At 70.4% G+C, this 54964-nt stretch carries 55 protein-coding genes (2 of these 55 cut by a window edge); 29 read left to right on the top strand and 26 right to left on the bottom strand.

The annotated features are described in order from the left end of the window. Together ACZ432_RS15205 and ACZ432_RS15200 are read right to left on the bottom strand one after the other, a co-directional pair. On the bottom strand, window positions 1–100 hold the 5' portion of the coding sequence (locus ACZ432_RS15205; protein WP_426964267.1) for a hypothetical protein. The gene continues 374 nt to the left of window position 1, outside the view; the window shows 100 of its 474 coding nt (coding positions 1–100); the start codon lies at window positions 98–100; its stop codon lies beyond the left edge, outside the window. Between the two features lie 66 nt (window positions 101–166). Next, entirely contained in the window at window positions 167–562 is a 396-nt protein-coding gene (locus tag ACZ432_RS15200) for a winged helix-turn-helix transcriptional regulator (protein ID WP_426964265.1), read from the bottom strand. 69 nt (window positions 563–631) lie between these two features. Between ACZ432_RS15200 and ACZ432_RS15195 the strand changes: the two genes are divergently transcribed. From ACZ432_RS15195 to ACZ432_RS15180, 4 genes are all read left to right on the top strand, one after another. After that, window positions 632–1081, top strand: a complete 450-nt coding sequence (locus ACZ432_RS15195; protein WP_426964264.1) for a DoxX family protein — start codon at window positions 632–634, stop codon at window positions 1079–1081. A 78-nt stretch (window positions 1082–1159) separates the two neighbouring features. Continuing rightward, on the top strand, window positions 1160–1639 hold the full coding sequence (locus tag ACZ432_RS15190) for a VOC family protein (protein WP_426964262.1): 480 nt from the start codon (window positions 1160–1162) through the stop codon (window positions 1637–1639). Continuing rightward, window positions 1636–2277, top strand: a complete 642-nt coding sequence (locus ACZ432_RS15185; RefSeq protein WP_426964261.1) for a flavin reductase family protein — start codon at window positions 1636–1638, stop codon at window positions 2275–2277. The genes ACZ432_RS15190 and ACZ432_RS15185 overlap by 4 nt, the downstream gene beginning before the upstream one ends. A gap of 137 nt (window positions 2278–2414) precedes the next feature. After that, window positions 2415–2537 (top strand): hypothetical protein, encoded by a 123-nt coding sequence (locus ACZ432_RS15180; RefSeq protein ID WP_281176555.1) that lies wholly within the window; start codon window positions 2415–2417, stop codon window positions 2535–2537. 140 nt (window positions 2538–2677) lie between these two features. Here the strand turns inward: ACZ432_RS15180 and ACZ432_RS15175 are convergent, their stop codons facing one another. Further along, window positions 2678–3487, bottom strand: a complete 810-nt coding sequence (locus tag ACZ432_RS15175) for a DUF2797 domain-containing protein (protein WP_426964260.1) — start codon at window positions 3485–3487, stop codon at window positions 2678–2680. An 85-nt stretch (window positions 3488–3572) separates the two neighbouring features. Next, window positions 3573–4082 carry a DUF5797 family protein gene (locus ACZ432_RS15170; RefSeq protein ID WP_426964259.1) on the bottom strand — a complete coding sequence of 170 codons (510 nt, stop codon included), beginning with the start codon at window positions 4080–4082 and terminating at the stop codon, window positions 3573–3575. Between the two features lie 129 nt (window positions 4083–4211). Here ACZ432_RS15170 and ACZ432_RS15165 point away from each other — a divergent pair, with 129 nt between their 5' ends. Next, window positions 4212–4988 (top strand): enoyl-CoA hydratase/isomerase family protein, encoded by a 777-nt coding sequence (locus ACZ432_RS15165; RefSeq protein WP_426964258.1) that lies wholly within the window; start codon window positions 4212–4214, stop codon window positions 4986–4988. Window positions 4989–5090: 102 nt separating this feature from the next. Further along, on the top strand, window positions 5091–5501 hold the full coding sequence (locus ACZ432_RS15160; RefSeq protein ID WP_426964256.1) for a CBS domain-containing protein: 411 nt from the start codon (window positions 5091–5093) through the stop codon (window positions 5499–5501). 10 nt (window positions 5502–5511) lie between these two features. Here ACZ432_RS15160 and ACZ432_RS15155 read toward each other — a convergent pair whose 3' ends face one another. After that, on the bottom strand, window positions 5512–5790 hold the full coding sequence (locus ACZ432_RS15155; RefSeq protein ID WP_426964255.1) for an acylphosphatase: 279 nt from the start codon (window positions 5788–5790) through the stop codon (window positions 5512–5514). 86 nt (window positions 5791–5876) lie between these two features. On the opposite strand from ACZ432_RS15155, the gene ACZ432_RS15150 reads away from it, so the two are divergent. The 12 genes from ACZ432_RS15150 to ACZ432_RS15095 all read left to right on the top strand — a co-directional run bounded on the left by ACZ432_RS15150 (window position 5877) and on the right by ACZ432_RS15095 (window position 22561). Then, window positions 5877–7388: a phosphohexomutase domain-containing protein gene (locus tag ACZ432_RS15150; protein ID WP_426964254.1), complete on the top strand. Its 1512-nt coding sequence runs from the start codon at window positions 5877–5879 to the stop codon at window positions 7386–7388. A 177-nt stretch (window positions 7389–7565) separates the two neighbouring features. After that, window positions 7566–8717 carry a BMP family lipoprotein gene (locus ACZ432_RS15145; RefSeq protein ID WP_426964253.1) on the top strand — a complete coding sequence of 384 codons (1152 nt, stop codon included), beginning with the start codon at window positions 7566–7568 and terminating at the stop codon, window positions 8715–8717. Between the two features lie 151 nt (window positions 8718–8868). Beyond that, window positions 8869–10488 (top strand): ABC transporter ATP-binding protein, encoded by a 1620-nt coding sequence (locus ACZ432_RS15140; RefSeq protein WP_426964252.1) that lies wholly within the window; start codon window positions 8869–8871, stop codon window positions 10486–10488. Next, window positions 10485–11777 (top strand): ABC transporter permease, encoded by a 1293-nt coding sequence (locus tag ACZ432_RS15135; RefSeq protein ID WP_426964251.1) that lies wholly within the window; start codon window positions 10485–10487, stop codon window positions 11775–11777. The genes ACZ432_RS15140 and ACZ432_RS15135 overlap by 4 nt, the downstream gene beginning before the upstream one ends. Further along, window positions 11770–12831, top strand: coding sequence for an ABC transporter permease (locus ACZ432_RS15130; protein ID WP_426964249.1), 1062 nt, complete (start codon window positions 11770–11772; stop codon window positions 12829–12831). Before ACZ432_RS15135 ends, ACZ432_RS15130 begins: the two co-directional genes overlap by 8 nt. 107 nt (window positions 12832–12938) lie before the next feature. Next, the gene (locus ACZ432_RS15125) at window positions 12939–14309 is read left to right on the top strand and encodes a geranylgeranyl reductase family protein (protein WP_426964247.1); all 1371 of its coding nucleotides are present in this window, start codon (window positions 12939–12941) and stop codon (window positions 14307–14309) included. A 435-nt stretch (window positions 14310–14744) separates the two neighbouring features. Beyond that, window positions 14745–15062 (top strand): helix-turn-helix transcriptional regulator, encoded by a 318-nt coding sequence (locus tag ACZ432_RS15120; protein WP_426964246.1) that lies wholly within the window; start codon window positions 14745–14747, stop codon window positions 15060–15062. Between the two features lie 80 nt (window positions 15063–15142). After that, window positions 15143–16843, top strand: a complete 1701-nt coding sequence (locus tag ACZ432_RS15115) for a tRNA uridine(34) 5-carboxymethylaminomethyl modification radical SAM/GNAT enzyme Elp3 (protein ID WP_426964244.1) — start codon at window positions 15143–15145, stop codon at window positions 16841–16843. A 74-nt stretch (window positions 16844–16917) separates the two neighbouring features. Then, a complete protein-coding gene (locus ACZ432_RS15110; protein ID WP_426964242.1) occupies window positions 16918–17385 on the top strand; it encodes an SHOCT domain-containing protein in 468 nt (155 codons plus the stop codon). 192 nt (window positions 17386–17577) lie between these two features. Then, complete coding sequence (locus tag ACZ432_RS15105) at window positions 17578–19008, top strand: S8 family peptidase (protein ID WP_426964241.1); 1431 nt, start codon at window positions 17578–17580, stop codon at window positions 19006–19008. A 143-nt stretch (window positions 19009–19151) separates the two neighbouring features. Then, on the top strand, window positions 19152–21266 hold the full coding sequence (gene rqcH, locus ACZ432_RS15100) for a ribosome rescue protein RqcH (protein ID WP_426964240.1): 2115 nt from the start codon (window positions 19152–19154) through the stop codon (window positions 21264–21266). A 110-nt stretch (window positions 21267–21376) separates the two neighbouring features. Further along, the gene (locus tag ACZ432_RS15095; protein WP_426964238.1) at window positions 21377–22561 is read left to right on the top strand and encodes a cystathionine gamma-synthase; all 1185 of its coding nucleotides are present in this window, start codon (window positions 21377–21379) and stop codon (window positions 22559–22561) included. A 1003-nt stretch (window positions 22562–23564) separates the two neighbouring features. Here ACZ432_RS15095 and ACZ432_RS15090 read toward each other — a convergent pair. From ACZ432_RS15090 to ACZ432_RS15070, 5 genes are all read right to left on the bottom strand, one after another. Then, window positions 23565–24740, bottom strand: coding sequence for a pyridoxal-phosphate-dependent aminotransferase family protein (locus ACZ432_RS15090; RefSeq protein WP_426964237.1), 1176 nt, complete (start codon window positions 24738–24740; stop codon window positions 23565–23567). 87 nt (window positions 24741–24827) lie between these two features. Continuing rightward, window positions 24828–26780 (bottom strand): threonine--tRNA ligase, encoded by a 1953-nt coding sequence (gene thrS / locus ACZ432_RS15085; RefSeq protein WP_426964236.1) that lies wholly within the window; start codon window positions 26778–26780, stop codon window positions 24828–24830. Between the two features lie 102 nt (window positions 26781–26882). After that, window positions 26883–27419: an NUDIX domain-containing protein gene (locus ACZ432_RS15080; RefSeq protein ID WP_426964235.1), complete on the bottom strand. Its 537-nt coding sequence runs from the start codon at window positions 27417–27419 to the stop codon at window positions 26883–26885. Continuing rightward, window positions 27416–27901, bottom strand: coding sequence for a cupin domain-containing protein (locus tag ACZ432_RS15075; protein ID WP_426964234.1), 486 nt, complete (start codon window positions 27899–27901; stop codon window positions 27416–27418). Before ACZ432_RS15075 ends, ACZ432_RS15080 begins: the two co-directional genes overlap by 4 nt. 89 nt (window positions 27902–27990) lie before the next feature. After that, the gene (locus tag ACZ432_RS15070; RefSeq protein ID WP_426964232.1) at window positions 27991–28536 is read right to left on the bottom strand and encodes a hypothetical protein; all 546 of its coding nucleotides are present in this window, start codon (window positions 28534–28536) and stop codon (window positions 27991–27993) included. 325 nt (window positions 28537–28861) lie between these two features. Here ACZ432_RS15070 and ACZ432_RS15065 point away from each other — a divergent pair, with 325 nt between their 5' ends. Continuing rightward, the gene (locus ACZ432_RS15065; protein WP_426964231.1) at window positions 28862–31210 is read left to right on the top strand and encodes a DEAD/DEAH box helicase; all 2349 of its coding nucleotides are present in this window, start codon (window positions 28862–28864) and stop codon (window positions 31208–31210) included. A 24-nt stretch (window positions 31211–31234) separates the two neighbouring features. Here ACZ432_RS15065 and ACZ432_RS15060 read toward each other — a convergent pair whose 3' ends face one another. Then, complete coding sequence (locus ACZ432_RS15060; RefSeq protein ID WP_426964229.1) at window positions 31235–31429, bottom strand: DUF7501 family protein; 195 nt, start codon at window positions 31427–31429, stop codon at window positions 31235–31237. Between the two features lie 225 nt (window positions 31430–31654). On the opposite strand from ACZ432_RS15060, the gene ACZ432_RS15055 reads away from it, so the two are divergent. Further along, window positions 31655–32344, top strand: coding sequence for a DUF6517 family protein (locus ACZ432_RS15055; protein WP_426964228.1), 690 nt, complete (start codon window positions 31655–31657; stop codon window positions 32342–32344). A 16-nt stretch (window positions 32345–32360) separates the two neighbouring features. Here ACZ432_RS15055 and ACZ432_RS15050 read toward each other — a convergent pair whose 3' ends face one another. From ACZ432_RS15050 to ACZ432_RS15015, 8 genes are all read right to left on the bottom strand, one after another. Next, a complete protein-coding gene (locus tag ACZ432_RS15050) occupies window positions 32361–34133 on the bottom strand; it encodes a MutS-related protein (RefSeq protein WP_426964227.1) in 1773 nt (590 codons plus the stop codon). Between the two features lie 59 nt (window positions 34134–34192). Further along, window positions 34193–34444, bottom strand: a complete 252-nt coding sequence (locus tag ACZ432_RS15045) for a UPF0058 family protein (RefSeq protein ID WP_426964226.1) — start codon at window positions 34442–34444, stop codon at window positions 34193–34195. 127 nt (window positions 34445–34571) lie between these two features. Beyond that, complete coding sequence (locus tag ACZ432_RS15040) at window positions 34572–34910, bottom strand: rhodanese-like domain-containing protein (RefSeq protein ID WP_426964225.1); 339 nt, start codon at window positions 34908–34910, stop codon at window positions 34572–34574. Between the two features lie 45 nt (window positions 34911–34955). After that, window positions 34956–35438, bottom strand: coding sequence for a desampylase (locus ACZ432_RS15035; RefSeq protein ID WP_426964224.1), 483 nt, complete (start codon window positions 35436–35438; stop codon window positions 34956–34958). 319 nt (window positions 35439–35757) lie between these two features. Next, window positions 35758–36906: an acyl-CoA dehydrogenase family protein gene (locus ACZ432_RS15030; RefSeq protein WP_426964222.1), complete on the bottom strand. Its 1149-nt coding sequence runs from the start codon at window positions 36904–36906 to the stop codon at window positions 35758–35760. 98 nt (window positions 36907–37004) lie between these two features. Continuing rightward, the gene (locus ACZ432_RS15025; RefSeq protein WP_426964220.1) at window positions 37005–38816 is read right to left on the bottom strand and encodes a class I adenylate-forming enzyme family protein; all 1812 of its coding nucleotides are present in this window, start codon (window positions 38814–38816) and stop codon (window positions 37005–37007) included. Window positions 38817–38926: 110 nt separating this feature from the next. After that, window positions 38927–39361 carry a universal stress protein gene (locus tag ACZ432_RS15020; RefSeq protein ID WP_426964280.1) on the bottom strand — a complete coding sequence of 145 codons (435 nt, stop codon included), beginning with the start codon at window positions 39359–39361 and terminating at the stop codon, window positions 38927–38929. Window positions 39362–39456: 95 nt separating this feature from the next. Beyond that, window positions 39457–39768 (bottom strand): DUF7964 domain-containing protein, encoded by a 312-nt coding sequence (locus tag ACZ432_RS15015; protein WP_426964219.1) that lies wholly within the window; start codon window positions 39766–39768, stop codon window positions 39457–39459. Window positions 39769–39922: 154 nt separating this feature from the next. Between ACZ432_RS15015 and ACZ432_RS15010 the strand changes: the two genes are divergently transcribed. Then, window positions 39923–41536, top strand: a complete 1614-nt coding sequence (locus ACZ432_RS15010; RefSeq protein ID WP_426964217.1) for a flippase activity-associated protein Agl23 — start codon at window positions 39923–39925, stop codon at window positions 41534–41536. Between the two features lie 54 nt (window positions 41537–41590). Here ACZ432_RS15010 and ACZ432_RS15005 read toward each other — a convergent pair whose 3' ends face one another. Next, window positions 41591–42541 carry a transcription initiation factor IIB gene (locus ACZ432_RS15005; protein ID WP_058366704.1) on the bottom strand — a complete coding sequence of 317 codons (951 nt, stop codon included), beginning with the start codon at window positions 42539–42541 and terminating at the stop codon, window positions 41591–41593. Between the two features lie 308 nt (window positions 42542–42849). On the opposite strand from ACZ432_RS15005, the gene ACZ432_RS15000 reads away from it, so the two are divergent. Both ACZ432_RS15000 and ACZ432_RS14995 read left to right on the top strand, forming a co-directional pair. Next, window positions 42850–43254: a hypothetical protein gene (locus ACZ432_RS15000; RefSeq protein ID WP_426964216.1), complete on the top strand. Its 405-nt coding sequence runs from the start codon at window positions 42850–42852 to the stop codon at window positions 43252–43254. After that, window positions 43254–43889 (top strand): METTL5 family protein, encoded by a 636-nt coding sequence (locus ACZ432_RS14995; protein ID WP_426964214.1) that lies wholly within the window; start codon window positions 43254–43256, stop codon window positions 43887–43889. Before ACZ432_RS15000 ends, ACZ432_RS14995 begins: the two co-directional genes overlap by 1 nt. A gap of 41 nt (window positions 43890–43930) precedes the next feature. Here the strand turns inward: ACZ432_RS14995 and ACZ432_RS14990 are convergent, their stop codons facing one another. The 3 genes from ACZ432_RS14990 to ACZ432_RS14980 all read right to left on the bottom strand — a co-directional run bounded on the left by ACZ432_RS14990 (window position 43931) and on the right by ACZ432_RS14980 (window position 46285). After that, on the bottom strand, window positions 43931–45598 hold the full coding sequence (locus ACZ432_RS14990) for a rhomboid family intramembrane serine protease (RefSeq protein ID WP_426964213.1): 1668 nt from the start codon (window positions 45596–45598) through the stop codon (window positions 43931–43933). Between the two features lie 83 nt (window positions 45599–45681). After that, window positions 45682–45960, bottom strand: a complete 279-nt coding sequence (locus ACZ432_RS14985; RefSeq protein ID WP_426964212.1) for a UPF0058 family protein — start codon at window positions 45958–45960, stop codon at window positions 45682–45684. 106 nt (window positions 45961–46066) lie between these two features. After that, complete coding sequence (locus ACZ432_RS14980; RefSeq protein ID WP_058366709.1) at window positions 46067–46285, bottom strand: ribbon-helix-helix domain-containing protein; 219 nt, start codon at window positions 46283–46285, stop codon at window positions 46067–46069. Between the two features lie 176 nt (window positions 46286–46461). Here ACZ432_RS14980 and ACZ432_RS14975 point away from each other — a divergent pair, with 176 nt between their 5' ends. Continuing rightward, complete coding sequence (locus tag ACZ432_RS14975) at window positions 46462–47055, top strand: sulfite oxidase-like oxidoreductase (RefSeq protein ID WP_426964210.1); 594 nt, start codon at window positions 46462–46464, stop codon at window positions 47053–47055. A gap of 58 nt (window positions 47056–47113) precedes the next feature. Next, the gene (locus ACZ432_RS14970; protein ID WP_426964209.1) at window positions 47114–48514 is read left to right on the top strand and encodes an isochorismate synthase; all 1401 of its coding nucleotides are present in this window, start codon (window positions 47114–47116) and stop codon (window positions 48512–48514) included. A gap of 40 nt (window positions 48515–48554) precedes the next feature. Here the strand turns inward: ACZ432_RS14970 and ACZ432_RS14965 are convergent, their stop codons facing one another. Beyond that, window positions 48555–49295 (bottom strand): proteasome assembly chaperone family protein, encoded by a 741-nt coding sequence (locus tag ACZ432_RS14965; RefSeq protein ID WP_426964208.1) that lies wholly within the window; start codon window positions 49293–49295, stop codon window positions 48555–48557. Between the two features lie 123 nt (window positions 49296–49418). Here ACZ432_RS14965 and ACZ432_RS14960 point away from each other — a divergent pair, with 123 nt between their 5' ends. Both ACZ432_RS14960 and ACZ432_RS14955 read left to right on the top strand, forming a co-directional pair. Then, complete coding sequence (locus tag ACZ432_RS14960; RefSeq protein WP_426964207.1) at window positions 49419–50387, top strand: RsmB/NOP family class I SAM-dependent RNA methyltransferase; 969 nt, start codon at window positions 49419–49421, stop codon at window positions 50385–50387. Continuing rightward, entirely contained in the window at window positions 50384–50914 is a 531-nt protein-coding gene (locus ACZ432_RS14955) for a DUF7122 family protein (protein ID WP_426964206.1), read from the top strand. Before ACZ432_RS14960 ends, ACZ432_RS14955 begins: the two co-directional genes overlap by 4 nt. Before the next feature lie 219 nt (window positions 50915–51133). Here the strand turns inward: ACZ432_RS14955 and ACZ432_RS14950 are convergent, their stop codons facing one another. After that, on the bottom strand, window positions 51134–52642 hold the full coding sequence (locus ACZ432_RS14950) for a DUF790 family protein (RefSeq protein ID WP_426964204.1): 1509 nt from the start codon (window positions 52640–52642) through the stop codon (window positions 51134–51136). Window positions 52643–52796: 154 nt separating this feature from the next. Between ACZ432_RS14950 and ACZ432_RS14945 the strand changes: the two genes are divergently transcribed. Continuing rightward, the gene (locus ACZ432_RS14945; protein ID WP_426964203.1) at window positions 52797–53210 is read left to right on the top strand and encodes a hypothetical protein; all 414 of its coding nucleotides are present in this window, start codon (window positions 52797–52799) and stop codon (window positions 53208–53210) included. 43 nt (window positions 53211–53253) lie between these two features. Here ACZ432_RS14945 and ACZ432_RS14940 read toward each other — a convergent pair whose 3' ends face one another. Then, entirely contained in the window at window positions 53254–54603 is a 1350-nt protein-coding gene (locus ACZ432_RS14940) for a DEAD/DEAH box helicase family protein (protein WP_426964202.1), read from the bottom strand. A 50-nt stretch (window positions 54604–54653) separates the two neighbouring features. Between ACZ432_RS14940 and ACZ432_RS14935 the strand changes: the two genes are divergently transcribed. After that, on the top strand, window positions 54654–54964 hold the start of the coding sequence (locus ACZ432_RS14935) for an alpha/beta hydrolase (protein WP_426964201.1). 640 nt of this gene lie beyond the right edge of the window; the window shows 311 of its 951 coding nt (coding positions 1–311); it begins with the start codon at window positions 54654–54656; its stop codon lies beyond the right edge, outside the window.

Genomic DNA, 54964 nt, shown 5'->3' with positions numbered 1-54964 from the left:
TCTCCATCAGTCCGAGCGCCCGCGGCGGGACCTCGATCCGGGAGGAGACCTCCTCGCGGCCGCAGAGACAACAGGGGGTCCGAGTCAGGCCGGCGTACATGGGAACGAGGGCGGCAGGGCTGGTGGCGTCGTCGCTGCTACGGCCGGTTCGCCCCCACGGCCGGCGTCAGGCGTCACACTCGGCGAGCCACTCGAAGGCCCACGACTCGATCTCCGAGAACACCTCGGAGAGGGACTCCCCCTTGTCGGTGAGGCTGTAGTAGGTCGCGACCGGGGCGTCCTCCTCCAGTCGGCGCGCGACGAAGCCGAGTTCCTGGAGGTCGTCGAGGACCCGCGAGAGCGTGCGCGAGTTGGCGTCCGTCGCGCGCTTGAGCTCGTTGAACCGGCGCTCGCCGTCCTGCAGCTCGTGGAGGACAACGAGCCGCCACTTGGACCCGATCTGCTCGATGGAGTCGACGATCGGACAGGCGCCCGGGTCCGTCCCCTCCACCGGGGCCGGCGCGTCGCCGCGTTCCGCGTCCGCCGCCTCGGGGCCGGCCGTGAGAGATTCTGGCGATGACATCGGTGTTACCTGGTGAGACGGTTGTCCGGGAACCCCTATAAGGGTTCGGTTCATACACGTGGTTACACGATGATACCTGAAATCGCGACGCTACCGCTTCAGTTCGACACCGCCCTCGCGGGCGAGATCTTCCTGCTCGGCCGGCTCCTGTTCGGCGGGGTGCTGGCGTTCATGGGCCTGAACCACTTCATGAACCTCGAGCAGATGGCCGGCTACGCGGAGTTCAAGGGCCTCCCGGCGCCGAGCTTCTCGGTGATCGCCTCCGGCGCGGTCCTCGTGCTCGGCGGACTCGGGGTCGCCCTCGGTGCGTTCCCCGTGATCGCGGCTGGCGGCCTCGCCGTCTTCCTGATCGTCTCCGCGGTGACGATGCACGACTTCTGGACCGTCGACGACCCCGAGGAACAGCAGAACGAGATGACCTCGTTCCTGAAGAACGTCTACGGTGCGGGCGCCGCGCTCGCGCTGCTGGCCGTCGGCGGGGCCTCCTGGCCCTACGCGGTCGGCATCGGCCTCTTCTGAGGACGCCGCGTCGTTCGACTGCTCCTCCGGCCCGCATAGCTAACTGACTGCCCCACTCATTCGGACTCACTCATACTCATGACCGACGCGCCACCCACCACCGGCTTGCACCACGTGACGAACATCTGTACCGACATGGACGAGACGGTCGCCTTCTACGAGGACGCCCTCGGCTGGCACACCGTCAAGCGCACGCAGAACTACGACGACCCCGGGACGAAACACTACTACTTCTCGCCCACGCCCGCGGGCGAGCCCGGCGCCACCGTCACCTACTTCGAGTATCCGGACTCCCGGGGCGCGCCCGGACCGGGCGCGAGCCACCACTTCGCGTTCGGCGTCGAGGACGAGGAGACGCTGGCGGAGTGGCGCGAGCACCTCAAGGAGCAGGGCGTCCGCGTCTCGCAGGTGAAGGACCGGACCTACTTCAAGAGCGTCTACTTCAGCGACCCGGACGGGCTCGTCTTCGAGCTCGCCACCGAGGGGCCGGGGTTCGGCGTCGACGAGGCGGAGCCGGGCAGCGCCGAGATCGACCCGTTCGCGGACGGCGACGAATGACGGACCCTGTCCCGGAGGGCGGGTCCGAGGACGCGGAGCGGAGCGACCGCCGCGTCCGCGGGGGCGAGCCGGACGCGTTCGGCTCCCCGTACCGGCTGCTGTCGGGCGCCGTGGTCCCCCGGCCCATCGCCTGGGTTTCCTCGCGCGGCCCGGCCGGCGAGAACCTCGCGCCGTACAGCTTCTTCAACGTGGTCGCGGTCGACCCGCCGGTCCTGATGTTCGCGCCGGTCGCGACGACGACCGCGCCGAAGGACACGCTCGCGAACGCCCTGGAGACGGAGGCGTTCGTCGTCAACGTCGTCACCGCGGACCTGGTGGAGTCGATGAACGCGTCCAGCGCGACGCTCCCGCCGGACGAGAGCGAGTTCGAGCACGCGGGCGTGACGCCCGTCGAGGCCGAGCGCGTCGACGCGCCGCGCGTCGCCGAGGCGAAGGTGAGCTTCGAGTGCGAACTGTCCGACGCGATCGAAGTCGGGGGATCCACCATGGTCCTCGGCGAGGTCGTCTACGCGCACGTTGACGAGGCCGTCACGACCGAAGGGAAACTCGACACGGAGAAACTGGACGCGGTCGGCCGCCTTGCCGGGAACTGGTACGCGGGCACCGACGACCGGTTCGAGATCGAGCGCCCGCCGTAGCGACCCCAGCGCTCCGGGCCGTCCGGCGGCGCGTGCGCCGTGTCGGCGTTCTATATAAGGGCATAAGTATGCTAATAATGGTTATAACCATATTCGCCGAAGCACATTTATACCGAACCGCGTTACTCGGTGTCACGATGACCGACTCCGACCGACGAACGATGAAGGACGTCTCCCACACGGCACCGAACGACACCTCTGCGGACGCGGTCTGGGGACGCGGCCGCGACCGCGAGCCGGAAGAAGAGGAAGAGGAGTAACGCCCGGCGCGTCGACGCTGCTTCCGTCTCGTCTCTCACCGCGGAGCGGCTGCTCCGGCCTCTCTCACCGGGAGTGACCGTTCCGGCTTCTCACCGCGGATCGACCGTTCCGGCTTCTCACCGCGAGCGTCGGCACTCCCTCACTCGCCGAACGCGCCGAGGCTCGACTGGAGGTCCCGGTCGGCCCGCCCCTCGGCCACCTCGTAGCCGACCAGGTCGCGCATGTCGACCGCGTACGTCGACCCGCCGCGCTCGAGGACGAGCAGGCGGCCCTTCGTTCCGACCACGGTCCCCGCCGCCATCGTCTCGGCCATCGGGCGCTCCGCGAGGTCGAGGCCGTAGTCGAAGTCGAACCGCTCCGTCACGTCGAACCGGTCGAGCAGGCTCGCCCACGCGCCGTCGTCCACGTCGGCAGCGAGGCCGGCACGCTTCGTGGGGATCCGCACGCGGTCGACGAGGTCCGACCCCTCCGCGAGCCCGGCCTCGATCTCGCGGGCGACCCGTCCGTTCTCGACGGTCCTGACGTGAGCCGCGCGGTCGGCGCCCTGCTCGCGGAGCCGAGTTTCGAGCCGCCACAGGCGCGTGACGCCGACCTTGAAGCGGTCGGGGGCGAACGCCGCCAGGTAGACGGCGTGGTCCTCGTAGCAGTCCATCTCGTCTTTCAGACACGTCCCGGTACACCGCGCGCAGACCCAGACGTGCGAGTGGGCGTCGCAGTAGGGCGCCTCGGGCGCGTCGCAGGGGACGTGGGTCCCCTCGTGGACCGTGCCGGCACAGCGCCGCTCGCCGAGCGCGTAGTCAAGTTCGGTGCCCGGCGTCAGGTCGAGATACGTCACGTCGCCGTCGCGGGTCGCGTCGCCGCCGGCCGCGCTCGCGCCGTTCGCGTCGTCCGCGTCGCCGCGGCTCAACAGGAGGCCGGCGTCGCCCGCGTCGTACCCGACGATCTGCACGGGAGCGCGTACGCCCGCGGGCGGCTTAGGCCTGTCCGTCGGCGGGAACGGTGAAACTGAGCGGGAGAACGGGGGAGCGTCGGGGCTACTCGGCGACCTCGACGGTCACGGCGTCGCGCTCGACCGCGAGTCGGAAGGTCGGGACGGTGCGGTAGACCACTTCGACGACGTTCTTGCGCTCCAGACTGCGGAGCGCGCGGCGGACGTCGTCCACGTCGGGGTCGATGCCGAACGTCTCGCGGAGGTCGTTGAGTACCGAGACGACGGACTGCGAGCGCTCCTCGGGGCCGGCGACGACCTCGAACACCCGCGCCTGCAGTTCGGGCACGCGTATCGTGTCCGGGACGCCGCCGGGTTCGGCGTCGGCGTCGGACTCCACGCCCGGTTCCACGTCGACGAGGTCGGCCGCCTCGCTCGTGGCGCGGATCAGGCTGTCGTCGTCGCGGAAGTAGTAGTCCGTGAGGTGGCTTTCGAGGTAGCCGTGGACCTCGCTGCCGCTCTCCATCCCCCACGCCTCCTGTAGCTCGGCGTTTTTCGTCGGCTGGAGCCGGACCACGTCCGCGAGCCGGTCCAACTCCTCGTCGCTCAGTCCCATCTTGCGAAGCGGTTCGCGGCCGCCACAAATGGACGTTCCGGAACCGCGGCGCGAGCGGTCGGGCGCGTTCTGGGACCGGCCGGGACGGTCCGGGGAACGGTTTTCACCCCTCCCGCCCACGGGTCGGGCATGGCCGCAGACACGGTGACGCTGGAGATCGACGACGCGGGGGTCGCCACGGTGACGGTCGACCGCCCGGAGAGCCTCAACGCGTTGAACGTCCCCACCCTGGAGGCGCTGGAGGACGCGCTCGCGGAGGCGCGGGAGGCGGAGGCCCGCGCGCTGGTCCTGACCGGCGCGGGCGAGAAGGCGTTCGTCGCGGGCGCGGACATCTCCTACATGCGGGACCTCTCGACGCCGGAGGCGCAGGCGTACGCGGAGCTCGGTCATCGGATCGCCAGCGGGCTCGCGGAGTTCCCCGCGCCGACCATCGCCGCGATCAACGGCTACGCCTTCGGCGGCGGCTGTGAACTCGCCATCGCCTGCGACCTGCGCGTCGCCTCCGAGCGCGCCACGCTCGGACAGACGGAGGTGGAACTCGGTATCGTCCCCGGCTGGGGCGGCACGCAGCGACTCCCCCGACTGGTGGGCGACGAGACCGCGCGCCGGCTGATCTTCTTCGGCGACCGCGTCGACGCGACCGACGCCCACGAGATGGGGCTCGTCGGCGAGGTCGTCGCGCACGACCAGCTCGAGGACCGCGTCGCGGAGCTCGCGGGGGAGCTCGCCGCCGGCCCGCGCCACGCGCTCGCGGCCGCCAAGGAGTCGATCAACGCCGGCTACGAGGGATCCCGCGAGGCGGGGCTCGCGTTCGAGCGCCGGACGTGGGCGGGGCTGTTCGGCACCCGCGACCAGCGCGAGGGGATGGACGCGTTCCTCGACAAGCGCGACCCCGAGTTCGAGTAGCCCGACGCGCTTGGGTCCGCCCCGAGAGCCGCCCCGAGAGTCGCCCCGACCGCGGGAGGGCATGGCGACACCCTTTTGTCCGCGCCTGTGTCACGGTTAGCCATGCAAGACGTTCTCGTCGCCCGCGTGATGAGCACCGACCCCGTGACGGTGACGCCGGACACCTTCGTCGAGCCGGCCGCGGACCTGATGCTCGATCAGGGGATCGGTTCGCTGCTCGTCGTCGGCGAGGACGGCGCGCTGCGGGGGATCCTCACCACGACGGACTTCGTCGCCATCGTCGCCGCGAGCAAGCCGAAGGCCGAGACGACCGTCGAGCGTTACATGTCGACGGACGTGGTGACCGCCGGTGCACAGGACTCCGTCCAGGAGGTCGCGAACCTGATGACCGAGCACGGCTTCCACCACGTGCCGGTCGTCGACGAGGAGGAGGGACTCATCGGTATGGTCTCCACGACGGACATCGCGAAGTACGTCGCCGGACTCGACACGGCCGCCGCCGACGTGGTCTGAGGCGAGCCGGCTACCAGCGGACCTCGAACCCCTCGATCCCCTCCGGGTCCTCCCACGTCACCGCCACGTCGTCGACGTCGGCGGCGGGGCTGCCGGTCTCGCACCACGCGACTAGCTCCTCGACGGCGGGCGTGGGTCCCTCGAAGACCGCCTCCACTCGACCGTCGTCGAGGTTTCTGACCCAGCCGTCGACCCCTTTCTCGCGGGCCGCGTCGCGGGTGTTCGCGCGGTAGTAGACGCCCTGTACGGTCCCGGAGACGTGGACGTGTGCGCGGGTGCGCTCGCTCATGCGGAACGGATCGCGGCCGGCGAACTTCAAACGGACGCCCGCGCGCAACCGACGGCTTCTAACGCGCGCCGGCCGACGACTCGCCCATGGAACTGTTCGGTACCGCAGGGATCCGCGGCGGCGTCGAGGACCGGGTGACGCCGGCCCTGGCGCTCGCGGTCGGCAGCGCGGTCGGCGCGATAGCGCGGGAAGCGGCGGAGGAACCGGGGGCCGGCTCCGAGGACCCGGCCGAGGGCGAGCCACCGGAGGTCGTCGTCGGACGCGACGGTCGCGTGACCGGCCCGGCGCTCGCGGCGGCGGCGGAGGCCGGACTGAGCGCCGCGGGCTCGAAGGTCCTCCGGGCGGGCGTGCTCCCCACGCCGGCGCTGGCGTACGCCGCCCGCGAGCGCCACGGCGTGATGCTCACCGCCTCGCACAACCCGCCGCACGACAACGGGATCAAGCTGTTCCGGGACGCGACGGAGTTCGACCGGGACATCGAGGCCGCCGTCGAGGAGCGCGTCGCGGACGACCCGTCCCCGACCGACTGGGACGCGTGGACCGACTCCGAGCGGATCGAGGTGCTCCCCGACTACCGCGCGGCCGTCGCCGACTACGCCCGGCGCTTCGGCGCGCCGCTCGACGGGCTCCGCGTCGCGGTCGACTGCGGCAACGGGATGGCGTCGGTCGCGACCCCGCAGGTCCTCCGGGAACTCGGCGCCGAGGTCGTCACGCTCAACGCCAACGTCGACGGGCACTTCCCCGGCCGCGGGAGCAAGCCGACCCCCGAGACGCTCGCGGACCTGCGCGCGTTCGTCGCGGACGCCAACGAGGACGTCGCGGCGCCCGGCCGACCGGGCGGAGCGGACGACGCCGGGGGAGAGAAAGCCGAGGACGGCGACGCCGAGGGGTTCGCCTTTGGCATCGGACACGACGGGGACGCGGACCGCATCGTCCTGATCGACGCCGACGGCGAGGTCGTCCACGAGGACACGGTGCTCGCGGTCCTCGCGGAGCACTACACGCGCGCCCACGACGGCGACGACCCGGTGGTCGTGACGACGCCGAACGCGTCCGGGCGCATCGACGAGCGCGTCGCGGCCGCGGGCGGGCGCGTCGAGCGCGTTCGGCTCGGCGCGCTCCACGAGGGTATCGCGAGCGTCGAGGCCGCGGCCGCCTCGGGCGAGGCGCCCGACGCCGAGGTGGTGTTCGCCGCGGAGCCGTGGAAGCACGTCCACGCCGGCTTCGGCGGCTGGATCGACGGCGTCTGCTCGGCGGCCGTGATCGCACGGCTCGTGGCCGCGGAGGGATTGGAGACCCTCCGCGAGCCCGTGACAGAACGCCCCTACCGCAAGGTCAGCGTCGACTGTCCCGACGACCGCAAGACCGGGGTGATGGCGCGCCTCGAGACGGCGCTCCCCGACGCGTTCCCCGAGGCGGACGTCTCGACCGAACACGGCGTCAGGCTGGAGTTCCCCGACGCCTCGTGGGTGCTGGTGCGTCCCTCCGGAACAGAGCCGTACGTCCGCGTCTACGCGGAGAGCGACGAGGTGGACGCGCTCGTCGAGGAGGCGAGCGGCGTCGTCGCCGACGCGGTCGACGGGGCGTCCGGGGCCTGACGGGACGACCCCCGGCGGTGTTTCTGGTGATCGATCCATACACCGCACGGAGGTGTACAGCGTCCCGCAGATCCGCCCGCGTTTCGGGCCGGAACGGGGGACGTGTCGGACGAACGTGCAATACGATGTCCGCATAGCGACGAATTTATGCCCGCGAGCGTTCCCGTTTCAGACGACATGGCATCCGATCCGAATCGGCGGCGGTTCATCAAGGCGGCAAGCGCGGCCGGTATCGTCGGGCTGGCGGGCTGTACCGGCGGTCCGGAGGACGGCGGCTCCGGCGGCGAGGAGACGGAGGGCGGCTCCGACGGGGAGGAGACGGAGACCGGCGGGGACGGCGAGACCGAGTCCGGCGGCGACGTGCCGGCGCACGTCGGCATGGTCTACTCCGACGGCGGCCTCGGCGACAACTCCTTCAACGACGCCGCCCGCGAGGGCGTCGTCCGTGCCGAAGAGGAGCTCGGCATCTCCTTCGACGAGTCCCAGCCCGAGGGGACCGGCGAGTTCGGCCAGTACCAGCAGCGCTACGCCAGCTCGACCGACCCCGATTACGACCTCGTCTCCTGTATCGGGTTCAACCAGACGGACGCGCTCGCGGAGAACGCGCCCCAGTTCCCCGAGCAGAACTTCATGCTCGTCGACTCCGTGCTGGAGGAGCCGAACGTCGCGAACTACGTGTTCAAGGAGCACGAGGGCTCGTTCCTGATGGGCGTGCTCGCGGGCAACCTGACGACGACCTCCTTCTCGGCCGGCGCGGGCCAGACGGCCGGCGACTCCACGAACGTCGGCTTCGTCGGCGGCGTCGACAGCCCGGTCATCCGCCGGTTCCAGGCCGGCTTCGAGGCCGGAGTCGACTACGCGACGGACGACGTCGACGTCATCACCAGCTACGTCGGGAGCTACTCCGACCCCTCCGGCGGGAAGGAGGCCGCGCTGTCGATGTACCAGAGCGGCGCGGACATCGTCTACCACGCCTCGGGCGCAACGGGCGTCGGCGTGTTCCAGGCGGCCCAGGAGGAGGGTCGGTTCGCGTTCGGCGTCGACCTCGACCAGTCGATCACCGAGCCGGAGTTCTCCGACGTGATCCTCGCGTCGATGGTGAAGCGCGTCGACAACGCGGTGTTCCAGTCCATCTCGAACGTGGTCGACGACGACCACCAGGGCGGCAGCGTCGTCGAACTCGGGCTGGAGTCCAACGGCGTGGAGTGCGTCTACGGCGACGAGATCGGCGGGGAGATACCCGACGACGCGACGACCGCCGTCAGCGACGCTCGCGACGCGATCATCGCCGGCGACATCGACGTCCCGACCGAGCCGGACGGCAACTGAGCCGTCCCGCTTCCGCGGTGCCGTCGACACGACGCCGAGCCTTTGCTGTCTCGACCCCGAACCGGCGCCAGCGCCGCCGAGACCGGTTCTGACGGCGAGTCGCCAGTTCGGATCCGCGGGCTTTTACCGCTCCCCGCGGACCGATCGGTCAATGAACCCGGCGGTCCACCTGGACAGCATCACGAAACGGTTCCCCGGGGTCGTCGCCAACGACGACGTGGACCTCGTGGTCGAGCGCGGGAGCGTCCACGCCCTGCTCGGCGAGAACGGAGCGGGCAAGACCACGCTGATGAACGTGTTGTACGGGCTCTATGAACCCACGAAGGGGACCGTCCGCATCGACGGCGCGCCGCGGCAGTTCGACTCGCCGCGCGACGCGATCGACGCCGGAATCGGGATGATCCACCAGCACTTCATGCTGGTCGACCCGATGACCGTCTGGGAGAACGTCGTCCTCGGTAACGAGCCGACGACGTGGGGCGGGCTCCGCGTCGACGCCGACGCCGCCCGCGAGGCGGTCCGGGAACTGAGCGAGCGATACGGGTTCGACGTGGACCCGAACGCGCGCATCGAGGACGTCTCCGTCGGCGTCCAACAGCGGGTCGAGATCCTGAAGGCGCTGTATCGCGGCGCCGACATCCTGATCCTGGACGAACCGACCGCCGTGTTGACGCCACAGGAGGTCGAGGACCTCTACGCTGTCTTCGATGAGCTGACCGATCAGGGGAAGACGATCATCTTCATCTCCCACAAGCTCGGCGAGGCGCTCCGCGCGGCCGACGACGTGACCGTCCTCCGCGACGGCGTCAACGTCGGCACCGTCTCGACCGACGAGGTGACCCGCGAGGACCTCGCGGAGATGATGGTCGGCCGCGAGGTGCTGATGGAGCCGGCTGCGGATCCCCGGGAGCCGGGCGAGCGTGTTCTCGGCGTCTCGAACCTCCGGGCCGACGACGACCGCGGCGTCGAGGCCGTCTCGGGCGTCTCCTTCGATATCCGCGCCGGCGAGGTCTTCGGGATCGCGGGCGTCGACGGCAACGGACAGTCACAGCTCGTCGAGGCGATCACCGGGCTCCGCGAAGCGACCGCGGGGTCGGTCAGGTACCTCGGCGAGCCAATGGACGACGTCTCCCGACGCGAACGGATCGACCGAGGGATGGCGTACGTACCCGAGGACAGACAGGAGCGCGGGCTGGTGATGTCCTACGAGCTGACGCAGAACGGCATCCTGGGCAGCCAGCACGACCCCCCGTTCGCGTCGTCCGGCCGGATCGACTGGGACGCCTCCAAGGACCACGCGGACCGGGTCATCGAGGCGTACGACGTGCGGCCGCCGGACCGCGAGGCGACCGCGGAGTCCCTCTCCGGCGGCAACCAGCAGAAGTTCATCGTCGGCCGGGAGTTCGAGCGCGACCCCGACCTCGTCGTGGCGACTCACCCGACTCGCGGCGTCGACATCGGCTCGACCGAGTTCATCCACGACCGCCTGCTCGAGCTCCGCGCCGAGGGAAAGGCGGTGTTGCTCGTCTCCTCGAAGCTCGACGAGGTGCAGGGGCTCTCCGACCGGCTCGCGGTGATGCACGAGGGCACGTTCTCGGGCGTGGTCGATCCGGGAACGGTGACCGAGGAGGAACTCGGACTACTGATGGCCGGGGAGTCGCCGGACGACGAGTCCATCGAGACCGCACGCGTACGCGAAGCCGCGGGTGACGACCTCGCTCACGGCTCGGCGGCGGACGGGACCGACGGGGACGAGGAGGTGGACGCGTGAGCCGGACCGACGCGATAGCGCGGTCGGTTCGGGAGTTCCTGCGGTCGTTCGTCGATCTGTCGGTGGCCGAGCGGCTACTGATCAGCGTGGCGGCCATCTTCCTGTCGATCGTCGTCGGCTTCTTCATCATTCTCGCATCGGGGCGGGTCGCGGCCTGCGAGACCGCCGCGTGGACGATGCCCGTGACCGGGCTCGGCTTCTGTTACGACCCGTTCCAGGTGTACGCCGTGCTGTTCAACGGGGCCCTCGGCTACCCCTTCGCGTTCGGGGAGCCGGGGCTGTTCAACCCCGACTGGACGCCGTTCAACCTCTCGCTGGGGCTGACGCTGTCGGAGACGACGCTTTTGGTGTTCACGGGGCTGTCCGTCGCGGTCGCGTTCCGCGCCGGCCTGTTCAACATCGGGACGCAGGGCCAGCTCGTGGTCGGGGGCCTCGCGACCGCGCTGGTGGTCGTCGCGGCCGCGCCCGTGTTTCCGACCGGACGACTCGGCGGCACCGCCCTGATCGTCATCGGCGTCCTCGCCGGGGCCATCGCCGGCGGCGTGTGGGGCGCCATCCCCGGCGCGCTGAAGGCGTACGCCGACGCCAACGAGGTGATCACGACGATCATGCTCAACTTCATCGCGGCGAACATCGCGTACGTCCTCGTGCTGGAGGTGTTCCGCGCCGAGGGGAGCTCCGTCGTCGCCACCCAGTACGTTCCGGAACACGCCCAGATACAGCCGTGGTTCTTCCCCGGCTCCAGCGACTTCGCGGAGGCCGCGCTGCTCGCCGGCGTGCTGTTCGTCGTCGGCCTCTACGTCCTCATCGAACACACGACGTTCGGCTACGACCTGCGCACGAGCGGCATCCAGCCGGCCGCGGCCGAGTACGGCGGCGTCGACGCCAAGCTCACGACGGTCCGCGCGATGACGCTCTCCGGCGCGCTCGGCGGCGTCGGCGGCGCGGTGTGGGTGCTGATGTCCGAGGGTCGCTGGATCGCCTCCGTCCCGGACCTCGGCTTCGACGGTATCACGGTCTCGATCCTCGCCGGCAACAACCCGCTCGGCGTCTTCCCGGCGGCGTTCCTGTTCGGGCTGCTGAAGGGCGGTGCACTGGAGATCGGGTTCCAGACCGACGTGCCGACGGAGCTGGTGGCGGTGCTGCGCGGGCTCATCATCCTCTTCGTCGCGATGCCGGAGTTCTTCCGGATGATCGGCCGGTTCGCGGGACTGGACGGGGGCGGTCCCGCGAGGGGGACGACCGACGACGCCGCGGCCGCGTCCGAGGGGGGTGAGACCGATGCGTAACCCGATCGACGAGGTGCACGTGCCGGTCGTCGACGACCTGATCGAGGACGACTACGTGCGCTCGCTCGCGCTCGCGGGGATCGCGCTTTCCGTCCTGTTGACGGCGCTCGGGATCGGCGGGCTGCTGTTCCCCGACTCCATCGCCGGCGATCTCTCCGGGATCGTCTTCAACGTCGGCACCGCGACAGCGACGGCGCGACTCGCGGCCCCCATCGTGCTGGCCGCACTCGGCGGCATCTTCGCCGAGAAGTCGGGCGTGATCAACATCGGGCTGGAGGGGCTGCTGATCATCTCGGCGTTCGTCTCGGTGTACGCCACGAGCCTGGTGGGCGCCGGAAACGCCGTGCTGGGGGTGCCCGCCATCGTCGTCGGGTTCCTCGCGGGCGTCGCCGCTTCGACCGCGCTCGCGGGCGTCTTCGGGATCGTCTGCATCGAGTTCAAGGCCGACCAGATCATCGCCGGGCTGGCGGTCTGGCTCATCGCGCTCGGGCTGGCGCCGTTCATGTCGACGGTGTTCTTCGGCGGCGTGAACACCCCGAACCTCGGCGTCAGCGTCGGCTGGGCCTACTCGGCCGCGATGGTCGTGGTCGCCACGGCCGCCTCGTGGTGGACGCTGAACCGCACCGCCTTCGGCAAGCACCTGCGCGCGGCCGGCGAGAACCCGAAGGCGCTCGACACCGTCGGCGTCTCCGTCTCGAGGGTGCGCCACGCCGGCGTCCTGCTGTCGGGCGTGCTCTCGGGGGTCGGCGGCTCGGCGCTCGCGCTCTCGATCGGCCAGTTCGTCGGCTCGGGCGAGACGATGGTGCAGGGGAAGGGGTTCATCGCCATCGTCGCGTACCTGTTCGGCAACTACAACCCGATAGGCGCGTTCGGCGCCGGCGTGCTGTTCGCCGGCCTCGACGCGATGCAGGTCCGGCTCCAGCAGCTCGGCTACGCGGTCCCGGACACGCTCGTCCAGACCATCCCGTACGTCGTCGTCATCGTCGTCCTCGCGCTCGTGGGCCGGACGCGGCTCCCCGAGGCGGCCGGCGAACACTACGAGACCGAGGACTGAGGTCCGCGGGCTGGCCGACACCGCGCCGCGTCTCCCCCTTCTGACTCCCCGAAAGCGACGCAAACGGGCATAAAGAGTTTTGCCACCGCGGGGACCACCTCCCGGGCATGAGCAGTCACGAGTACGACGTCGTCGTGGTCGGCGCGGGCACCGCCGGCTGTTACGCCGCGGCGACGATCGCCCGGGAGGGGCTCGACGTCGTCGTCGTGGAGCGAAAGACCGCCGAGGAGGCGGGCCACATCGCCTGCGGCGACGCGCTCAAGGGGGCCGACGCGTTCCCCGACGCGATCCCCAAATCGCAGATCGAGTCGGCGTTCACCAACACGGGCGTCGACCACGGCCGCTTCGAGATTCCGAAGGAGGACACGGTGCTCGAGATCCCCGTCCCCGGCGAACTCGCGGTCATCGACCGCTGGGAGTACGGCCGCAAGCTCATCGAGGGCGCGGAGAACGCGGGCGTGGAGTTCCACTACGACACCGTCGTCTCCGAGGTGGAGCAGGCCGACGACGGTACCGTCACCGGCGTCGTCGGCAAACGCCGCGGCGAGGGCGTCAGCTACGACGCGGACCTGCTGATCGACGGCGCGGGCGCGCTCTCGATCCTGCAGGACAAGACCGACTTCGAGGACGCCACCTTCGACACGAACGTCAGCTACTCGCAGTTCTGCTCGGCGTACCGCGAGATCGTCGAGGTGCCCGAGCCGGTCGAGTGGGACGACGCGCTCGTGTTCAAGCCCACCGAGCGCGCCGCGGGCTACCTCTGGTACTTCCCGCGGACCGACACGACGATCAACGCCGGCCTCGGCTTCCAGATGAACGAGGAGCCGATGAAGCTCGTCGACTCGCTGAAGAAGGACCTCCGCGACCGCCCCGAGTTCGAGGACGCGGAGGTCTCGGACAAGCTCGGCGCCGCGCTCCCGACCCGCCGCCCCTACGACTCCGCGACCGCGCCGGGGTACATCGCGGTCGGCGACGCGGCCGCCCACGTCAACCCCACCACGGGCGGCGGCATCGCGGGCGCCGCCTACGCCGGCCAGTACGCCGGCGAGCAGGCGGTCGAGGCCGTCACCGACGGCGACGTGAGCGAGGACGCGCTCTGGCGCTACAACGAGCGCGTGATGGACCACTTCGGCGGCCGATACGCCGCCCTTGACGTGTACAACATCCTCTCGACCGCGGTCGACGTGGACGACCTGATGGGCCTGCTGGCGTCGCTCCCGGGCGAGAACCTCGCGGAGGCGCTCTACGAGGGCTCCACCTCGATGTCGCTGACGCTCAAGCTGAAGTCCGCGATCAAGAGCTTCGGCTACTGGCGCCAGATCTGGAACTTCTACGAGACGAAACAGCTCGCGGACGAACTGCTCGCCCACTACGAGTCGTACCCCTCCCACCCCGACGAGATGGCGCGCTGGACCGAGCAGCGCGACGCGATCATGGAGCGCGTCTACGAGACGACCGGCGCGGACCCGAAGTACTAACACCGACCTTTTTCTGCGGTTGGGTTTGCGCGCCGCACAGCGGCGCGCTCACCCGCCCTTGAAAAAGCTCGACCAAAAAGGGGCCGCGGTCGGCGCTGCGGGCGCTTCGCGCCCTCGCGCCGCCGCGGTACCACGACCCCGACAGAAACCCGCACCGCAACCCGACCTTTTTCATCGTCGGGTTCGCGCGGCGCAGGCGCCGCGCTCACCACTCCTCGAAAAATGTCGATCAAAAAGGGCCGCCGCGGTGCCACGACATCAACAAAACCGCACCGCGACCGCTTCGCTTACAGAAATACCGCACAGCTACCGCCTCAGCATCGTGTGAGAAAACGCTCGTTTCTGTGGCCATCTCACAGCCGAGAAATTCCCCCGAGTTGGCCATCCTCCTGATTCCCCCATATATTTATTGCGTTCTATTACGTTCTATTTGGCATGCCGATTCGCATCGACCGGTTCGATGAGGGGCCTACGGACCTCCTCGATCTAGAGGAGGGGACGCAGCCGTACCGGATCCTCCTGTTCCTCGCGGAGCACGACGACGCGGCGTTTACGCAGACGGAGATCCACGAGGCAACCGGGATCAAGCGCGGGAGCGTCGGAGCGGCGCTGTCGCGGCTGGAGGACCGTGGGCTCGTCCGTCACCGCGGCCGATACTGGGCCGTCGCGGACGACGACCGCCTCGCCTCGTACGCGGCCCAGACGCGGTCGAGTTCGGCCTCGACCGGTGACGACTACTACGGCGAGGAGTGACGGCCGGTTATCTCGGTGTTCGGTAGCGCGACCTCTCGCGAGCGATACCCTTAACCGCGAAACCCGTCGATCCAGTCGTAATGAGTACGGACGCGCCGAGCGACGAGACGGAACCCGAGGCGTTCGTGAACGCCTGCGAGGAGCTGGTCGACCGCATCCTCGCGGGCGAGGTCGAGCGCGACGACCTCGAGTCCGCGAAGCTCGACGTCTGCTCGGAGTTCTCCTCGCCGAAGGTGCCCAAGAACACCGAGATCCTCGACTACGCGCCCGCGGAGTTCCGCGACGAGGTGAAGGAGGTCGTGCGGCGCAAGCCCGTCCGCACTGCCTCCGGCGTCTCGCCGGTCGCGATCATGACCTCGCCGAAGATGTGCCCGCACGGGAAGTGCCTCTACTGTCCGGGCGGCCCCGCCTCCGAGTTCTCCTCCGCGCAGTCGTACACCGGCCACGAGCCGGCCGCGGCCCGCGGCGAGCAGAACGACTACGACCCCTACGGACAGGTCACCCTGCGGCTCGAACAGCTCCGGAAGATCGGCCACCCCGTCGACAAGGTCGAACTCATCCTGATGGGCGGCACGATGACCGCGCGGTCGCACGACTACCAGGAGTGGTTCGTCAAGCGCGCGCTGCAGGCGATGAACGACTACGACCTCGAGAAGGAGCCCGAGCCCGCGGAGGGGGAGTCGTTCGCCCCCGCGGCCGACGAGGTGGAGTTCGAGTACCTGGAGGACGTGATCGCCGAGAACGAGACCAACGAGATCAGGAATATCGGGACGACCTTCGAGACGAAGCCCGACTGGTGTGACCCCGAACAGATAAACCGGATGCTGGATCTGGGCGGCACGAAGGTGGAGGTCGGCGTCCAGACCACCTACGAGCGCATCAACCGCGAGATGCACCGCGGGCACGGCAACGCTGCCTCGCGGAACGCCAACCGCCGGCTCCGCGACGCCGCGTTCAAGGTCGGCTTCCACATGATGCCGGGCCAGCCGGGCATGACCGAGGAGATGTGTCTGGAGGACTTCCGCCAGCTGTTCGACAACCCCGACTGGCGGCCGGACTACCTCAAGATCTACCCCACGCTCGTGGTCCGAGGGACGCGCGTCTACGACCAGTGGCACGGCGACGAGTACGACCCCCTCGACAACGAGCAGGCCGCGGACCTCATCGCGGAGATCATGGGCGAGATCCCGGAGTACACGCGCCTCCAGCGCGTCCAGCGGGACATCCCGGCGGACTTCATCGACGCCGGCGTCTGGAAGTCCAACCTCCGCCAACTCGCCGAACAGCGCGCCGAGGAGAGGGGGATCGAGGTCCGCGACATCCGCGCCCGCGAGGTGGGGATGAACGAGGCCGACCCCGACCCGGACGCGGTCGAGCTGAACGTGACCACCTACGAGGCCGGCGGCGGGACGGAGCAGTTCATCGCGTTCGAGGACCCCGTCCGCGACCTGCTGATCGGCTTCTGTCGCCTGCGGTTCCCCTCCTACGCCCCCGGCCAGCCCGGTACGCCCGGCGCGGAGTCGGACCCGGTCCGACGCGAGCTCGCGGACGCGGCGCTCGTGCGCGAGCTCCACGTCTACGGCAGCGAGGTCGGTCTCGGCGGCGAGGGCGACTGGCAGCACAAGGGGTACGGCAAGCGCCTGCTGGCCCACGCCGAGGAGCTGGCCCGCGACGCCGGCTTCTCGAAGCTCGCGGTCATCTCCGGTATCGGCGTCCGCCAGTACTACCGCGAGAAGCTCGGGTACAGACAGGACGGGCCGTACGTCTCCAAGCGGCTCTGAGGGCCGGACCCGGGCGGGGTCCCCTCACGACGCCGACCGCGAACGTTTTTGTCGGCCGCCACACATCAGCAGCCATGAGCGAGCCCTCCGCGAGCGAGCCCTCGGCACGCGACCCCACCGTGCGCGAGCGTCTCCGAGAGAACGCCGTGGGCATCGCCTCGACCGCCGTGACGGGGATCTGGATGGCGGCGTTTTTCACCGGGCAGGAGTGGTGGCTCGCGGCCCTGATCGTCGGCTACGCGGCGGTGATCCCGCTGGTCGCACAGCTGTTCGGCGACGACGAGGACCGCGAGGAGTGGGTCGACGACTGGACCGCCGACGAGCGCGACCGCGAGGAGTCCGCGAGCGGCGACGCCGGGTCGGCGGACCGCGGCGGCGACGGGGAGACGCCGCTGGAGACCCTCCGCCGGCGCTACGCGAGCGGCGAGTTGACCGACGAGCAGTTCGAGCGCAAACTGGAGCGGCTCCTGGAGACCGAGACGCTGGAGGACGTGGAGGACCGCGCGGCCGTCGAACGCGAACTCGAACGCGACCGGGGGTGAGCCGCGAGGTGCGGTCCGGGTACCGCCGTAGGCGCACCGGGCCGCTCGCAGCGCCCGCATTTATTCGCCGCGGACCGCGACAGGCCAAGGAAGAATACGAATAAACACAACATCAGTTTTCTCGGATTTAAGTAAAAGCTTTCAGTCCCGTCTCGCCAGTTATGGTACCCTCTCACACAGCGGGTGGTGTACATGAATTTCGACAGACGGTCCCTGCTGAGGGGACTCGGTGCGGCGGGCGCAACGGCGATGATCCCGGGGATGGCGACCGCGACCGACGGTGACCCCGCCTCCGGACGGTTCCTGATCGACCTTCGGGAGGTCGACCGCGCGGACGTTCCGGACGAGGTGGAGGTCGTTCACGACATCTCCGAAATCGACCTGCTGGCGGCGCGGGGCGACCCGGCGGCGGTCCCGGGCGTCGACTCGACGACGCCGGACGTGACGGTGTACCAGGACGGCGCGGGAGCGGTCCCGGAGAACGCGGGGCCGGTCGCGGAGGTCGACCGGGACGGCGCCGCGGGCGGTGACCCGGCCTGGGACGCCGGCTTGACGAACAACGAGCTCCAGTGGGACAAGCGCGCACAGCGACTGGGCGACCTCTCCGACCGACCGGACGAGCGGCGGACGGTCCACGACACGACGACCGGCGAGGGCGCTCGCGTCGCGGTGATCGACAGCGGCGTCTCCGACGCCCACCCCGACCTCGCGGACGCGGTGAACGCGGACCTCTCCGCGAACTTCACCACGGACCCGTACGACTTCCGGCCGAACGGCGCCGGCGACCACGGCACGCACGTCGCGGGCACGGTCGCGGCGACGAACGCGACCGGCGACGGCGTCCTCGGCACCGCGCCGGACGCGGAGGTCGTCTCGCTGCGCGTCTTCTCCGGAGTGGCGGGCGCGACCGGCGACGTCATCGCGGCGATCGTCGACGCCGCGAACAAGGGGTGCGACGTCGCGAACCTCAGTCTCGGCTACCCGGTCCCCTACGTCGACCCCGAGGAGTTCCCGTGGCTGCTGTCAGTCAAGGAGGCCTACGAGCGGGCCGCCGCGCACGCCCGCAAACGGGGGATGCTCGTGGTCAACTCCGCGGGCAACGACGGCATCGACATGGACGCCGAGGGCGTGCTGAGCCTCCCGACGGAGGTGGAGGGCGTCTTCGGCGTCTCAGCGACCGGCCCCATCGGCTACCTGTGGGACGACCGGAAGCAGCGCGAGGACCTCGCGCTCAAGCGCCTCGAGGACCCGACCTCCTCGCCCGCCTTCTACACGAACTACGGCAGCGCCGTGGATCTGAGCGCGGCGGGCGGCGACGCGGACCTCGACGCGGCAGCCGACGGCGCCGACGGCTGGTACTACGACCTCGTCCTCTCGACGGTCGTCTCCCCCGACGGCGACGGCGGCGTCGTTCCGGGCTACGGCTGGAAGGCGGGGACGTCGATGGCGGCGCCACAGGTGTCCGGCGCCGTGGCGCTGGTGCGGTCGCTGCGGCCGGACGCCGGCGTCGCGGAGGTGGAGTCGCTGCTTCGCGAGACCGCGACCGATGGCGAACCGGGCGGCGAGCAGTACCACGGCGCGGGTCATCTCGACCTGCGCTCGCTGGTGAAGGCGGCGCGGTAGGGTCGTCACGACCGCGGTCGGGAACGTCGCCGCGCGTCGACGTCGCGACCGGGAGTGAGCCGGCGCTTCGCGTCCACCCGGCATCCCGCTCGCTGCGGTCCCGCGAACGACACGCCTTTTTCCGGGCCCCGTGTGGTCCGGGTATGGAGAGCAAAACGGAGCTGTCGAGCATCGACCTCCGCGCGCTCGTGACGGAGCTCGGGCGATACGCGGGGGCGAAGGTCGACAAGGCCTACCTCTACGGCGACGACCTGCTCCGGCTCAAGCTCCGGGACTTCGACCGGGGGCGCGTCGAGCTCCTGATCGAGGTCGGCGACGTGAAGCGCGCGCACGTCGCGGCACAGGAACACGTCCCCGACGCGCCGGGCCGGCCGCCCAACTTCGCGAAGATGCTGCGCAATCGGCTCTCGGGCGCGGACTTCGTCGGGGTCGAACAGTACGAGTTCGACCGCATCCTCACCTTCGAGTTCGCGCGCGAGGACGGCAACACGCGCATCGTCGCGGAGCTGTTCGGACAGGGGAACGTCGCGGCGCTCGACGAGACCGGCGAGGTGGTCGGCGCGTTGGAGACCGTCCGGCTGAAGTCCCGGACCGTCGCGCCCGGCTCGCAGTACGAGTACCCCGCCTCCCGGCTCAACCCGCTGGACGTGAGCTTCGACGCCTTCGGCCGCAAGATGGACGAGTCAGACACCGACGTGGTGCGGACGCTCGCGACCCAGCTCAACCTCGGCGGCCTGTACGCGGAGGAGGTCTGTTCGCGGGCCGGCGTCGAGAAGACCGTCGACATCGCGGACGCGACCGAGGAGCAGTACCGCGCCCTCTACGACGCCATCGCGCGGCTCGACGCGCGGCTCCACGCCGGCGAGTTGGACCCGCGCGTCTACGAGGACGACGACGGGAACGTGGTCGACGTGACCCCGTTCCCGCTGACCGAACACGAGGACCTCGCGAGCGAGGGGTACGACTCGTTCAACGCGGCCGTCGACGACTACTTCTACCGCTTCGAGCGGGAGGAGGAGGCCGAGGAACCCGAGGAGATCGGCTCCTCGAAGCCGGACTTCGAGAAGGAGATCGCGAAACAGCAGCGCATCATCGAGCAGCAGGAGGGCGCTATCGAGGGGTTCGAACAGCAGGCCGAACGGGAGCGCGAGCGCGCGGAGCTTCTGTACGCCAACTACGACCTCGTCGACGAGGTGCTCTCGACGGTACAGGACGCCCGCGAGGAGGGCGTCCCGTGGGACGAGATCGCGGAGACGCTGTCGGCCGGCGCCGAGCGCGGCATCCCCGCGGCCGAGGCGGTGACCGACGTGGACGGCAGCGAGGGAACCGTGACGGTGGCGCTCGACGACACCGAGATCGAACTCGACGCGACCGCGGGCGTCGAGGTGAACGCGGACGAGCTCTACAAGGAGGCCAAGCGCATCGAGGGGAAAAAGGAGGGCGCCAAGGAGGCCATCGAAGCGACTCGGGAGGAACTCGAGGCCGTCAAGCGCCGCAAGGAGGAGTGGGAGGCGGAAGACGAGGCGGACGAGGAAGCCGACGAGGAGGAGGCGGAGGACCACGAGCCGGCCGACTGGCTCGCGCGCTCGTCGGTCCCGCTGCGGACGACCGACGAGTGGTTCGAGCGCTTCCGCTGGTTCCACACGTCGGACGGCTACCTCGTCATCGGGGGGCGCAACGCCGACCAGAACGAGGAGTTGGTGAAGAAGTACATGGACAAACACGACCGCTTCTTCCACACGCAGGCCCACGGCGGCCCGGTCACCCTGCTGAAGGCGGCCGGTCCCTCGGAGGCCTCGGAGCCGGTCGACTTCGACGAGGAGACGCTCCGGCAGGCGGCGCAGTTCGCGGTGTCGTACTCCTCGGACTGGAAGGCGGGCCGGGGCGCGGGCGACGCCTACATGGTCGAGCCGGACCAGGTGTCCAAGACGCCCGAGAGCGGCGAGTACCTCGAGAAGGGCGGCTTCGCCATCCGTGGTGACCGCACTTACTTCGAGGACATCGCTTGCCGCGTCGCGGTCGGCGTCCAGTGTGAACCGGTGACGCGCGTGATCGGCGGCCCGCCGGCGGCGGTTCGCGACCGCGTCGCGACGAGCATCGAGTTGGAGCCGGGGATGTACGCGCAAAACGACGCCGCGATGATGGTCTACCGCGAGTTCAAAAATCGGTTCGCGGACCAGTCGTTCGTCCGCAAGGTGGCGAGCGCCGACCGCATCCAGGAGTTCCTGCCGCCGGGCGGTTCAGAGATCGTCGAGTAGCGCCGGTCTACCGCCTGCCACACGCGGTCTCCCTCGTGGATGCGCCGGTCGGGAACGGCCTCGCCGACCGAAAGGGCAAGAGTCAGGCCGCCGGCCGCGAACGTTCACGCATGAGCGACGACGACGCCGAGCACGCGACCGACGAGTTCCGCATCGAGACGCGAGCGATCCACGCCGGGCAGGAGCCGGACCCAGAGACCGGCGCGCTGATGACGCCCATCTACGCCAACTCCACGTACAAGCAGTCCGCGCCGGGCGAACACACCGGCTACGAGTACTCGCGGACGGGGAACCCGACCCGGACCGACCTCGAGGAGAACCTCGCGGCGCTGGAGAACGGCAGCCACGCGCGGGCGTTCTCCTCGGGCATGGGCGCGATCAACACCGTCCTCAACCTGCTCGAGGCGGGCGACCACGTGGTCGCGGGCGACGACGTCTACGGCGGCACCCACCGCATCCTCACGCAGGTGTACGAGCAGTACGACCTCGAAACGTCGTTCGTCGACACGACCGACCACCAGGCGGTCGCGGACGCGATGCAGGAGAACACCGAACTCGTGTGGGTCGAGACGCCGACGAACCCCCTGATGAACGTCAACGACATCGCGGCGCTCGCCGACATCGCCCACGAGCACGACGCGCTCTGTGCGGTCGACAACACGTTCGCGACGCCGTACCTCCAGCGCCCGCTCGAACACGGCGCGGACATCGTCTCCCAGTCGCTGACGAAGTACCTCGGCGGCCACTCCGACACGGTCGGCGGCGCGCTGATCGTGGACGACGCCGAGTTGGACGACGACCTCGGCTTCTACCAGAACTCCGTCGGGGCGACGCCCGGTCCGTTCGACTCCTTCCTCGTCCTCCGCGGGACGAAGACGCTCCCCGTGCGAATGGACCGCCACTGCGAGAACGCCGGCGAGCTTGCCGAGTGGCTCGAGGGCCACGACGCGGTCGAGCGCGTCTACTACCCGGGGCTGGAGAGCCACCCGCAACACGACCTGGCGGCCGAGCAGATGGACGACTTCGGCGGCATGCTCTCGTTCGAGCTCGACGGCACGCTGGAGCAGGGGTCGACGGTCGTCTCCGAGACCGAGGTGTTCACCCTCGCGGAGTCGCTCGGCGGCGTCGAGAGCCTGATCGAGCAGCCCGCGGCGATGACCCACGCGGCCATCCCGCGCGAGGAGCGACTCGCGGCCGGGCTCACCGACGGCCTCATCCGCGTCTCCGTCGGCGTCGAGCACGTCGACGACCTGAAAGCCGACCTTCAGCAGGCGTTCGACGAAGCACTGGACTGAGGCGACTAGGTTGGGTGTGATCGGGGCGTTCTGGACGTTTCTGGCGGCGATTTCTGTAACTATCTCGTTCGCTAGGTGTGCGCGTTTTCTGTTTCTATCGCAGATTCTGCTGCTTGGAACAGCAACACCCAGAAAGCCCCAGCCGGCTCTCCCTACGACGAATCTTGTTCTGGTGTCGATCCTGCTGATCGGGACAGCAACACCCAGAAAGCCCCAGCCGGCTCGACCGGCCGCGCCTCGCTGCGCTCCTCAGACAATCGCGGCGACACAAGGTCGCCGCGGAACTGCGGTGCTTACGTCGTCGGGGCCGAATCGAGCCGGCTGCCCCTTTCAGTCCCACCCACCGCAACCGCCCCGCAACCGCACAACACCGCAGCCTCGCCCCTCCCCAGCCTCGACGGCGGCGCGGCCGCGAAACCGCACCGCAGGCGGCCGAGCCGCCGTCTCCCTCACGCGGTCGTGCCGACACGCTTCGCGGTCGCCACGGCGCGCGCCGACCGCACCGCCCCGCACAACACCGCACCGCCGGCGGACAAACGTTTTTCGCGGATCGGGCAGAACTCCCGCCGTGAGTGCAGCCTGATCAGTCAGGTACAACGCATCGCTCTACTGGCTGTCAAACGTTCGGCGCGCGCGAATGACGCGCGCGAGGGAGCCCGCAGCCGCGGTCGCGCAAGCGGTACGGTGCGGGCGCGCGACCGCGGCTGCGGCGAGGCTGGGGAGGCGTGAGGCCACGCTTGACCCGACAGCCGGCGTGGCGAATCACCAAGCAACCAGCCTCAACGACGGACTCGACAAACAGCGCCCTGGCGGACCGAAAGGGCGAGCGGTCGAGGGCTTTCTGGGTGTTGGCAACAAGCACAGCAGGACGCTCGATCATTCAAAAACCGAAGTACAGCGAGCGGTCGAAAAACCTCTAGACGATAGCGGCACGCACGGCAGAGCGGACGTTCACGCCAAGAGTCGCGTATCGCGGGGCAGGGACCGCCGCGACCGCCTCAACTTACGCTTCGTACCCCTGCTCGTTCAGCGCTTCCTCCAGCGTCGCCAGCAGGAACTCCACGTTCTTCGTGCGGGCGCCGTGGCCCATACAGCCCATGCGCCAGATGTCGCCGGCCAGGTCGCCGAGCCCGGAGGCGATCTCCAAGTCGTGCTCGCTCAGGAGGTGGTCGATGACGGCGGCGTCGTCGACGCCGTCGGGGACGCGGACGGCGTTGAGGCTCGGGAGCCAGAACTCGTCGTCCGCGTTCATCTCGAGCCCGAGCTCACCCAGCCCGGCCTTCAGCTCGCCGGCCACCTCGCGGTGGCGGGCCCAGCGGTTCTCGATGCCCTCCTCCGCGACGAGCCGGAGCGCCTCCCGGAGCGCGTAGACGTTCGTGATGGGCGCGGTGTGGTGGTAGGCGCGCTCGTCGCCCCAGTACCCCTCCAGAAGCGAGAGGTCGAGGTACCACGACCGTGGCTCCTCCTCGCGGTCGAGCACCTTGTCCATCGCGCGGTCGTTCAGCGTGAGTGGGCTCGCGCCCGGCGGACAGGAGAGGCACTTCTGCGGGCCGGAGTAGGCCACGTCGATGTCCCACTCGTCGACACGGAGCTCCACGCCGCCGAGCGAGGTGACCGAATCCGCGATGACGTACGCGTCGTGGTCGTGCGCGATGCTCGTCAGCTCCGGGACCTCCGGCTGGAGCACGCCGGTCGAGGTCTCGGCGTGGACGAAGCCGAACACGTCGGGCTGATGCTCCTCGAAGGCCGCCTCGACGTCCGCGGGGTCGAGCGGTTCACCCCACGGCGCGTCGACCTCCACGACCTCGCCGCCGGCGCGGCGCGCCATCGAGGCCATCCGACCGCCGAAGTAGCCGTTCGTCGGGACGAGCATCGTCTCGCCCGGCTCCACGAGGTTGCCGATGGCGGCCTCCATCGACGCGGAGCCGGTCCCGGAGACGGGGATGGTCCACTGGTTGTCCGTGCGGAACGTGTAGCGGAGCAGCTCCTGCGTCTCGTTCATTATCTCGACGAACGAGGGGTCGAGGTGGCCCACGAGGGGGGTACTCATCGCGCGGAGCACCCGTGGGTGGACCGGGCTCGGGCCGGGGCCCATCAGCGTTCGGTCCGGCGGCGTCAGCTCTCCAACCTCGGGCGCCTCGGCGTGACCGGGCGCCTCCTGCTCGGGCGTGCGGGACATACGCATGGACCTGTGGCTGGAGGGGGCAAAAACGCGACGGAAGGGGAACGCGGCCGCGCGGATCGGGGAGCGGCGGACGCTACGGCCTCACTCCGCGTCGGAGACGAAGTCGGGCTCGATCCGCTTTTCGGCGCGCTCCGCCTCGAGGTGCGCGACGAACTCGTCGAGGTCCACGTCGTTGCGCTCGTTCTCGAAGCGGTCGCGGACGGAGACCGTGCCGGCTTCTTCCTCGTCGCCGCCGACGACGACCATGTACGGAAGCCGGTCGTCGTGGGCCTGCCGGATCTTGCGGCCGACCGTCCAGTCGCGGTCCTCGACCTCGACGCGGAAGCCGGCGTCGTCGAGCGCGTTCTTCACGCGGTGGGCGTAGCCGAGCGTCTCGTCGGAGACGGGGAGCACGCGGACCTGCTCGGGCGCGAGCCACAGCGGGAAGTTCCCGTCGAAGTGCTCGATCAGCACCATGAAGAAGCGCTCGTAGGAGCCGTACAGCGCGCGGTGGATCATCACCGGGCGGTGCTCCTCGTTGTCCTCGCCCGTGTACGAGAGGTCGAACCGCTCGGGCATGTTGAAGTCGAGCTGGACCGTGGGGCCGTCCCACAGGCGGCCGAGCGCGTCCTCGAACGAGAAGTCGATCTTCGGGCCGTAGAACGCGCCGTCGCCCGCCTCGACCTCGTAGTCGTAGCCCCCCGACTCCAGCACGTCGCGGAGCTGTTCCTCCGCGGACTCCCAGATCTCGTCGCTGCCGACGGACTTCTCGGGGCGGGTCGCCAGCGCGACCTCCACGTCGAGCCCGACCGTCTCGACGACCTCGAAGATCATCTCGATGACCGTCTCGATCTCCTCGCGGATCTGGTCTGGGCGGACGAACAGGTGGCCGTCGTCGATGGTGAACGACCAGACGCGCGAGAGGCCGGAGAGCTCGCCGCGCTGCTCCTTGCGGTACACCTTCCCGTTCTCGAAGTAGCGCTTGGGGAGGTCGCGGTACGACCACGTCTTCTGGTCGAAGATGGTGGCGTGGCCCGGGCAGTTCATCGGCTTGAGGCCGTACTCCTCGTCGTTCACGTCGAGGAGGAACATGCTGTCCTTGTAGTTCTCGTAGTGGCCCGACTGCTTCCACAGCTCCGTCCGGAAGACGTGGGGCGTCTCGACCTCGTCGTAGCCGTGTTCGCGGTTGAGCCGGTCCGCGTACTCCGAGAGCTCCCGGAGCACCGTCTTCCCGTTGGGGTGGTACAGCGGAAGCCCCGGCCCCGTCACGGTCGGGATGGAGAACAGGTCCATCTCCTGGCCGATCTTGCGGTGGTCGCGCTCCTTGGCCTGCTCGCGCAGCTCGAGGAACTCCTCGAGGTCCTTCTCGGAGGGGAACGCCGTGCCGGAGACGCGCGTCAGCGTCTCGTTGTCCTCCTCGCCGCGCCAGTAAGCCGCGGAGATGTCGAGCAGCTCGACCGCCCCGACCTCGCCGGTCGAGGCGACGTGGGGGCCCTGACAGAGGTCCTGCCAGTCGTCCTGCTCGTAGAAGGTGACCGTCTCCTCGTCGGCCTCCTCGTCGAGGATCTGACGCTTGAACTCGTTGTCCTCGTAGATCGAAAGCGCCTCCTCGCGGGAGCGCTCGACGCGCTCGATGTCGTAGTCGGCCTCGATGATCGACTCCATCTCCGACTCGATCTCCGCGAGGTCCTCCTCGTCGAGGTCGACGTTCGCCACGTCGTAGTAGAACCCCTCGTCGGTCGGCGGGCCGATGGTCAGCTTCGCCTCGGGGTACAGCCGCTGGAGCGCCTGCGCGAAGACGTGGGCCGCGGAGTGGCGCAGCACCTGCAGGTACTCGTCGGACTGGTCGGTGACGATCTCGACGTGGGCGCCGTCGTGGACCGCGGCGTGCTTGCTCACCAGCTCGCCGTCGATCTTGCCCGCAACCGTGTCACGACCGAGCCCCGGGCCGATCTCGTAGGCCACGTCCTCCAGTGTCGCCCCCGCCGGTACGGAGAGTTCTGATCCGTCCGGAAGGACGACCGTCACGTCGGCCTGAGCATCGGTCTCGCTCATACTTCGGTCAAACCGGACGAGGGGTTTAAGCGTTGTTGGACGGCGCGACTCCTTCCCACGGTTCGGGGACGACTGCGGGGGACGGCGGCCGGAGCCGCGAGCTCACAGATACGGCCGCACCACGGCCCCGTCGTGGAGGTCCTCGGGCACCGTCTCGAACCAGCGCGCCGCCCGGATCGTCTCCCCCGAGACGCCCAGTTCCGCCACCGGCGGGATGGCCCCGTCGGCGGTCGCCGCGAAGACGTGACACTCGCCGCGGTACGCGACCGCTTCCTCCGGCACCTCCCCGGCCGACGCGTCCGCGGGCACGTCCGCGCTGGAGACGTACAACTGGTCGAGCACGACGAGCCGCTCGCCGACGGTCGCCGCCAGCGCGGTCTCCTCGCGGACCTCGCGCGCGGCCGCCGCGGCCGGTTCCTCGCCCGGTTCGACGCCGCCGCCGGGGAGCGTCCACCCCTCGGACCAGCCGTTCTTGACGAGCGCGATGCGACCCGCGGGGTCCAGAACGCGCGCCGCGACCGCCCGCGCCGTGCCCTCGGTCGCCCACGCCTCGAACTCCGTGAGTCGGCCCGGATCGACGCGGATCAGGTGCGGTTCGCGCGGCGCGTCCGGGTTCGCGTCACCGCCCGCCCCCGTCACGGCTCCTCGTCCTCCCAGTAGTCGACGTCCTCATCGATCCGGTAGTAGCCCGACAGCGAGCGCTCGCCGCGGTCGCCCGGCGGCGCGCCGGCGTAGACGCCGAACTTCTCCGAGTCGGGGTAGACCGTCACGTCCGGTTCGTTCATCGTGGACATCGCGAGGTAGCGGACCGGCTCCTCGCCGTCGTTGACGACGCGGTGGCCGCCCGACTCGTCGGCGGGGAACGCGACGTAGTCGCCGGCCTCGATCGGGACCGGTCCCTCGGGCGTCCGGAGCGTTCCCGACCCGGCGAGGACGTAGATCGCCTCCTCGTTGCCGGCGTGGTAGTGATAGGGCCACGACTTCGCGCCGGCGGGGAGTTCGTAGAGGCTACATCCGAGGTCCGTGCCGCCCGCGGCCGCGGCGAGGCGCTTGCGGCGGAACGGCGGGTCGCCGCGGTCGCCCGCCTCCCAGTCGAGGTCGGCCTCGTTGACGGGATCCATGCGTGTGCCCACGCGGGAGGGGCGCAAAATCCTTCTCCCGAGTTGGGGGGGTCCGCGACCGCCGCGACGGTCGGCGCACGGCCGGTCGACTAGTCCTCGAGCGTCGCCGGTCGGGCGCCCTCGTAGACGTATCCGCCCGCGACGCCGGCGGGGACTGCGACCCAGAACGTCAGTAGGAAGGCGACGATACCGACGACCGCGGCGCTGCCTGCGAGAACCGGGAGGTTCGGAGTCGACTCGATGCCTGTCAGCAGGGGGTTCCCGTACGCCAGTATCGGGACCAGCGCGACCGTGACGAGACAGTACGTCGCAACTGCCGAGACGAGTCCGGCGACCGCGCCGTACGCCGGGAGCCAGTCGGGGAGCAGGCGCCACGTCGCGACGCCGGACACGAACGCGGCCGGCACGACGACCGGGAGCAGAAGGAGGCCGAAGACCGCCCAGAACAGGGCCGCTGAGTCGGGGTTCACGAGCAGGAACGGGACCATCAGGTGCACGAACGCGGTGGTCGCCAGAACCGCGGTCGACGCGCAGGCGTAGCCCGTGCCGAGGCATCTGCGGCGGGCACCAGGCAACCGCCCGGGACCGTACCGGTGGCAGGCGACGCCGAGTTTCTCGACTGCCGAGCCAGACATACGGATGCTTCGACAGCCGTTCATAAATAGTGCCGTGGCGGTCGCGGTGCTGGGGCGGTCGCGGTAGGCGGTTCTGTGGCGGTTGCGGTGCTGGGCGGTGTGGTGCTGGGGCGGTCGCGGTAGGCGGTGCTGTGGCGGTTTCTGTCCAGGTTGTGGTACCGCGGCGGCGCGAGGGCGCGCAGCGCCCGCAGCGCCGCCCGCGGCCCCTTTTTGATCGACATTTTTCAAGGAGTGGTCAAGCCGGCGCTTCGCGCCGGCGCGACCCGACGCAGAAAAAGGTCGGGGAGAAGCCTTAGGCTCGCCGCCCGCCGACGGTGAGGTAACCGTGGAAGACGTCGTCGACTGGTTGCGCTCGCGGCCCTACTACGAGGGACAGATCGCTGAGCATCGCCGGGTTCCGGGGCGGGAGCCGTCGTTCGCGGACGTCGGTCTGGAGCCGCGGCTGGCGGACGCGCTCGCCGAGCGCGGCATCGACCGCCTGTACGAGCATCAGGCGGCCGCCATCGAGGCGGTCCGCGACGGGAAGGACGCGGTTATCGCCACCGAGACCGCGAGCGGGAAGTCGCTGGCGTACACGGTTCCCGCCTTCGAGCGCGCGATGGACCACGGCGGCCGGACGCTCTACCTCGGGCCGCAGAACGCGCTCATCTCCGACCAGGAGGAGACGCTGTCGGCGTTGGCCGGAGACCTGGGTTTCGGAAGCCGGGTGTCGGTCGACACCTACACCGGGCGGCTGTCGCGGTCGGAGAAGCGTGACGTGCGCGACCGGCGGCCGACGGTCCTCCTGTCGAACCCGGACATGCTCCACTACGGGCTGTTGCCGTACGGCTACCGGCTCTGGGAGTGGTTCTTCTCGTCGCTGGAACTGGTCGTCGTCGACGAGGTCCACAACTACCGCGGCGTGTTCGGTTCGGGGGTCGCGCTCGCGCTCCGCCGGCTCAACAGGCTCTGCGAGCGGTTCGGTGCGGACCCCCAGTACGTCTGCTGTTCCGCGACCATCGGCAATCCGGTCGCGCACGCCGCGACCGTCACCGGCCGCGACGAGGAGAATTTCGCGCTCGTGGACGAGGACGCGTCCGGGCGCGGGCCGCGGGACTGGGTGCTGTGGAACCCGCCGGAGTACGACGACGACTGGCAGGAGCGCGGGAGCGGGCGCCGGAAGTCGAGCCACACCGAGACGAAGCGGCTGTTCGTGGATCTGGTCCAGCAGGGTCACCAGACGCTGACGTTCACGCGGGCGCGACAGACAGCCGAGCAGTACGCGACCGACAGCGCGGACGACCTCCGCGAGCGCGGCGAGCGGGAGTTGGCCGGCAAGGTCGGGGCGTATCAGGCGGCGCTCAAAGACGACACGCGCCGGGACCTCGAAACGCGGCTGCACGAGGGCGACCTGCGCGGCGTCTGGTCGACGAACGCGCTGGAACTCGGCGTGGACGTGGGCGGACTGGACGCCGTCCTGCTGGACGGCTACCCCGGGACGCGGATGAACACGTTCCAGCAGGCCGGCCGCGCGGGCCGCGGCGACGACCCCGCACTCGTGGTGCTGGTCGGCGGCGAGGACCAGCTCGACCAGTACCTGATGAACAACCCCGAGGACCTGTTCGAGGCGCCGCCGGAGGACGCCATCTGCGACCCGGAGAACGACCAACTGCTCCCGCGACACGTCGCCTGCGCGGCCGACGAGAACTGGCTCGCGCCGGGGGACCGCGACCACTTCGGCGACGAGTTCCCCGGGATCGTCGCGGAGTTCACGGAGCACGGCGTGCTCGACCGCCGCGAGACGCGGGACGGGACGCGCTGGACGTTCAACGGCGACACGAGCCCGCAACACGAGCTGAACCTGCGGACAGCCGAGGAGCGCGAGGTGGACCTGATCGACACCGGTCGCAACGAGACGGTCGCTTCGCTCGGGCTCTCGGACGCGATGCGAGACGCCCATCCGGGCGCAATCTACCACCAGCAGGGTCGCACCTACGAGGTGACGAAACTCGACCTCAACCGCGACGTGGCGGAGCTGTCGACGACGTGGGCCGACTACTACACGCAGGTCCTCACCGAGAAGGACGTGGTCGTGAACGAGGACCTCGACGAGCGCCCGCTCTCGGCCCGGCCGGACACGCCGGTCCGGTTCGCGGACGTGACCGTCACCGAGCGCGTGACGGGGTTCGAGCGCCGCGACTCCTCGACGGGCGAGTCGCTCGGGCAGAAGACGCTCGACCTTCCCGAGACCACGCTCCGCACGCGGGCGCTCTACTTCCCGGTTCCGGAGGACGTGGAAACGGACGTGCGCGCCGACCACGGCGAGCACGGCTTCAACGGCGGCATTCACGCGGCCGAGCACGGCGTCATCTCGCTTTTCCCCTTCCACCTGCTGTGCGACCGCGCGGACGTAGGCGGTCTCTCGACGCCGTATCACCCCCACACCGACGCCGCGACGGTGTTCGTCTACGACGGCTACCCCGGCGGCGTCGGGCTGACGCGACGGGGGTTCGAGCGGGTCGAGGAACTGTTCGCCCGGACGGCGCGCCTCATCGAGGGCTGTGACTGCGCGGACGGCTGTCCCGCGTGCGTCCAGTCGCCTCACTGCGGCAACGCGAACGAGCCGCTCGCGAAGGCGCCCGCGACACAGCTTCTCCACCGGCTCGTCGACGCGCCGAGTCCGGCTGCGGACTGATCGCGCTCGGGCGAGGTACGGGGCCTACCCGGACCACTCGCCGCCCATGTCGCCGGCGACGCGGTCGCGCCACGTCTCGAAGCCGCGGTCACAGACCGGGTTCTCCGCGACGTGGTCGACGAAGCCCGCACCGGGGTCCGCCAGCGCGGCGCCACAGAAGGGGCACTCGTTCGGATCGTTCCACGTCGGCTCGACGGTCGTGGGGGATTCGGCTGACATACGAAACGCTCACGCCATCCTCAAACATAAAATCACACGCTCGGACAGAAAATGTCCACAATAGTTGTATTTTCTGTCCTGTATGCGATGAATGTGGGTCGGGACGAGTCCAAATCCACCAGCGAGTAAACGTACGTCACGGAACGGGAACTCACACCCCGACTAGTTCGTCCACTGACGGAAACGGCCACGAAGTTTATCCCGCGAACTCTCAAAAGGCCGCGCATGCACTCACGACGTCGCGTGCTCGGAGTGGTCGGCAGTTCGTCCGTGCTGGCGCTGAGCGGTTGCCTCGACTTCGTGACCGGCCAGGGAGCGTATCAGGTGTCCGCGGAGCCGGCCGTGGTCAGCGCCTCGACCGCGGACGGGACGGACTACGAACTGCAGGAGGTCGCCGAGCGGGTCATCGAGGAGCAGTTCGAGGTCGCCGGACAGGAGCGGAGCGTCGAGGCGACGAACTACGTCGCGACCTACGAGAAGACCGTCGAGTTCGGGCCCATCGGCGAGGCGGCCGTCGCGGTGTTCGCGGTGCTGTCGACGCCCGCCGTCGAGATCGCGGGCCAGACGCTCAACCCCGTCGCGGAGTACGACAACGAGCGGCTCGTCCAGTTGCTCGCCTCGAACTACGAGTCGCTGGAGGTCCGCGGCGAGGCGGAGACGCTGACCTACGCCCCGTTCGGTACGGAGTACGAGGCGACCAAGTTCGACGCGGTCGCGCAGTTCGAGGGGCAGGAAGTGGAGGTGTTCGTGCAGGTGGGCTCCGTCCGCCACGAAGAGGACTTCCTCGTGCCGATCGCCGTCTACCCGCAGAACCGCGCCGAGGACGAGGAGCCGGTCGTCGCGGACCTCACCGGGAACCTCGACCACCCCGCGGACGTCGACGTGACCACGGCGACCCCGACCGACTCCTCCTGACGGGCGCGACCCCTTCTCACCGACCGTCCTCGGGCGACCACAGCGCGTCCGAGAGGGTCCGCTGGACGGCCTCCTCTCCGACGGCGCTCGCGAGGCTCTCGAACCCCCGTCTGACCAGCCGGTCGTCCGCGTTCGCCACCAGCCGGGAGACGATGAACTCCGGCGTGGACTTGCCGACGGTCCCGAACCGCGGCTGGTAGTCGACCCGCAGGTCCAGGTCCTGCGTCAGCCCCTCGGCGAAGATGCCGTCGATACGGGCGGCGTCCGGCAGCGGACTCAACTCGTCGGCGAGGTGGGTGACGAACACGCCCAGCGCCGCTTCCTCGACGGTGATGCCGACGAGTCCGTTCAGGAGGTCGGCAGCCCGCCCCGGTTCGGTGATCGCCTCGAACTCGTCGACGAGCATCAGCGTCCGACCGGGTTCGACGAGCGGCGGGACGACGGACTTCAGCGTCGACTCCAGCACGCCGGCGTTGAAGGAGGCGTGCCTGCGGTGGAAGACGACGCGGTCGAACCGGCCGACCTCCGCGGCCTCGGCGGGAACGGGAAGCCCCATCGAGGCGAGCAGCGTCACCGCACACAGCGTCTCCAGCAGGGTCGTCTTCCCGCCGGAGTTCGCGCCGGTGAGTACGCTGACGCGATCGCCGGAGGGCGGTCGCTCGCCGGCAGCGAACCCCGCCGAGGGGAGGCCGTGCTCGCCGACCGCGTACGAAACCGGATTCGGGTCGTCGAGGAAGGGGCTCAGCGCGTTCCGCACGGCCACGCCGTCTTCGACCAGCGTCGGTCTCGCGAGGTCGTACGCGGTCGCGAACCGTCCCAGCGACAGCTCGAAAGCGATGTCGTCGACCGCGTCGACGGCCGCGGCCACGTCGGTCTCCGCTGCCTCGATGCTCGCGCGCAGGTCCGCCGCGACCGCCTCCTCGCGCTCCGCGGCGTCCGCCTCCGCCTCGCGAACCAGTTCCCGAAGCGTTCCGGAGACGAAGTCGGCGGCGTCGACCGCCTCGTCGGGCGCCGCCGCGCGGATAGCGGCCGGTTCGATCCCCGTTTCGTCCGCGACGTGGTCGACCACGCCGGCCTTGAACGCCTCGAAGTCCCGGACGCTCTCCTCTCGAACGCTGTCGATCACGTCGAACGCGGAGTCCGACAGCTCGCGGGCCGCGTCGCGTCGGTCGCGGAGCCGGTCGAGTTCGTCGTCCGCGCCGCGTTCGACCTCGACGCCGTCGTCGGTCTCGCGGACGTAGCCGAGCGCGCCCGCCGCCTCGCGGAGCGCGTCCTCGTCCACGTCCGCGAGCGCGTCGAACGTGGACCCGGTGAGCCCCGCCTCCCGGAGCGCGAGGGCGGTTTCGACGGCCGCCCGGTCGGAGCCGTCCTCCGCGTCGAACGCGTCGAACGCCTCGACGACGGCGTCGCGGTCGTCACCGTCGAGGTCCTCCCACGCGTCTCGTGCGGCCAGCACGCGGTCGAGCCTGTCGACCACGGCCTCGCGGTCCGAGAGGGGCGTCATCACGCGGATCCGGTCGCCCGCGTGCTCGGTCAGTGCGTAGCCGGCCGCGAGCGTGAGCAGTCGGTCGTACACGTCCCGCGCGTCGCCCGTCGCGAGCACGTCCATGCCGGCCTTCCCGTTGGCGCGCCGGAGGATCCGCGTCGCTCGGCCGCGCGTGATCCCCGCGTCGACCAGCGCGCGAACGTCGGCCGACTCGATGGCTTCGACGGCGCGCTCGACGCCGAGCGCTTCGGTCAGCCGCTCGCTCGTCTTGGGGCCGACCCCCCAGTAATCCTCCAGTCGCATATACCGTCCCGTCCACGGCCGCAGTCAAGGAGCTTTCGTCGGGAGAAGGGCGCCGCCGATCAGGCGACCGGCGTCCGGCGCGCTTCGGCGTCCGGGTCGGTCGACCCGCGCTCGACGCCCTCGGCCAGCGCGGACGCGAGCGTCAGCACCGCGCGCTCGTGTTCCGACCGCGAGCCCCGGATCGTCATCGGCGACGTCTCCAGTTCCCTGTACGCGGCGAGGTCCGTCTCCGTGACGGGACCCTCCTCGTGCAGCTCCGTCGCGAGCGTGCCGAGCAGGTTGTGGAAGTGAACGAGTTCCGTCTTTTTCATGCCCGGTAGTAGGGGCCGAGGGCTTCTAAACCCGTTGCTGAGTGGAGGACAAAACGGGGGGCTGGATTGCCGATCGGGAACTTGCGGCCACGGAACCGACCGTTTCGGAGCCCTGACGCCGGAGCGGTCAGAGGCGCGTCTCGTCGTCCGCGGCGCCGCTCTCGAGGTCGCCGTCCCAGTCGCGATAGCCGCCGGCCAGACTCCTGACGGTCGCGTCTGCCGCGCCCTCGTAGCTACCGATGAGTCGCGCGGCCTGGACGGACGACTGACCGACCGGACAGACGGTGACGACCTCGTCGTCCCAGTCGACCTCGTCGACGCGACGCGGCAGTTCCGTCAGCGGGACGTTGATCGCCCCGGGGATGTGGCCGCGTTCGTACGCGGCAGCGGGCCGGATGTCGACGACCTGCGGCCCGTTCTCCGCGAGTTCCTCCCGAAGCTCCTCGGCGGTTATCTCCTCGACCATCTCTCCGGTCGTTAGCGGCCGTGCCGGGAAACAGGTTGCGGTGCGTCACTCGGTGACGACCGACTCCTCGCGAAACCGACCGGCGTCCGCGTCCCAGCGCCACGCGCGGACGGCCCACGTCGATCCGGTCGTGCCGGTCGCCGCGGCCGCGTCGTCACTCCGGGGCGAGACGATGACGTAGCAGTAGCCGTCCCACGTCGCTCGTTCGCGGTCGGTCGCGCTCGGCTCGGCGGGTCCGCGAGGGTGGGAGTGGTAGAACCCCGCCACGTCGTCGCCGGCGCTCTCGAGGGCCTCGATCGCCTCCAGCAGGGCGACCGGAGCCATCTCGTACCGCGTCCGCGGGTCTGCGGCCGCGTTCTCGACCCGGCGCGCGGTCTCGACGCGGTCCGTCCGCCCGGTGCCGCCGCTCGGGGACGTATCGGCGGAAGTCTCGCGCGTCCCACCGAGCACGCCGCAGACCTCCTCGGGGACCCCGTCCCGAGCGTGGGCGATCACCTCCTCACGGACGTCGGCGTCGATCCGGAGCACGGGGAGCGATAGGGCGCCGCTCCGTTTGAAGGCCGCGGCGCGAAACGGACGGTCGGTCGGACGCCGGCTCGGGAAGGGGGGTCCGGATGGCGAACAGGCGACACGGGACGGGGCAGGACGGGCCGGGAGAGGTGCTCCGGCCCGGAAACGGACTCGCGCGGCGACGTGTCGCACCGACCGAGTGGCCCGCCGCGCGGCGCGTCGTCAGGTCACGGGGGTGGTGGCGCGCTATCGGACAAAAGGGTCCGCACGGGGACGCGAGTCGCATCGGTGGCAGTGGTCGTGGAGGGGCGCGGGCGATCAGGGGGACCGGAGCGGTTCAGCGGCTCTGTCTGTAGATCAGGTTGCGCTGGACCTCGTTCGCACCCTCGTAGATGACGGGGATGCGGCAGTCGCGGTAGACACGAGCGATGCGCCGGTCGGTGAGGATCGAGCGGCCGCCGTGAAGTTGCATCCCGCGCTCGGCGCAGTCGACCGCGGTCTCGGTCGCCTTCGTCTTCGCGAGCGCCGCCCAGTAGCCCGCGTCGTCGTGGTCCATCACCTTCTCGCAGGCGCGCCACGTGAGCGCGCGGGCGGACTCGAACTCCAGTCGCATGTCCGCGAGCATGTGCTGGACGGACTGGAACTCGTTGACTGTCCGTCCGAAGGCGCTCCGGTCGTGAACGAACTCCTCGGCCTCTTCGATGGCCGCCGCCGCGAGTCCGAGCCCGTGGCCCCCGACGACGACGCGGCCGTGGTTGAAGAAGTCGGCGAGCATGTAGAAGCCGCCACCCTCGGTGCCGACGAGGTTCTCCTCGGGGACGAAGCAGTCCTCGAAGACGATGTGTCCCTGCTTGGACGCGCGCATCCCCATCTTCTCGGGGATGTGCTCGGCCTCGTAGCCGTCGCGGTCGGTCTCCACGATGAACATCGAGTAGTTGGAGTAGCGGTCCTCCGCGTCGCCGGTCTTGACGTAGACGGTGAGCCAGTCCGCCTCGACCGCGTTGCCGACCCAGTACTTCTCGCCGGTTATCTCGTAGCCGCCCTCGACCTTCTCGGCGCTCGTCGTCATCCCCGCGAGGTCGGAGCCGGTCTCGGGCTCGGAGACCGCCAGCCCCGATATCTGGTCGTTCTCCGCGACCGGGCGGAGATATTCCTCTTTCTGTTCCTCGGAACCGTACTGTTCGACCATCTCGCAGCCGAAACTGGCGAGCTGGAGCGTCAGCGCGATGCCGGCGTCCGCGCGGTAGAACTCCTCCGCGATGGCGAGGATCTGCGCGAGGTCGTACCCCTTGCCGCCGTACTCCTCGGAGATGTCCTGCGCGACGAGCCCGGCGTCCATGCCGGCTTCGAGGATCTCCCAGGGGTACTCGCCGGCGCGGAAGCGCTCCTCCGCGTTCGGCGCGATGTGGTCCGCCGCGAACGCCCGCGCCTCCGCTTTGACCTCGCGGGCGTGCTCGGGGACGATCGTGTCGTCGAGTAGCTCCATGAGTAGTCCTCTACTCGTGTCACCAAAACCCTCGTGGAACAACGATAAATCGTGCGCTCGTTTATTCGGTCGGGACGGCCCCGAAGAACGCGCCCGCGTCAGCGCTCTTCGGGATCGGAACGCTCTCCGTCGGCGCGCTCGCCGTCGGACCGGTCGGCATCGTGCGGTTCGGCGTCGGCAGGCTCGGACGAACCGCGGTCGGGCGACGACGGGTCGGCGGGTTCCGAATCGGCCGCGTCCGCGGACTCCACATCGGCCGCGTCCGCGGGTTCCGCACCGGCCGGTTCGGGATCCGCGGGCTCGAACCCCGCGGCGTCGAACCCCGTGTCGGGCCGTTCCGGCTCGAACCCCGCCTCCAGAAGCCGCTCGCGGAGGGCCCCGCGGTCGACCGTCCCCGAGACGGTCCGCGGCAACTCGTCGGCGAACCCGACCGTTCGCGGAAGCTTGAACCCGGCGAGACGCTCGCGAGCGAACCCCAGAAGTGCGGCCGGGTCGACGGGGCGCTCGTCGTCGCCGGTCGCGGCGGTCGTGGTGGCGTTCGGCTCCGACTCGGCATCGGCCTCCTCGTCGTCTCCGACGGGAACTACCAGCGCGGCGACGCGCTCGCCCCATTCCTCGTCCGGGAGGCCGGCGACCGCGACGTCGGCCACGCCCGGGTGCTCGCGCAGGACGGCCGCGACCTCCCCCGGTTCGACGTTCTCGCCACCCGTGATGATCCGGTCGTCGCGCCGGTTCAACACGTAGAGATACCCGTCCTCGTCGCGGTATCCCACGTCGCCGGTCCGGAGCCCGTGTTCCCCGAAGGCGCGGCGATTGGCGTCGGGGTCCCGGTAGTACCCCGGCGTCACCGTCGGCCCGTCGACGGCGATCTCGCCCGTCTCCCCGACGCCGACCGGGGACCCGGAGTCGTCCACCACCGTGAGGTCGGTCCCCAGGAGCGGTCGGCCCACCGTCCCGAGCCGGTCGACGGCCTCCTCGGGGGTCGCGGTCGCGACGCCGGAGGCCGCCTCGGTCATCCCGTAGGTGGGGTAGACGGGGATCGAGTAGTTCTCGCAGCGCTCGATCAGCGCGTCCGGCGCCGGGGCACCGCCGAGGAGCACCGTGGACAGCGAGTCCGCGAGCGTCCCCCGGCTGTCGAGCATCCGCGTGAGCATCGTCGGAACGAGCGAGACGCCGGTCACGTCGTAGCGGTCGATGTCGTCGGCCGCGCCGCCGGGGTCGAACGAGCGACGGAGCACCAGCGTCGTCCCGTAGAGCGCACAGCGATAGACCGGGGCGAGCCCGCCCATGTGATGAAGGGAGAGCGTGACGAGCCAGCGGTCTCCCGGCGAGACGCCGAGCCGAAAAGCGTTCGCCACCGCCGAGGCGAGCACGTTGGCAGCCGTCAGCTCGACCGCCTTCGGCTCGCCCGTCGTCCCGGAGGTGAAAAGCAGGCAGAGTCGGTCGTCGAGCTCCCACGTCGGCGGATCGATCGGGACCGGGTCGGCGTCGTGGAGCGCGCTCACGCGCTCGTGGTCGGGGTCGTCGACGCTGAGCAGCGGCAGCTCCTCGGCACCGTCCTCGACCACGGCGACGGCTTTCCCTTCCGTTTCGGCACCGCAAACCAGCGCGGTCGGCTCGGCGCGGGCCGTGCGCTCTCGCAGTTCGCGCGGCGTCAGGTCGTCGCCCAGCGGAACGAGAGTGACGCCGAGCCGCATCGCGGCGTGAACGAGGCCCACGTAGCCGACGCGGGCGGAACAGAGCACGCCAAGGTGGTCGCCGGGCTCGATCCCGAGCACGGAGAGGCGGCCGGCCGTCTCGGCGACGAGCCGGTCGAGGTCGCCGTACGACCACGTCTCGCCGTCCTCGGCGCGGACGAGCGCGGACGCGTCCGGCGTCGCGGCGACCCGGTGTGAGAGCCAGTCGCGCATGCCTCGGCTATTCGGGAGCCGTCATAATTGCCTTGCGGTCGGCGGTTCGACGCGGTCGACGGCGCGGACTCTCGATCAAAAACCCGCCGGAGGCGTCGACCCAGGTCGCGTCAGTCCTCGTCGGCCTGGCGGACGGTCATCACGGGCACGTCGGCGGTGCGGACGACCCGCTCCGTGACGGAGCCGAGGAGGTAGCGGTCGAGTCCCTGGCGTCCGTGGGTGCCCATCACGATCAGGTCGATATCGTTCTCCTCGACGTAGTCGCTGATCGACCGGTACGCGGTGCCGGTCGTCACCGTCGACACCGCCTCGACGCCGGCGTCGGCCGCCGCCTCGGCGACGCGGTCGGTGGCCTCCTCACCCTCCTTCTCGAGGGCTTCGACGACGACCTGGGCGCCGGCCTCCAGCGTGGAGTAGGCGGCGCCGTCGACCACGTACAGCGCGTGGACGCGGGCGTCGTAGCGCTCCGCGAGGTCGACCGCGTGGTCGATGGCCGCGTCGGAGGCCGGACTTCCGTCGGTGGGAACGAGGATGTTGTCGTACATGCGCCAGACGATACGAGCGCCCCCCATTAGAAAGCACTCCCCGACGGCGCGGGGGCGCGGTCGGTCCGCCGCACCGTCGCGGGCGGTAAGCGCTCCTACGCCGCGTCCGAGGCCCCCTCCAGCGCTTCGACCACCGCGTCCTCGCAGGTTCGAAGTCCCTCGTAGCGCTCGGCCTCGTCGAGGTCGGCCGTCTCGACGACCGTCCACTCCCCCTCGAACCCGGCCGCCTCCCCGTACTCCCCGTCGAACGCGAGCCCCTTCACCCACCCGTCGGTCGCGACGACCAGGCCCGCGGTCGGGCCGTCGGGCTCGGTGGCGACCGCGAGGTCGACTCCTTCGGACCGGTTCAGCGACGCGACCTCCGCTTCCTTCAACGGGCGCTCGGGCAGCGACGAGAGGACGGACATAGGCGGGAGGACGCGCTCCCGGCGATTGAGCCTTGCGACACGGACCGTCCGTCGGGGCGGAGCGAGGGCGCCGGCGGGAAGCCGCACCGGGTGCAACCGCGAGCGTCGACGCGGAACCGAAAACCTACTTATCGGGCGAGAAAACGCCACGCGTATGGCTCACAGCCGGGACCGGGTCCGGATCGCCGTCGTCGCGGTCGTGGTGCTCGCGCTCGTCGCGCGCGTCGTCGGCCTCGGCTCCCGGCCGTTCCACTGGGACGAGGCCCGCGTCGGCTACTGGACGCTCCGCTACGCCGAGACCGGCGTCTACGAGTACCGGCCCGTCGCCGGCGGCCCCCTGCTGTATCACGCCGGGAAGTGGCTCGTCCGTCTCGGCGGCGCCTCGGATTGGCTCGCGCGCCTGCCCGTCGCGCTCGTCGGGGGGCTGCTGCCCGCGGCGGCGCTGCTGTTCCGGGGTCGCCTCCGCGACGACGAGACCGTCGCGACCGCGGTGGTGCTCGCGTTCTGCCCGCTTTTGGTCTACTACGGACGGTTCCTCCGGGCCGACCTGATCGCGGCGGCTGCGGCGCTGGCGGCGGTCGGGACCGTCCTGCGCTGGGTCGCGACGGACCGCGACCGTTACCTCTACGCCGCGGCCGCGCTGGTCGCGGTCGCGGCCGCCACCTCCGGGTTCGCCGTCGCGACGCTGTTCGTGACCGTCGTGGCGGGCGTCGTGACGGTCGACCACCGTCGGGTGACGGGGGCAGGGGGAACCGTGCCGACGGCGCTGGCGGCGCGGGGCGGCTGGCTGGTCGAGCGCGCGACGCCGCTCGCGCGTGCACTGTTCGTCTTCCTCGGGACGTGGGCGCTCCTGTTCGCACCCCGCGGTGCCGGGCTACTCGCGGATCCGGTCGCGCTCGCGGAGCGGACCTACGTCGACCCGGTTCACGCGTTCCTCGCGGTCAGGGTGGCCAACCGCGCCGGCACGGAGTTCATTCCGTTTCTGTCGGACGGAGTGAGCACCCTGCTGGCGAGTTCCGCCCCCCTCTTTCTCGTCGCCGTCGGCGGCTTCCTCGCGGACCGGTACGGCGTCCTCGGGGGCGGACGTCGGCCGATCGTCGAGTTCACCGCCGTCTGGGCGGGCCTCGGGGTCGTGGCCTACCCGGTCGTCGCCGAGGTCGTGGCGCCGTGGACGCTCGTCCATCTGCTGGTCCCGCTTTCGGTCCCCGCGGGGGTCGGGCTGGCGCTGGTGGTCCGATGGGGGAGCGAGGCGGTCGACGCCGGCGACGCGGCGCGCGCGACCGCGGCGCTGCTGCTGTTGCTCGCGGTCGGCGTCCACGCGGGCGTCGTGCTCGCGGACGACGTGTACGGGCCGTCGAGCCCCGACGCCTCGACCGCGCAGTTCGGCCAGCCCGCGGACGACCTCGAACCGCTCGCCGCGGAGATGGAGGCCGCGCTCGCGGGCGCCGAGGGCGCGAACGCGCGCGTCGTCTACGTCGGGGAGCGCTACTACCTCCACGACGAGTCGGTGACCGACCGGCCGCCGATAACCCCCGAGAGCGCGCGCGAGGCGTGGGGCGAGCGCCTGCCGCTCCCGTGGTACACGGAACGCGCGGGCGCGGCGACGGACAGCGTCACCCGACCCGCCGACCTGTCCGGCGAGCCCGCGGTCGTGATCGCGGACCCGGCCCACGAGACGGAAGTGGCCGACCGGCTCCCGGACCACGAGGCCGAGACGGTTCGGCTCGGGCTCTGGAACCGCGAGGTCGTCGTGTTCGTGGCGACGTAGGTTGCAGTCCGGTCGTCGGCCGAGCCGGACCTGAGAAGAGGCGTGCGCGACCGACTACCGGAAGCCCATCGCTTCGATCTGTTCCTGGTATCGGTTGCGGATGGTGACTTCGGTCACCTGCGCCACGTCGGCGACCTCGCGCTGGGTCTTCTTCTCGTTACAGAGCAGGGAGGCGGCGTAGATCGCCGCGGCCGCGAAGCCGGTCGGGGACTTGCCCGAGAGTAACCCCTGTTCGGCGGAGACGTCGATGATCTCCGTCGCCTTCGCCTGCACCTCCTCGGAGAGTTCGAGCGCCGAGGCGAACCGCGGGACGAACTGCTTCGGGTCGACCGGTTTCAGCTCGAGACCGAGCTCCTGAGAGATGTAGCGGTAGGTGCGTCCGATCTCCTTTTGCGGCACGCGGGAGACCTCCGCGACCTCGTCCAGCGAGCGGGGGATCCCCTCCTGTCGGCAGGCGGCGTAGAGCGCGGCCGTGGAGACGCCCTCGATAGAGCGGCCGCGGATCAGGTCCTCCGAGAGCGCGCGTCGATAGATGACCGACGCGACCTCGCGGACCGACCGCGGCACGCCCAGCGCCGACGCCATGCGGTCGATCTCCGAGAGCGCGAACTGGAGGTTCCGCTCACCCGCGTCCTTCGTTCGGATGCGTTCCTGCCACTTCCGCAGCCGGTGCATCTGCGACCGCTTCTCCGAGGAGATCGAGCGGCCGTAGGCGTCCTTGTCCTTCCAGTCGATCGTCGTCGTCAGCCCGCGGTCGTGCATCGTCTCCGTGATCGGGGCGCCGACGCGGGACTTCGACTGCCGTTCCGAGTGGTTGAACGCCCGCCACTCCGGGCCGCGGTCGATCTGGTTCTCGTCCAGCACCAGCCCGCAGTCGTCACACACCAGCTCGTGGTCCGCGTCCGTCACGATCTCCGCCGAGTCGCACTCGGGACACGTGACCGCCTCCTCGCCCTCCTGTTCGGTCTCCCGCTGCTGCTGGCGCTGCCGCGTCGGGCGTTCCATTATAAGATTTGTGGTCAGTCGCTCATTTAAACCTTTGTGACGGATTCACGACTGTTTTCGACCGCCGGTGATCGAGGCGTGTCCGGAAACGCACCGTTGGGGCGTCTAAACCCCCGGAACCGGCACCTCCCCGACCGTGTCTGGAGGTGGGTCGACCGTCGGCCGGCGCGACGAGGCCGGTCGCGTTCACGTCCGGTGCTCGGTCGCGTCGACCGGCCGCCCACGCGACGGGGGGAGCGCCAGTTCGACGGGTTATTACCACCAAACATTCACAAAGACTTTTGTATAACTACCGAATATGGGTGGGTATGAGCACCACCGAGTCTGCCGGCGTGGACGCCCCGATCAGCGGCTGTCGCCCCGCGGACGTCGAACCCGTCGTCGTGGACGGGTCGGACCTGGAGAGCACCGCGCCCGAGTACCTACGCGACCTCAAGAGCGCGCTGTCGGCGGAGAACTACCAGCCGGCGACCCTGTCCGTCGACGCCTGCTTCGCGGAGGACTGCTCGCTGGCCACGCAGGAGGAGGCCGACCGGCTGCGCGGCTACGTCCGCGCCGCGGCGTTCCTCGGCGCCGGTCGCATCGAACTCGCGGTCGACGAGGTCGCCGAGCCCGCGAAGGTCGAGCCCGCGCTCGCGGCGCTGGCCGAGCGCGCCGACCGCGAGGGCGTGACCCTCACCCTTACGGGCGAGGCCGACGTGACTTCGGCTTGATGGCAACCAAGCGCGCGCTCGAGACCAAGCTGGCGGTCGTCGCCGGCTTCGACGACCCGCGCGCCGCCCTCGAACAGTACCCCACGCCCCCGGAGCTGGCCGCACACGTCGTCCACCTCGCCGACCTCCACGGCGACGTCGAGGCCCGAACCGTCATCGACCTCGGCGCCGGCACCGGGATGTTCGCGCTCGCGGCCGCCCTCCGCGGTCCCGCCCGGGTCGTCGGACTCGAACTCGACCCGAGCGCGCTCGCGGTCGCCCGCGAGAACGAGCGCCGCGTCGCCGCCAGCGCCCCCGTCCACTGGGTCCGCGGCGACGCGACGCGCGCGCCGCTTTCCGTCCCCGACCCCGCGACCGTCGTGATGAACCCCCCGTTCGGCGCACGGACCGGCAACGAGCACGCCGACCGCGCCTTCCTCGCGACCGCCGCGGAGGTCTCGGCCGTCTCCTACTCCGTTCACAACGCCGGCAGCCGCGAGTTCGTGGAGTCCTTCGCAGCCGACAACGGTGGGACGGTGACCCACGCCTTCGGCGCGAGCTTCGAGCTCGACAGGCAGTTCGAGCACCACACCGCCGACCGGACCGAGATCGACGCGGAGGTGTTCCGCATCGCGTGGGACGGCGGCTCGGACTGATCCGCCCGGCGGGCGTCTGAGAACCCGTCTCCGGAGCGTGCTCAGGTGTATCGCTCGGCGTTCGCGATCCGGACCCGGGTCTCGCCGCGCTCCGCGTAGAGCCGCCGGTCCTCGCGCTCGAAGGCGATCCCGCCGACGACGACGGACTCGTTGGTCGCCGGGAGCGCGGCGCTGGCCGTCTCGTTCCCCGCCGCCACCCGGAGGTCGAAGCCGCCCTCGACGGCCGCGACCGTCACGTTCCGACCGTCGATGGTCGCCTCGGCTTCGCTCGGCTCCGAGACGAATGCGGTCCTCGTCTCGCCGTCGTGCACGAGGTCGATCCGGTACGTCGGGTCGCCCCCGACGGCGCGCCAGCCGGCCCGCCGCACGTCTACGTCCTCCCGCCAGCCGGTCCCGCCGACCCGGACCTGGCCCGCGCCGTCCTGCGCGAGCCTGCCCTTGGTCAGCGCGGTCGTCCAGATGTGCCTGTCCGGGTTGCGAACGATGACGCCGGACGTGTTGACGGCGGTCGACTGGTTGAACGCCTCCACGTCGATCACCGACACCGTCTGGTCGCGCACGTCCTCGGCGTAGGTGACCTCGTAGCCCTCGATCTCGACCGGGTCGCCCGGAAGTGGTTCGTCGGTCGTGGTCATCATGTTGACCGGGACCGCGGGGCCGACGACGACGCCGAAGCCGAGACACAGCACCACGAGCGCGACCGCCCGGGGCGAGGCCGACCGGGCGGCCTCGCGGAACCCCTCCGGCCGGTCGACCGCCCACCGCCGGAGCAGCGGCGCCGCGCTCGCGGCGCCCGCGGCCGCGACGAGGACCGCCAGAACGACGACCAGGCTCGTTCCGACCGCCCGGAAGAGCCGGTAGCTCTCGTTGCCGAGGTACCAGTACACCGCCCAGAGCCCCTGCGAGGCACCGAACAGAAGGGTCCCCGCGAACAGACGCAGTCCGCTCGGCCGCTCGTCGCGGTGACGAAGCACGTACAGCCCCGCGAAAACGCCCAGAAACAGCCCGAGCGCGTGTCCCTGGACCGCGATCCCGGCCCACCACGGCGCCGAGTAGGAGGGCCCCGCGGACGCCTCGATCACGGGGTTGCGGAACGCGTTCCACAGGAGGCGGACGAGCGAGGAGCCCGCGAGCGCGACCACCGCGCCGAGCGGATAGTGGACCAGCGCGAAGCCCCACATCGCGAAGACGACGCCCGAGAAGCCGATGACGGGGCCGAGCGCGAACAGCGCGGTCAACAGCCCGCAGACGAACACCGCTGCGGGCACGAACGCGAACGCGCGAACGTAGGGGTTCCGCCGAAGCGAGGAGAACGACGACGTGCCGCGACCATGCGGGAAATGGCCGTACGCGTACTCCGCGAGCGTCCCGGCGACGAGCGTCCCCAGCAAGTTGCCGGTGACGTGGCCGAAGTTCGCGTGCGCGAAGCCGGCCCAGATCATCCCCTCCGGGTAAAGGTACGACCACGCGCGGAAGGGGATGACCACGGGTCGGTAGGGATTCCGGGCCCCACCCTGCACGAAGAGATAGACGCAGACGACGAACGCGACGGCCAGGAGCGTCCCCCACGGCACGCCGAGCAGCAGCCGGGACCTGAGGCGCCGCCCCCAGGCGCCGCGCGGGCGGTCGATCGCCCACACGACCCCGAAAGCGGCCAGAAACGCGACGACGACGGCCAGCCGGTGAACCGGCACCGCGTCAAGCACCATGTGCCCGTGTTCGGACGGGCGCGCTAATGAATGGCGCGGCCGGCGTCGCGGTTAGCGCGGCCGGCCGGGACCGGAAGAAGCGATCAGATCTTGCTCTCGGCGTCGTCGGCCAGCTCCTGCATGCGCTTGCCGACGCGGCCGGCCGCGGAGAACTCGTCCTCGCTCATCGCGGTCGCGAGGGCGTTCCCGAGCACGAAGACGGCGTGTTTGTGCTCGCTCTTGGACTTGTGAACGTGAGAGGGGTCGACGTCCAGCTGGTGGTACGGCTCGAAGAGGTCCTCGTCGACGTTCTCGCGCTGCTCGAAGTACTCCATGATGGTGACCATCTCGTCGTGGAGCTCGAGGAGTTCTTCCTTGTGCATGCTTCCACGAAGGGGTGAGACCCCTTTAAGAGTTATTGGGGAATCCTCGCACGCGGGCACGCTCGCGGGCGCCTCGGAACGTCTCGCGGTGATTCAGCGCGGCACGTCAGAAAACGTACTCGTCTTCGTGACCCATCATTCCGCCCTCCTCCTCGAAGGACGGCCCCTCCTCCTCGTCGGTCGGACCACTGGTCTTGTAGGCCTTGATACCGGTCGACAGCAGGTCCTCGATGGCCTCTTCGCGATTCAGGAATTCGCCCTTCTCGACCATCTGGGCGATCTGCATCTCCAGGTGCTCGGGAACGGTTATCTCGACGTTGGGCATTCTCTGTTCCCGCGTAAACGGACGGTGTATATAAATCTGCTGGCGAGTCCCGGGGGAGACGCAAAGAGATAGTGGGGCTGTGTGAACAGAGGTTTCTACTCGGGCAAATTGCCTTCGTGTTCTCGAAACGAGCGGCGAGTCGTTAACCATACGTAAACCGGGGCCCGATCCCGTGTATGGTCGAGGACGTCACCCAGCTCTACCGCGAGTACGGCGACGAGCGGCTTCCGCCGGGGCAGCGAAAGACCGACCGGTTCCCGGTACTCTCGAAGAGCGGCACGCCGTCGTGGACGCGCGAGGACTGGGCGTTCGAGGTCTTCGGCGCGGTCGAGGAGCCGCTTTCGTTCTCCTACGAGGAGTTCCGGGACCTCCCGAGCGTCACCCAGCGACAGGACTTCCACTGTGTCACCGGCTGGAGCAAGTTCGACTGCGAGTTCACCGGCGTCCCGTTTCCGGAGATCGCGGAGCGCGCCGGCGTGGACGACGACGCGGTCCACGTGATGTTCCACGCGATGGACGGCTACACGACGAACCTCCCGCTTTCCGAGTGCGACCGCGATGCGGTGCTGTTCGTCTACGACTACGACGGCGAGGAGCTCCCCACGGACCACGGCGGACCGCTCCGCGTCGTCACGCCCCACAAGTACGCCTACAAGGGTGCCAAGTGGGTCGACGGCGTGGAGTTCCTCACCGAACCGGAGCGGGGCTACTGGGAGAAGCGCGGCTACTCGAACACGGCGAACCCGTGGAACGAGGAGCGGTACAGCTGACCTCTTCGCACGTCTCCGATAGTTAGGGTAAAGGAGCCGGGGACCCGACCGTCTTTTAATGGAGTCGCCACGCTCGACCGACCGTCCGACGCTCGTGAGCCGGGCGACCCGGATCGACCCGCCTGCGTTCCGCGCCGCCTTCGACGCGCTGGACGCGCCGCGGACGGTCTGGAGCGCCCCGGGCGAGGCGACGGTGGTCGCGGGCGGCGCCGCCGCGACCCTGACCGCGGATAGCTCCGATCGGTTCGTGGCGGTCCGCGACGCCGCCGAGGCGCTGTTCCGCTCCGGCGACGTTCACGCCGGAACCGAGGCCGCACGTCCCCGGCTGTTCGGCGGGTTCTCGTTCCACGCCGACCGCGGAGAACGCGACGGGGCCGTCGCGGAGAGCGAGGCGGCCGCGGTGCCCGAACCCACCGGGGCAGACGACGGAGGTGGTGCGTGGTCCGAATTTCCCGACGCCCGCTTCGTCTTCCCGCGCGTGCAGGTGACGTTCGCCGACAACGGCGTCTGGCTCACGGTCAACGCCGCCGGACCGGACGCGGATCCGGACGCGGTCGAGCGTCGCCTCGACGCGGAGCGCGAGTCACTCTCCGGGCTCGAAGACGAGACGCCGCGACCGCCACGCCCCGGGATCGAGGCGCGGCGCCGGACGACGACGCTCACCGACTGGCGGGCCGGGGTAGAAGAAGCGATCGACCGGATCGAGTCCGGCCGGCTCCGAAAGGTCGTGCTCGCACAGGCGCTGGAGACCGATCTCGGGGCGGACCTGCCGTGGGGAGCGACGCTCGAACGGCTCGCCGAGGCGTACCCGGACTGTCGCCGTTTCTGCATCGAGCCGGACGCCGGAGGGACGGCGTTCATCGGCGCCACGCCCGAGCGACTGGTTTCGCTTCGCGGACGGACCGTCGAAACCGACGCGCTTGCGGGAACGACCGGTCGCGGCGAGACGCCCGAAGAGGACGAGTGGCTCGCCGAGGAGCTGCTCGCGGACGCGAAGAACAGCCACGAACACGAGATCGTCGTCGACGCGATCCGGGACCAACTCGACCCCTTCGCGGCCTCGATCGCGACCGGGCAGCGCCGGGTGAAGCGACTGGCGACCGTCCAACACCTTCACACGCCGATCACGGCGGAACTGAACGACGACCACCACGTCCTCGACCTGGTGGAGGCGCTCCACCCGACGCCGGCGGTCGGCGGGCTCCCACCGGACGCTGCACTCGACACGATCCGCGCGACGGAGCCGTTCGACCGCGGGTGGTACGCGGCGCCGGTCGGGTGGATCGACGCCGCCGGCAACGGGAGTTTCGCGGTCGCGATCCGGTCGGCGGTCGTCGCGCGCCGGCGCGCGACGCTGTTCGCCGGCGTCGGGATCGTCGCCGACTCCGATCCGGACCGCGAGTGGGACGAGGTCCAACTCAAGTACCGCCCGATCCTCGACGAGCTGGAACGCGATTGAGGCGCCACGGGCCGCAGCCCCCAACGGGGCGACGCCCCGGCTACTGATACATCCGCAGCGGCGTCGCCTGCGTGCTCTCCTCCTCGGCGTTCTGCATCCGGCGCGCGAGCTGCTCCTTCGCGCGCTGGATCTCCGTGGCGTGATCGACGAGGTCGTCGGTGGGAACCTCGACCCCCGACAGCGGCTCGATCCCCTTCGTGATCAGGATCCGCGACGCCTCGGGATCGGGGAATTCGGGGTCCGATTCGACGACGAGCCCGACCGCGGTCGCGCCTCGCTCGACGGCGTGGGACAGCAGCGCTCCCGTCGGTCCGGAGACCAACCCCGGCTCCGCTGGATCGTCGATCCCGGCGTCGGAGAGCAGTTCACGTCCCTCGCCGCTCGCGACCCCGTACATCGCCGGCGGTTCGGGCCCCTTCTCCCGGGGCAACCCGGAGAGGAACAGCGGCGTCACGCCCTCCTCGTCGAGCCAGCCGGAGACGCAGTCCGCGAACTCCGTCGCGGCCGTGGGCGAGACGGGCACGTCGCTCTGGAGCACCACGAGGTTCCGATCCCGGTCGGCGTACAGCCGCACGGGGCTCGTTAACCCGGGATCGTCCTCGCCGTAGGTGACGACGGCCGGCAGTCCCTCGCAGTGGACGTTGGCGTAGTGAGTCATCTCGAAGGCCTCGACCAGATGGTCCGCAGCGATCTTCCCCACGAGGCCGACGCCGGGCAGTCCCTCGACGAGCAGCGGCTCCGCGAGGTCGATGTCGTCGGCGACGACGTTGATACGCGCCATGACGATCCGTAGGGGCCCAGGCGAGTAAATAGCCCCCCGTCGACCGCGACTCGCTGGGACCCTCCTCGACCGATGTCGGTGCCCCTCCGAAACCGACAAAGCCGCCGGCGCGAAACGGCGCGTATGAACCCACTGGAGCGGTACGAGCCGCTCGTCGACGACACGGCGGCGTTCCGGGCGGCCTGCGACCGGCCGCTCCCCTCCGTCGTCCGCGTCAACACGATCAAGGCGGACCGTGACCGGGCGGTCGGTGCGCTCGAACAGGAGGGCGTGACGTTCGAACCGGTCGACTGGCACGACGACCTCTTCCGGCTCCCGGACCGGAGTCCGGGCACGAACTGGGCCTACTTCCACGGCTGGCTCCACGGACAGGAGGAGGTCTCGGTACTGCCCGGGCTCGCGCTGGACCCGCAGCCCGGCGAGCGCGTCTGGGACGCCTGCGCGGCGCCGGGGAGCAAGACGACCCAGCTGTCGGCCGCGATGGACGACACCGGGACGGTCGTCGCGAACGACAGCAACCTCGGCCGGCTGTCCGCGCTCAGACACAACACCGAGCGGCTCGGCGTCACGAACGTCGCGGTGACGAACCAGGACGCTCGCAACTTCTCCCTGAAGCCGTTCGCGTTCGACGCGTTCGACCGCGCGCTGGTGGACGCCCCCTGCTCCTGTGAGGGGACCTGCCGGAAGAACCCTGACGTGCTCGACGAGTGGACCCTCCACCACGTCGAGCAGGTCGCAGGGATCCAGAAGGGAATCTTGACCCGCGCGGTGCAGGCGACGAAGCCCGGCGGCACCGTCGTCTACTCGACGTGCACGTTCGCGCCCGAGGAGAACGAGGCGGTGCTGGACCACGTCCTCGAGGCGGAGGACTGCGAACTCGTTCCGTTCGACCTGCCGCTGGAGACGGTTCCCGGCGTCACGGAGTGGGACGGCGAGACGTTCGATCCGAGCGTCGAGCGCACTCACCGCGTCTATCCGCACCACAACGACACGGGTGGGTTCTTCTGCGCGAAGCTCCGCGTCGGCGGCGAGTCGGACGCCGAGGCCGCGGCGGACGAGGAATCGGCCGCGGACGAGGAGGTGGCGGCGTGAGCGACGAGCCGACCAACGACGGCCACCGGTTCGACCGACTGCCGGCGACCGCGGCGGAGCGCGAGGTTCCCGGACGGGCGACGCGCGAGGAGGTCGTCGACTGGTGGGTCGAGCGGTTCGGCGTGGACCCATCGCTGTTCGACGGCTACTCCTTCTGGGAGAAAGGCGCCGGGAAGATCTGGATCTACAACGGCGACGCGCCGGACGGCGTCCGGATCGAGGCGATCGGGATGACGTTCCTGCGGACGCGACAGGAACACTGGAAGCCGACGACGCGCGCCGCCTCGCGGTTCGGGCGTCACGCGACCCGGAACGTCGTCGTGCTGGACGACGAGGAGGCCCGCCGGTTCGCGGCCGGCGAGGACCAGGAGCTGGATCGGTGGGACGGCGACTGGGGCTACCTGATCGCGGCCCACGAGATCGCGGGCGGGACGGAGCCGATCGGCGTCGGGCTCTACCTGCACGGCGAACTCAGGTCGCGCGTGCCGAAGGGGAGTCGCGAGGACCTCGGGTCGTTGGCCGAGTAGCGGACGCGGGGCGCGCGGAGCCGCCGACGAACGAGGGTGGCGAACAGGCGACACGGGATGGAGCCGGTGGTGGGCCTCCGAGCGAGTCCGCGCGGCGACGTGTCGCACCGACCGAGTGGCCCGCTGCGCGGCGCGTCGTCAGGTCACGGGGCGAGTGGCGCGCTATCGGACAAAAGGGTACGCCCGCGGGCGGTCGACGAGCGACCATCCCTCGCCGTTCTACTCGTCGTCCTTCTCGCGGACGGTTCCGCCGCCAAGCCCCTCCCACGCGACCCGGTAGCCGAGCCGCGAGAGCGCGGCGCTGGCGTCCTCGATACCCGCGTCTCGCAGGGCCTCCTCGGCCGCACCGAGGTCCATCCCCGGCTCGATCCGACCCCGCAACTCGTCGAGGAGCGCCGGCCTGACGAGCGTCCGTCCGACGCGCTCGTGGTCGGGGAACTCCCGCCGCTCCATCGCGTCGACCGCGACGCCGTACTCGTCCGCGAGGGCGGCGAGCGTCACCGCGTCGGCGTCCGGGACGATCGACTCGGGGAGGGCCGCGGCCGCGTCCGCGAGCAGGTCGGCCTCGTACTCCCGGAGCACGTCGACCACGTCCTTGACGCGCACGTCGCCCGCGTACGAGACCACGCGGTGGTCGCGGGCGGCGATCTCCTCGCCGACGCCGAGGCTCTCGTCGACGGCCACGACCATCTCCACGTCCTCCAGCCGGTCGAGCTGGTCGAGCTTCTTCTCGACGTAGGCGGGCGTCCAGAACCCCATCACCTCGAAGAAGACGCGGAAGTCCGCGTGCGCGTAGTCGAACGCGAAGTCGGGGATCATTACCCGGTTTCCGGTTTCGAGCGGCTCCGGCTCGCGGACGAGCTCCCAGTCGAGGTCGAGCGCCCGGAACCGCCCGGCGAACTCGGCCTCCACGCCGCTGTCGAAGCTCGGCTCCGCGAGCGGCTCGACGCCCGGAACCGAGACGTCGCCGTCCGAGAGCGTCAGCAGGCGCTCCGTCCCGCGGTCGTCGACGGTCGCCTCGAGGCGCCACTCCGGGGCCGCGGCGACGGTTCTGAGCAGTCGGGCGAACGCAGTTCCGTACCGCCGGGTCCGGCGGAACAGCGCGTCCGGGCCGGTCACGACGACTTCCCGGCCGGCGTCTGTCTTCCGGATTTCGTACATCAGCCGGAGCCGCTTGACCGCGGAGACGAGCGCCTTCGGGTCGGCCGACCGGACGCGGACCTCGGTCGCGTCGAACAGCGCCGTCTGCGCGAGCGAGAGGTTGTACTGCTCGATCAGGCCGTCGGGGTCCCATCGCGGGTCGAACCCGGCGAGCACCTCGTTGGCGTCGCGGTCGGCGTACAGCGAGGCCTCGACCGCGTCCGGCTCGACCCCGAGCCGGTCGGCCGCCCGGCCCACCGCAGTCTCGCGGTCCGACTCGGTGACGACGCCGACCGCCTCGGCCGTCTCGAACGCGACGCGCCGAGCGCGCTCGGGCGGGACGGGCGCGCGCGTCTCGAAGGCGGCGTCCCGCTCGGCCAGCGACGCGAGTCCGCGGACGAGCTTGAAGTCGTCCGCGTCGGCCTCCAGCGCGTCGAGCCGGTCGTCGAGTTCGGCCCGCGTCTCGCCGACCGCCTCCGCGAACGTCCCGAGCACGCGCGCCGCGAGCGGCCGGGCTTCCCGACCGACGAACTCGGGGCGATACCCGCCCCCGGAACGCGAGACACGCAGGAGGTCCTTTCGCAGCATCGTCCGTCGTTCGCGGCCGTCGGATAAAAGGCGCCGGGATGCGAGGCGGGCGGAGGCGAGCGCTGGCGGGTCCCGCGGCCGTCGTGGGAAGCGGGCCGACGACGTCCCGACCGGCAGGACAACGCCTATGGTTGCACGCGGGAACGATACGCGCATGCGACGACGGGACGCGATAGCGGGCGGCCTCGGGATCGGCGCGGTCCTTCTGTCCGGCTGCGTCTCCGAGGCCGCCCCCTCGGGGCCCAGAAACCCGCCGGGAGAAGAGGACGCGCGGTCCGAGGACCCCTCCGAGTCCGACGGGCGCGACCCCGGACTCCACGTGAGCGACTTCGCCTTCTCGGAGGACGGCGACGGCGAACTCCTCGTGACGGTGACGGTGGCCAACGACGCGACCAACGAGCGTTCGGGGACGGTCGTCGTCAGCGTCAGCGTCCCCGACGAGGACCACGAGGAGACGGCGCCGGTGACGGTCCCAGCCGGCGGCTCCGAGACGGTCGAGCTGTCCGTGCCGGTCGACTACGAGACGTTCGACAGAAACGGGAGCGCGTTCGCCGAGGTGGAGTCCTGATCGCCCTGCCGGCCCCCAACCGTACTCCTCCGCCGGAGCGACCTCACCGCCGACGCTGAGCGACCCGCTCCTCCGCGGTCTCGGCGCTGACCAGTTCGTACAGCGTCGCGCGGCCGCCGTCCTCCTTCGGGCGCAGGATCCGGCCGAGCCGCTGGGTGAACTCGCGCTCGCTGCCCGACCCGGAGAGGACGACCGCGACGTTGGCGTCCGGCACGTCGACCCCCTCGTCGAGGACGTTCGCGGCCACGATCCGCGAGTAGGTACCGTCCCGGAAGCGCTCGAGGACCTCCCGCCGCTCCGCGGCGCCCGTCTCGCTCGTGATCGCCGGGATCAGGAAGCGGTCCGAGAGCCGGTAGACGAGGTCGGTGTGGGCGGTGAAGACGATGACGCGGTCGTCGGCGTGTTCCTCGAGGATGTCCGCCAGTTCGCGGAGCTTGTGCTCCGCGTTCATCATGATCTCGCGGGCGTCCTGCTTGGCGAGCAGCGCCTCGCGGGCGCGGGGGTCGTTGCCCGAGCGCATCACCAGTTCGCGGTAGTCGCTCCCGCTGGTGAACGTGATCCCGGCCTCGCGGACGTAGTCCACGAAGGTTCCCTGCTTCTCCTCGTAGCGTTCGCGCTCCGCTGGCGTCAACTCGACCTCGATCCGGCGCACGTCGTAGGGGGCGAGGTGGTCGCCGGCGAGGTCGTCAACCTCGAGCGCGTAGACGCGGTCGCCGACCAGGTCCGCGACCGTCTCGTGGGCGCCGTCGGGACGCTCGAACGTCGCGGTGAGGCCGAGTCTGGCGGGCGCCGCGAGCAGGCGGGCGGCGTCGCGGAACCCCTCCCCGCCGAGGTGGTGAACCTCGTCGAAGACGACGAATCCGAACGCGTCGCCCACGTCCTCGGCCTTGAGGTACGCCGAGTCGTACGTCGAGACCGTGATCTGCTCGCGGCGCTGCTCGCCGCCGCCGAACCGACCGACCGGCACGTCGAACTCCGCTTCCAGTTCCCGCTGCCACTGGTCCAGCAGGTCCACCGTGGGAACGACGACCAGCGTCGGAACGCCGAGTTCGACCATCGCGGCGATGGCGATCACCGTCTTTCCGGCGCCGGTCGGCAGTTCGAGGACGCCGCGGTCGCCCGCGTCGCGCCACGCCGCGAGCGCCTCGCGCTGGTACTCCCGCAGGTCGTAGCCCGTCGAGAGGTCCAGTTCGGGGAGGTCGAGCACGCGGTCGTCGACCGTGAGCCCCGCCACCTCGAGCGCCTTCGAGACGGCGGCGTACCGGTACGCGGGCGCGCGCCGGTCGCCGGTTCTGGGGTCCTCCTCGACGCCCGGCAGCGGCGGCAGCGGCTCGTCGACCGCGTCGGCGTCGACGCGCACCGTGCCGTCCTCGTAGGTGAGCCGGACCGTCATCGTTCGATCTGGGCGACCGACTTTTAAAGAATCACCGTCTCGGTGGGCACATGCGCGCAGACTCGCTCGACCCGCAGCTGGCGACGGTGATCGAGGAGATCGAGGCCGAGGGCGTCCCCGAGTGGCACGAGCTGTCGGTCGACGCCGCGCGCCGCGTCGAGGACGAGGTGTTCTCCGGCGGCGACGCGCCGGCGATGGGGCTCGTGCGCGACCTCGCCTTCGACGGGCCGCACGGGGAGGTCCCGGTTCGCGTCTACCGACCGGAGCCGGAGGGCGCCCACACCGACGGCCAGCCCGCCCGCACGCTCGTCTACTTCCACGGCGGCGGCTGGACGCTCGGGACGCTCGACTCCATCGACGG

The sequence above is a fragment of the Haloparvum alkalitolerans genome (assembly GCF_055381565.1).
Note: the sequence above shows the minus strand (reverse complement) of the source record. Positions and strands in the feature narration are given on the sequence as shown.

What these genes read in the sequence shown, in the direction of transcription:
- ACZ432_RS15095 (WP_426964238.1), top strand. Translation starts at nt 21,377, where the DNA reads ATGAGCGACGACGACGCCGAGCACGCGACCGACGAGTTCCGCATCGAG.
- ACZ432_RS15005 (WP_058366704.1), bottom strand. Translation starts at nt 42,541, where the DNA reads ATGGAACGCCCGACGCGGCAGCGCCAGCAGCAGCGGGAGACCGAACAG.
- thrS (WP_426964236.1), bottom strand. Translation starts at nt 26,780, where the DNA reads ATGAGCGAGACCGATGCTCAGGCCGACGTGACGGTCGTCCTTCCGGAC.
- ACZ432_RS15170 (WP_426964259.1), bottom strand. Translation starts at nt 4,082, where the DNA reads ATGGGACTGAGCGACGAGGAGTTGGACCGGCTCGCGGACGTGGTCCGG.
- ACZ432_RS15055 (WP_426964228.1), top strand. Translation starts at nt 31,655, where the DNA reads ATGCACTCACGACGTCGCGTGCTCGGAGTGGTCGGCAGTTCGTCCGTG.
- ACZ432_RS15060 (WP_426964229.1), bottom strand. Translation starts at nt 31,429, where the DNA reads ATGTCAGCCGAATCCCCCACGACCGTCGAGCCGACGTGGAACGATCCG.
- ACZ432_RS15110 (WP_426964242.1), top strand. Translation starts at nt 16,918, where the DNA reads ATGAGCGAGCCCTCCGCGAGCGAGCCCTCGGCACGCGACCCCACCGTG.
- ACZ432_RS15045 (WP_426964226.1), bottom strand. Translation starts at nt 34,444, where the DNA reads ATGAAAAAGACGGAACTCGTTCACTTCCACAACCTGCTCGGCACGCTC.
- ACZ432_RS15180 (WP_281176555.1), top strand. Translation starts at nt 2,415, where the DNA reads ATGACCGACTCCGACCGACGAACGATGAAGGACGTCTCCCACACGGCA.
- ACZ432_RS15195 (WP_426964264.1), top strand. Translation starts at nt 632, where the DNA reads ATGATACCTGAAATCGCGACGCTACCGCTTCAGTTCGACACCGCCCTC.
- ACZ432_RS15010 (WP_426964217.1), top strand. Translation starts at nt 39,923, where the DNA reads ATGGCTCACAGCCGGGACCGGGTCCGGATCGCCGTCGTCGCGGTCGTG.
- ACZ432_RS15165 (WP_426964258.1), top strand. Translation starts at nt 4,212, where the DNA reads ATGGCCGCAGACACGGTGACGCTGGAGATCGACGACGCGGGGGTCGCC.
- ACZ432_RS15070 (WP_426964232.1), bottom strand. Translation starts at nt 28,536, where the DNA reads ATGTCTGGCTCGGCAGTCGAGAAACTCGGCGTCGCCTGCCACCGGTAC.
- ACZ432_RS15015 (WP_426964219.1), bottom strand. Translation starts at nt 39,768, where the DNA reads ATGTCCGTCCTCTCGTCGCTGCCCGAGCGCCCGTTGAAGGAAGCGGAG.
- ACZ432_RS14990 (WP_426964213.1), bottom strand. Translation starts at nt 45,598, where the DNA reads ATGGTGCTTGACGCGGTGCCGGTTCACCGGCTGGCCGTCGTCGTCGCG.
- ACZ432_RS15130 (WP_426964249.1), top strand. Translation starts at nt 11,770, where the DNA reads ATGCGTAACCCGATCGACGAGGTGCACGTGCCGGTCGTCGACGACCTG.
- ACZ432_RS15040 (WP_426964225.1), bottom strand. Translation starts at nt 34,910, where the DNA reads ATGGTCGAGGAGATAACCGCCGAGGAGCTTCGGGAGGAACTCGCGGAG.
- ACZ432_RS14970 (WP_426964209.1), top strand. Translation starts at nt 47,114, where the DNA reads ATGGAGTCGCCACGCTCGACCGACCGTCCGACGCTCGTGAGCCGGGCG.
- ACZ432_RS14965 (WP_426964208.1), bottom strand. Translation starts at nt 49,295, where the DNA reads ATGGCGCGTATCAACGTCGTCGCCGACGACATCGACCTCGCGGAGCCG.
- ACZ432_RS14950 (WP_426964204.1), bottom strand. Translation starts at nt 52,642, where the DNA reads ATGCTGCGAAAGGACCTCCTGCGTGTCTCGCGTTCCGGGGGCGGGTAT.
- ACZ432_RS15025 (WP_426964220.1), bottom strand. Translation starts at nt 38,816, where the DNA reads ATGCGCGACTGGCTCTCACACCGGGTCGCCGCGACGCCGGACGCGTCC.
- ACZ432_RS15140 (WP_426964252.1), top strand. Translation starts at nt 8,869, where the DNA reads ATGAACCCGGCGGTCCACCTGGACAGCATCACGAAACGGTTCCCCGGG.
- ACZ432_RS14945 (WP_426964203.1), top strand. Translation starts at nt 52,797, where the DNA reads ATGCGACGACGGGACGCGATAGCGGGCGGCCTCGGGATCGGCGCGGTC.
- rqcH (WP_426964240.1), top strand. Translation starts at nt 19,152, where the DNA reads ATGGAGAGCAAAACGGAGCTGTCGAGCATCGACCTCCGCGCGCTCGTG.
- ACZ432_RS14995 (WP_426964214.1), top strand. Translation starts at nt 43,254, where the DNA reads ATGGCAACCAAGCGCGCGCTCGAGACCAAGCTGGCGGTCGTCGCCGGC.
- ACZ432_RS15020 (WP_426964280.1), bottom strand. Translation starts at nt 39,361, where the DNA reads ATGTACGACAACATCCTCGTTCCCACCGACGGAAGTCCGGCCTCCGAC.
- ACZ432_RS15150 (WP_426964254.1), top strand. Translation starts at nt 5,877, where the DNA reads ATGGAACTGTTCGGTACCGCAGGGATCCGCGGCGGCGTCGAGGACCGG.
- ACZ432_RS15185 (WP_426964261.1), top strand. Translation starts at nt 1,636, where the DNA reads ATGACGGACCCTGTCCCGGAGGGCGGGTCCGAGGACGCGGAGCGGAGC.
- ACZ432_RS15155 (WP_426964255.1), bottom strand. Translation starts at nt 5,790, where the DNA reads ATGAGCGAGCGCACCCGCGCACACGTCCACGTCTCCGGGACCGTACAG.
- ACZ432_RS14940 (WP_426964202.1), bottom strand. Translation starts at nt 54,603, where the DNA reads ATGACGGTCCGGCTCACCTACGAGGACGGCACGGTGCGCGTCGACGCC.
- ACZ432_RS15105 (WP_426964241.1), top strand. Translation starts at nt 17,578, where the DNA reads ATGAATTTCGACAGACGGTCCCTGCTGAGGGGACTCGGTGCGGCGGGC.
- ACZ432_RS15145 (WP_426964253.1), top strand. Translation starts at nt 7,566, where the DNA reads ATGGCATCCGATCCGAATCGGCGGCGGTTCATCAAGGCGGCAAGCGCG.
- ACZ432_RS14980 (WP_058366709.1), bottom strand. Translation starts at nt 46,285, where the DNA reads ATGCCCAACGTCGAGATAACCGTTCCCGAGCACCTGGAGATGCAGATC.
- ACZ432_RS14960 (WP_426964207.1), top strand. Translation starts at nt 49,419, where the DNA reads ATGAACCCACTGGAGCGGTACGAGCCGCTCGTCGACGACACGGCGGCG.
- ACZ432_RS15115 (WP_426964244.1), top strand. Translation starts at nt 15,143, where the DNA reads ATGAGTACGGACGCGCCGAGCGACGAGACGGAACCCGAGGCGTTCGTG.
- ACZ432_RS15000 (WP_426964216.1), top strand. Translation starts at nt 42,850, where the DNA reads ATGAGCACCACCGAGTCTGCCGGCGTGGACGCCCCGATCAGCGGCTGT.
- ACZ432_RS15030 (WP_426964222.1), bottom strand. Translation starts at nt 36,906, where the DNA reads ATGGAGCTACTCGACGACACGATCGTCCCCGAGCACGCCCGCGAGGTC.
- ACZ432_RS14985 (WP_426964212.1), bottom strand. Translation starts at nt 45,960, where the DNA reads ATGCACAAGGAAGAACTCCTCGAGCTCCACGACGAGATGGTCACCATC.
- ACZ432_RS15190 (WP_426964262.1), top strand. Translation starts at nt 1,160, where the DNA reads ATGACCGACGCGCCACCCACCACCGGCTTGCACCACGTGACGAACATC.
- ACZ432_RS15125 (WP_426964247.1), top strand. Translation starts at nt 12,939, where the DNA reads ATGAGCAGTCACGAGTACGACGTCGTCGTGGTCGGCGCGGGCACCGCC.
- ACZ432_RS14975 (WP_426964210.1), top strand. Translation starts at nt 46,462, where the DNA reads ATGGTCGAGGACGTCACCCAGCTCTACCGCGAGTACGGCGACGAGCGG.
- ACZ432_RS15160 (WP_426964256.1), top strand. Translation starts at nt 5,091, where the DNA reads ATGCAAGACGTTCTCGTCGCCCGCGTGATGAGCACCGACCCCGTGACG.
- ACZ432_RS15120 (WP_426964246.1), top strand. Translation starts at nt 14,745, where the DNA reads ATGCCGATTCGCATCGACCGGTTCGATGAGGGGCCTACGGACCTCCTC.
- ACZ432_RS15075 (WP_426964234.1), bottom strand. Translation starts at nt 27,901, where the DNA reads ATGGATCCCGTCAACGAGGCCGACCTCGACTGGGAGGCGGGCGACCGC.
- ACZ432_RS15200 (WP_426964265.1), bottom strand. Translation starts at nt 562, where the DNA reads ATGTCATCGCCAGAATCTCTCACGGCCGGCCCCGAGGCGGCGGACGCG.
- ACZ432_RS15090 (WP_426964237.1), bottom strand. Translation starts at nt 24,740, where the DNA reads ATGTCCCGCACGCCCGAGCAGGAGGCGCCCGGTCACGCCGAGGCGCCC.
- ACZ432_RS15050 (WP_426964227.1), bottom strand. Translation starts at nt 34,133, where the DNA reads ATGCGACTGGAGGATTACTGGGGGGTCGGCCCCAAGACGAGCGAGCGG.